The organism is Pseudomonas sp. S30 (assembly GCF_016518545.1).
In the GTDB taxonomy this organism is placed as follows: Bacteria; Pseudomonadota; Gammaproteobacteria; order Pseudomonadales; family Pseudomonadaceae; genus Aquipseudomonas.
This window is the reverse complement of sequence record NZ_JACVTO010000030.1, coordinates 1-40,689: the sequence shown is the minus strand read 5'-3', so window position 1 is coordinate 40,689 and position 40,689 is coordinate 1. Positions and strand designations below refer to the sequence as shown.

Below are 40,689 nucleotides of genomic sequence, written 5' to 3'. Positions count from 1 at the left end.
CCCGGTATCCGGTGGATCGTAAGGCTGCTCCGCTTAAGTGAACAGCATTAGGCCTTGGCCGGGTTTTTTTGCATCTGGCAGAGCCGAACCGGCTCAGACGGTCACGTGCAAGCGCACATCGACGTTGCCGCGGGTGGCATTCGAGTATGGGCACACCTGATGCGCTTTTTCCACCAGCGCATTGGCATCGGCTTCGCTCAGGCCCGGCAACGCGACGTGCAGGTCGATGTCCAGGCCGAACCCGCCTGGAATCTGACCGATACCGACCTTGGCAGTGATGGCAGTGTCGGCAGGCAGGGTTTGCTTTTGCTGACCAGCGACGAATTTCAGAGCACCGATGAAGCACGCCGAGTAGCCGGCGGCGAACATCTGCTCGGGGTTGGTGCCTTCGCCACCCGCGCCGCCGAGTTCCTTCGGCGTGCTGAGCTTGACGTCGAGCTTGCCGTCGCTGGAAAGCGACTTGCCATCACGACCACCGGTGGAGGTGGCTTCTGCGACATAGAGCGGAGTGACCTTGTGCATGTGGAGCCTCGCGAGGGTTGCGCCTGGGCGCGGATAAGGTGGAATTCAATTTAGCGCGCAATTATATTGCGCGCAATATAGTTTTCGACCGTCCGTCGTGTCTCGACGATGCCGATGATGGCTCACAGGTTCTTTTGCAGGCTTTCGCGCAGGTCGAGCAGCTCAGCCTGCAGCTTCCTCAGACGCTCGACTGTGCGTCCCGACGCCTCGAGGATGCAGTGGGGCACCTTCTGCGCCTCGTCGCGCAGGGCCTTGCCCTTTTCCGTCAGTTCCACCAGCACGACGCGCTCATCTTCGCGGCTTCGGGTACGGTTGAGCAGGCCTTCGCTTTCAAGGCGCTTGAGCAGGGGCGTCAGCGAGCCCGGGTCGGTCAGAAGGCGCTGGCTGATCTCGCCCACGGTCAGGCGATCCTGTTCCCACAGTACCAACATGGCCAGGTACTGCGGGTAGGTCAGCCCCAGGGCCTGCAACAAGGGTTTGTACACCTTGGTCATCAGCAACGAGGTGGAGTGCAATGCGAAGCAGACCTGGCTGTCCAGCAGCAGCGCTTCGCTAGGGGCTTTGGTGTCGGCGTTCATGCAGGTCCTTGAAAGAGTTCGGTTAGGAATCTAGCACGCTGATCGTTAGTGCACTCATCGACTGCGCAGTCCACTGCGCAGAGCCAGGTCCCAGGGGGGGATCGGGCTGAAGCGGCTCTTGAGGAATTCGAGCAGCAAGCGGCTGCGAGAGTTCGTTTCATGTTCGAGACGCAGTGCGTAGATGCCGGTGGTTTCGACCTCCGGCAGGCCGTTTTCGCAGAAAAGGGGTATGAGTTCGCCGCGCAGCAGGTAGTCGCTGACCAGCCACGTGGGCAGATGGGCGATTCCCAGGCCGGACAGTGCGCCGAACACCAGCGCTTCGGCGTTGTTGGCGGTCATGCGCAGACGCGATGGCCGATACAGGCGTAGCTGCCCATCCACCCTGAATCGCCAGGCGAACGGCGGCGCCAGGCCATCCCAGTCCAGGCCGTCGTGCTGTGGCAGCTCGCTGGGGCAGCCGGGCACTCCGCGGTTGGCCAGATACGCCGGGCTGGCGCAGGCGATGCGCACCATGCCAGCCAACGGCGTGGCCACCAGGCGGGTGTCGGCCAGGGGGCCGGCGCGCAGTACCAGGTCCACCTCACCCAGATGGCTGCCTTGCAGGTCGACGAAGCTGTCGATCAGGCGCAATTGCACGTCCAGTCCCGGGTAGGCGACCAGAAAATCGGTGATGGCAGGGGCCAGGTGTCGTCGACCGAAGGCCGCCGGCGCATCCATGCGGATCACACCCTCCGGGGCGCTGCTCAGCGAAACCGCCTCGGCGCGCGCCAGGCGCAGCTCCTCGACGATTCGCCGGGCCCGTTCGGCAAAGGCATTGCCTGCGGGCGTGGGGCGCACGGCGTGGGTGCTGCGAACGAACAGGCGGCTGCCTACGGCACCCTCCAGGTTGTCGATACGCCGGGCGACTGCCGACGGAGTCAGCGGATAGCGCCGCGCAGTGGCGGAAAAACTGCCGCTGTGCAGCACGTCGAGGAACAGGCTCAGTTGCTCGGTGAGAATATCCGGATTCATGATGATCACCTGGCTATGCGTGAATCGCACAGCCATTGTGCGTTGCTGTGCGTTTCCCCGCCAGGCGCAACTGCGTAGCATCCGCCTATCCAATGTCGGGGCGAGTGGGGATCTGATGATCGAGTGGTTGATGTATGGGGTATTGGGCGCGGTGCTGGGGACCATGGGCGGTCTGTTCGGCATTGGCGGCGGGCTGATCGCCATTCCGGCGCTCGGCGTGCTGTTCGGGCTCGATCAGCAACTGGCCCAAGGCACGGCGTTGGTGATGGTCGTGCCCAATGTGCTGTTGGCTCTGTGGCGCTATCACCAGCGCAACCGGATCGAAGTGCGGCAGGCACTGCCGTTGGCACTGTGCAGCTTGCTGTTCGCCTGGCTGGGCTCGATGTGGGCGGTGGGACTCGACGCCCGCGCCATGCGCCTGGGTTTCGTGGGGTTTCTGGTGGTACTCGCCCTGTGGAACGTGGCGCGCATGTTCATGAAGGTCACGCCGCCGAGCAACCAGTTGCGCTATCCCTGGCCCTGGCTCGGTGTGCTGGGCTGCTTCGCCGGCAGCATGGGTGGCTTGTTCGGCGTAGGTGGCGCGGTAGTAGCCACCCCGGTGCTGACCAGCGTGTTCGGTGCTTCGCAAGTGGTGGCCCAAGGGTTATCGCTGGCTCTGGCCGCTCCCAGCACGCTGGTGACCTTGATCACCTATGGCGTGCATGACAGTGTCGACTGGCACATGGGGCTGGCGCTGGCGATCGGTGGCCTGCTCAGCATCAGTTGGGGGGTGAAGCTGGCCCATGCGCTGCCCGAAAAGGTGCTGCGCACGCTGTTTTGCGTGTTTCTGATCGTCTGTGCGCTGATGCTCGGCCTGGAACTCTAGGCTTTTCGCACCCGGCCCGGCTGCGATCTGCCTGGCCCTCGTCGGCGAGCGCCTACAGGCAGTAGTAGTAGCCGCGGCTGCGCAGCGCGACGATGCGGGGGCGGCCGTCGGCATGCGGACCGATCTTCTTGCGCAGGTTGCTCACGTGCATGTCCAGGCTGCGATCGTACAGGGTCAGCTTGCGGCCCAGCCCGATCTGCGCCAGGGCCTGCTTGTCCAGGGGCTCGCCGGGCTGGCGCAACAGGGCTTCGAGGATGCGGCTCTCGGAGAGCGTCAGGCTCATCTCGCGCTGATCGATACTCACCACGCCGCGTATCGGGCTGAACACCAGGTCACCGATCTCGAGCTGGGTGCTGGGCGCGGCTGGGTGGCTGCGCCGCAACACGGCGCGCAGGCGCGCAGTCAGCTCGCGTGGATCGCAGGGCTTGGCGAGGTAGTCGTCGGCGCCCAGCTCCAGGCCCAGGATCCGGTCCAGGGGCTCGCCGCGCGCCGAGAGCATCAGCACCGGCAACTCGGCATGTTCGCTGCGCAGCTGCTTGAGCAGTTCCAGCCCGCTGCCATCGGGCAGCATGACGTCCAGCACCACGGCGGCCGGGGCCTGGTCGGCCAGGGCCTGGCGCGCGCTTTCGCCGTCGTGGCAGGCGCGTACCGTAAAGCCTTCCTGAGTCAGCCAACTGCCGAGCAGCTCGCACAACTCCTGGTCATCATCAATCAGTAACAACTCGCTCATGACTCACTCAATTCAACCATTGCCGGCGTCTTCTGTGTCCGCCACTGGCTAAGATACCGCACACCGCCGATAACAGTGCAACGCCTGCGCCGATCACGAACCACCGCTGCTGCTCGCTGAGTAGATCCAGTGCCCCGCCAGCCTGCTGCTTGTCCAGGGCGGCTTGCAGGCGCCGGTTGTCCAGGCGCAGGGGCTCCACTTGCGTCGTGCCAGCCTCCTGCAGTTGCCGGAGCAAGGCCGCGCGTTGTTGCTCGCTGGCTTGAAGGCGCCGCTGCAGTTCTTCGATACCGACGGCTTGCGGCGAGACCGGCGTGGGGTCGGCCAGGGCCGCCGAGCAGATGATCGACAAGCAGCACAACAGTCGCGACAGCGGACCTTTACGCATGGAGACTCCTGATTCGGGTGCGATTCAGAAGGTTGTCGGCAGTCGCGGGTGATAGATGAATGGATCTGCAGGGGGCTGTCCGGCCACGTCATGCCCGGACAGGATGCAGGGCATTCAGGGCATGGTCTGCTTGAACGGCTTGACCACCACCTGGCCGTAGACGCCAGCGGCGACGTAAGGGTCGGCCTGCGCCCACGACTGGGCGGCCGCCAGCGAGTCGAACTCGGCGACGATGAGGCTACCGCTGAAACCGGCAGCGCCGGGGTCGTCGCTGTCGATGGCCGGGTGCGGGCCGGCCAGCACCACGCGTCCCTGGGCCTTGAGCTGCTGCAGGCGCTCGACATGGGCGGGGCGAGCGGCGAGGCGCTTTTCCAGGGAGTTTTCGACGTCGCTGGCGATGATGGCGTAGAGCATGTCAGTCCTTGGGTTTGGAAGGGGAAGCGTCGGCGTCGTGCAGGTGACGCGACAGGTAGACGCCTTGGGCGATGAGGAACACCACGGTCATGCCTAGGCTGCCGAACACCTTGAAGTCGACCCAGAAGTCCTGGAAGGTGAAGGCGACGAACAGGTTGGCGGCGCCGCACACCAGGAAGAACGCGATCCAGGCCAGGTTCAGGCGGGTCCAGATGGCATCTGGCAAGTTCACCGCATGGCCCATGATGCGCTTGATCAGCACCCGGTCGCCGATGAAGTGACTGCCGGCGAAGGCGAGGGCGAACAGCCAGTTGACCACCGGCGCCTTCCATTTGAGGAAGGTTTCGCTGTGGAACGCCAGGGTCAGGCCACCGAACACCAGGCAAGCCACCAGGGTCAGCCACTGGCTTTTCTCCAGCTTGCGCTGGCGCAGGAATACCGCACCATAGACTACCACCGAGCTGACGATGAGCATCGCCGTAGCGCTGTAGATACCGCCGAATTCGAAGCTGTGGCCGGCGACCTCCAGCGGGCGCGGGTCCATCTTGTACACGACGAAGAACAGCAGCAGCGGGATGAAATCGATGAATTGTTTCACAATGGCAGCCAGAAGCGGGATGTGACGGCATAATAACAAACATCGATTCCGGCGAAAGCGCTCCTCCATGAATGTTGATCTTCACTGCCACAGCACGGCTTCCGACGGTGCCCTGGCGCCTGCGGTGCTGGTCGCCCGCGCCCATGAACACGGGGTGCGCACGCTGGCGCTGACCGACCACGACACCCTCGAAGGGCTGCCCGAAGCGCGCGCGGCCTGCCTGGAGCGGGGCCTGCAGTGGATCAGCGGGGTCGAGCTGTCCTGCACCTGGGGTGGGGCGACCATTCACGTGCTGGGCTACGATTTTCCCCTGGATGCCCCACCCTTGCTGCACGCCATCGAGCAGTTGCACCGCGGTCGCTGGCTACGCGCCGAGGACATCGCCCGGCGCCTGGCCGGCAAGGGCATGGCCGGTGCGCTGGAGGGAGCCAGGGCCGTTCAGCAGGAACTGGGCGATAGCCAGAATGCGCCGGCACGGCCGCATTTCGCCGAGTTCCTGGTACGCGCAGGTCATGTCAAAGACCGCGGCGAGGCCTTCCGCAAGTGGCTGGGCGCGGGCAAGCTGGGCGACGTCAAGCTGCATTGGCCGAGCCTGGAGGAAACTGTCGCTACGCTGCGCCAGTCCAATGCCTGGGTGAGCCTGGCTCATCCCATGCACTACGAACTCACCCGCAGCAAGCGCAGGCGCCTGATCGCCGACTATATTCAAGCAGGTGGGCAGGCACTGGAAGTGGTCAATGGGATGATGCCGCCCGAGCAAGTGGGGACGATGTCCATCCTCACCCGCGAGTTCGGCCTGCTGGCAAGCGCTGGCAGTGATTTTCACGGCCCCGGCACCTGGGGCGAGATCGGTGCCTATCGGCCACTGCCCGAGGATCTGCCACCGCTGTGGCGACGATTCCACCATGAACAGCCTCTGCCGACATGAACAGGACGACCTAGTGAGCCAATTCTTCCAGATCCATCCGGAGAATCCGCAGCCGCGACTGATTCGCCAGGCCGTGGAAATCATCCGCAAGGGCGGGGTGGTGGTCTATCCCACCGACTCGGCCTATGCCCTGGGCTGCCAGATCGGCGACAAGTCGGCGATCGAGCGGGTGCGCCGCCTGCGCGGGCTGGACAAGACCCACAACTTCACCCTGATGTGCTGCGACATGTCGCAACTGGGGCTGTACGCGAAGGTCGATACCGGCACCTTCCGCCTGCTCAAGGCCCACGTACCCGGCCCCTACACCTTCATTCTCAACGGCACCCGCGAAGTCCCGCGCCTGCTGCTGCACGAGAAGCGCCGGACCATCGGCCTGCGTGTGCCGGACCATGCCATCACCCTGGCCTTGCTGGCCGAGCTGGGCGAGCCGCTGATGAGCGTCAGCCTGATCCTGCCGGGCGATGACGAGCCGATGACCGATCCCTACGAGATTCGCGAGCGCCTGGAGCACCACGTCGACCTGGTCATCGATGGCGGCTTCGGCGACCTCAAGGCCTCGACCATCATCGACCTGTCCGGCGCCGAGCCGCAGCTGATCCGTGAAGGCTGCGGCGATCCTTCACCGTTTCTGGTCGACGCGTGAGCCAGGTAGAGGCTGCGCAGGCACCGGTCAGCGAGGATCCGCAGCAACTGCAACTGGCCTTGGTCTACGGCGAAGCCCTGACCGAGCTGCCGGTCGATCTGTACATTCCACCGGACGCCCTGGAAGTGTTCCTGGAGGCGTTCGAAGGCCCGCTGGACCTGCTGCTGTACCTGATCCGCAAGCAGAACGTCGACATTCTCGACATTCCGGTGGCCGAGATCACCCGACAGTACATGGGCTACGTCGAGTTGATGAAATCGGTGCGCCTGGAACTGGCGGCCGAATACTTGGTGATGGCGGCCATGCTCGCCGAGATCAAGTCGCGCATGCTGTTGCCGCGCTCCAGCGAAGTCGAGGCCGAGGAGGGCGACCCGCGCGCCGAACTGATCCGCCGGTTGCAGGAGTACGAGCGCTTCAAGGCGGCCGCCGAAGACATCGATACGCTGCCCCGGCTGGGCCGCGAGGTGGTGGTGCCGCAACTGGAGGCGCCCCAGGCCAAGGTGCGCAAGCTGCTGCCGGAAGTGGCCCTGGAGGAGATCCTGTTGTCGATGGCCGAGGTGATGCGCCGCAACGACCTGTTCGAAAGCCACCAGATCACCCGCGAGACGCTGTCCACCCGCGAGCGCATGAGCCAGGTGCTGGAACGCTTGAAGGGCGGTGGCTTCGTGCCCTTCGCCGAGCTGTTCGAAGCCGGCGAGGGCAAGCTCGGGGTGGTGGTCACCTTCATGGCGATTCTCGAACTGGTGAAGGAATCGTTGATCGAACTGGTGCAGAATGCGCCCTTCGCGCCCATCCATGTCCGCGTTCGCGCCGAGTGACGGTCTTGCCTCCCCGATGAACCTGAATGAACCTCGCGACCTGGCGTCGCTGATCGAAGCCTTTCTGCTGGCCAGTGGCAAGCCGCAGTCGCTGGAGCGCCTCTACGAGCTGTTCGAAGAGGCCGAGCGTCCGGCACCGGCCGTGTTCAAGAAGGCGCTGGTTGCGCTGGAGAAATCCTGCGCGGGCCGTGCCTTCGAACTCAAGGAAGTGGCCAGCGGGTACCGCCTGCAGATCCGCGAGCGCTACGCGCCCTGGGTCGGGCGCTTATGGGAGGAGCGGCCGCAGCGCTACTCCCGCGCACTGCTCGAAACCCTGGCGCTGATCGCCTACCGCCAACCCATCACCCGCGGTGAAATCGAGGACGTTCGGGGTGTGGCGGTCAACAGCAACATCGTCAAGACCCTGCTGGAGCGCGAGTGGATTCGCATCGTCGGCTACCGTGAGGTGCCGGGACGTCCAGCGATGTTCGCCACTACCAAGGGCTTTCTCGACCACTTCAACCTCAAGAGCCTGGACGAGTTGCCCGCCTTGGCAGAACTGCGCGAGATGGAGCCGCAAGGGCTGCTCGAGGACCCCGACGACGCACCGGTGCCTGCGCACCTTCAGGCACTGGCCGATGCCAGCCTGGCTGATGAACAGCCGCCCGACACACCCAAGGAGCAGACCAGCTTTCGCAGTCTGCTGGTGGAACTCGATGCGATGGAGCAGGGGCTCAAGACCGATTTCGACGACATGCGCGATGAAGCTGGCGACGCGATCGAGCCTGAGGACCGGTCCTGACGGCCCTCTGACAATTTCGGCTGCCTCGCGCCGACATTCCGTCTGGCGGAAAAATCCGATCGCCTGCCTGTACGTGGTCGTGGAACCGCGTACAATGCGCGCCCCTCGGCGCATTCGATCGCCGAACCGCTTGTTACACCGGGAGGTGCCCAGATGAGTGACAAAGACCTGCAGGAAACCCAACCTATCCCGCCGTCCGGCGAAAAGCTGCAGAAGGTGCTGGCGCGCATCGGCGTCGGCTCGCGCCGGGACGTCGAAGCCTGGATCGGCCAGGGCCGAATCAAGGTCAATGGCGTGGCGGCGAGCCTCGGCCAGCGCGTCGACTTGCATGACGCTATCGCCGTCGATGGCAAGTTGATCAAGCGCGAGGAAGCCGCCGAGGCGACCCGTCGCGTGATCATGTACAACAAGCCCGATGGCGAAATCTGCACCCGTGACGACCCCGAAGGCCGGCCGACCGTGTTCGATCGCCTGCCACGGCCCAAGGAAGGCCGCTGGATCAACATCGGCCGCCTGGACATCAACACCACCGGGTTGTTGCTGTTCACCACCGATGGCGAACTGGCCAACCGCCTGATGCACCCGTCCTACGAGATGGACCGCGAGTATGCGGTGCGTGTCCGTGGCGAGGTGGACGACGAGATGATCGATCGGCTCAAGGCCGGCGTGATGCTCGAGGACGGTCCGGCCAAGTTCACCGATATTCAGAAGGCGCCCGGCGGCGAAGGATTCAACCACTGGTACCACTGTGTGGTGATGGAAGGTCGCAACCGCGAGGTTCGTCGGCTGTGGGAATCTCAGGGGCTGGTGGTCAGCCGCCTGAAGCGCGTGCGCTTCGGTCCGGTGTTTCTCAACTCCGACCTGCCCATGGGCCGCTGGCGCGAAATGAGCCAGGGCGAGATCGATATCCTCGCTGCCGAAGTCGGTTTGCAGCCAGTCGCCTTGCCGACCTTGAACCTCAAGGCCAAGGACAAGCTCGAGCGCCTGCAGCGCAAGTCGTCCCGCCCGCTGGGTCGCGGCGAGCGCGTGCGTTCGCTGCGTCCGGCACAGGAAGGCGGCGAGCGTCAGCCACGCGAGACTTCCGAGCGCCCAGCACGTGCGGCCCGTGAGCAGGCGCCGCGCAAGGGCAATCGCGGCAGCACCGTGGCCGAACGGCCAAGTGACATGCGCAAGCGTCCGGCCAGGCCCGGCGGCGACAAGCCCAATGGCGGTGGTCGCGGCAAACCGCGGGGCTGACGGCACCGGTGACAGGGTCACCGGCCTGAAAGCTGTGTAACTGGGGCCGCTTGCGGCCCCAGTGCTTTTCCACCCCCCAATGGTGTTCATCGTTGCTGCGCAGTAACTCAAGCCCTTGTAAGACCTGGTTTTTCTTGCGAGTGGAAAGTTCTTGAGCTGTCTTGTAAAGAAATCTGTACAAAGCTTGCGTGCAAATGCTCGCTGACAGGGGCTCTTGCGCGCCAGTGTAAAGCCATTTTTCCACTCCGGTTTCGACAGCGCCTGCACGCGCATGCCGCAGTCCTTGTGTGCGGCAGCGCACTTCCCGATAGTGCTACCTATTGCTCTGTGCATCCGCCCGGCCCCTACCGAGCGGCAAAACAAGAAATGGAGGCGCGATGTACGCCGATCAGCACGCCATAACCGGCCTTCACCCCAGGAACCTTGCGTCTTTTCCCAAGGAAACGACGCGATGCGATGATGCCTGCGCGCTCGCAGGGGTATACAATGCGCCGCGTTTTACCTGTGACCCCCTCGCGCATCACCCCTTCTCGCCGACTCCCGGTTGACTCGCCCCAGGCCCTGCGCCGGTGCGCTGCCTGGGTCCGGGAACCCAAGGTAACCACCTTGCCCCATTCCGCAGTGCCACGAGCGCCGCGGGTCCGATTCCGTCACAGATAAAAACAAGCAGGTGACTTCGTTCATGAGTGGACAACCTTCGCAGTCGTCAGGCGAACTCAAGCGTGGCTTGAAGAACCGCCACATCCAGCTCATCGCTTTGGGCGGTGCCATCGGCACGGGCCTGTTCCTCGGCTCGGCCGGGGTGATGAAATCCGCCGGTCCATCGATGATCCTCGGCTATGCCATTTGTGGCTTCATCGCCTTCATGATCATGCGCCAGCTCGGCGAGATGATCGTCGAGGAGCCGGTGGCCGGCTCCTTCAGCCATTTCGCCCACAAGTACTGGGGCGGCTTCGCCGGCTTCCTGTCGGGCTGGAACTGCTGGGTGCTGTACATTCTGGTCGGCATGTCGGAGCTGTCTGCGGTCGGCAAGTACGTCCACTACTGGTGGCCCGAGATCCCCACCTGGGTCACGGCCGCTGGCTTCTTCGTGTTGATCAACGCCATCAACCTGATGAACGTCAAGGTGTTCGGCGAGGCGGAATTCTGGTTCGCGATCATCAAGGTCGCCGCCATCGTCGGCATGATCGCCCTGGGTGCCTACCTGCTCACCAGCGGCAGTGGTGGCCCCGAGGCATCGGTGAGCAACCTGTGGAGCCACGGCGGTTTCTTCCCCAATGGCGTCAGCGGCCTGGTGATGGCGTTGGCGCTCATCATGTTCTCCTTTGGCGGCCTGGAAATGCTCGGTTTCACCGCCGCCGAAGCCGACAAGCCGCGCACGGTGATTCCCAAGGCGATCAACCAGGTCATCTACCGCATCCTGATCTTCTACATCGGCGCGCTGGTCATCCTGCTCTCCCTGACCCCGTGGAACACGCTGGTGGCGAGTATCGCCGCCTCGGGCGGCAGCTACGGCAGCAGCCCGTTCGTGCAGGTGTTCTCGCTGCTGGGCAGTGACGTGGCGGCGCATCTGCTGAACTTCGTGGTGCTCACGGCCGCGCTGTCGGTCTACAACAGCGGTACCTACTGCAACGCCCGCATGCTCTACGGCATGGCCGAGCAGGGCGATGCGCCGGCTGCCCTGGCGCACATCGACCGTCGTGGCGTGCCGGTGCGGGCGATCCTGGCTTCGGCGGCCTTCACCCTGATCGCGGTGCTGCTCAACTACTTCATGCCTCAGCATGCGCTGGAGCTGTTGATGTCGCTGGTGGTCGCCGCGCTGGTGATCAACTGGGCGATGATCAGCTACTCGCATCTCAAGTTCCGTCAGCACCTGGACCGCACCGGACAGAAGCCGCTGTTCAAGGCCCTGTGGTACCCCTACGGCAACTATCTGTGCCTGGCGTTCGTGGTGCTGATCCTGGGTATCATGTTGCAGATTCCCGGCATCCAGATCTCGGTCTACGCCATTCCGGTGTGGCTGCTGGTGATGTTCGGGCTCTACGCCCTCAAGAGCCGGCGTGTAGCACGATTGGACGCGGCGGTGGACAGCGTGGCGAAGTAACCCTCGCCGGCAGCCGCCGAACCCGGTGACAGGCGACTGTCACCGGGTTTTTCACGCCCGCCGTCAGGGCTTCAGATCTGTTCCAGCAGCCAGCTGCGGAAGGCCCGCAGCGACGGCAACGCTTCGTTGCGCGGTGGATAGACCAAGTAGTAGCTGCGCTGGCTGGCGAATGCCGGGCCTGGGCTGAACAACTCGCCCTTGGCCAGCTCCTCCGCGACGAGAATCCGCGGCACCACGCCGATGCCGATACCGGCGCGCACCGCCTGGATCAGGTGCGAGGTCAGCTCGAAGCTCGGCCCCAGGCGCATGGCGCGGTGGGCCAGGCCGTGATGGGAAAACCATTCGCCCCAGGCGTGGGGGTTGTTGGCGACATTGAGCAGCAGCTGCTCGCTGATGCGTGACGGGCTCCAGTCGACGGTTTCGTCGGGCTGGGGCGGCAGGATCACTACCAGTTCCTCGGCATGCAGCCGGTGGCAGATGAGGTTGGGCAGGTCGTGATGGGCCACGGCGATGGCCGCATCGATCTCGCTGGTGTCGAAGTTGATCGGCTCGATGCGTGAGTGGATGTGTACCAGCATGCCGGGGTGCGCCTGATAGAAGGCATTCAGGCGCGGCAGCAGCCACTTCGAGCCGAAGGTCGGCAGGGTGGCCAGGCGCAGGGTCCCCACGCCCGACTGATAGGCCAGCGCCTGCAGGGTCGCACTGCGAATCCGGCCTAGCGCCTCGCTGAGCTCGCGCTGATACAGCCGGCCTACGTCGGTCAGCTGCACCTGACGCCCCTCGCGGCGAAACAGGCTCAGGCCCAGTTGCTGCTCCAGGGCCTGGACCTGGCGGCTGACCGCGCTCTGGGTCAGCGACAGCTCCACCGCAGCCCGCGTGTAGCTCTCGTGTCGAGCGGCCGCTTCGAACGCCAGCAGCAAAGACATCGAAGGGGTCAAGTGCCGGTAATTCATTCATGAAACTCATCGATAGCGGCAGGATTATCCGTTTGCCCTGGGCCGCAAACTACAGGAACATTGGGTCAGTCGTCACCCGGCACCGGTCCATCCATGCCGCAAGCGCATCCTTGGCCCCTGGCGCCATCGGGTACGACGCCTGAACCGTGAGCAAACCATTTCAAGAGGCCATCCTGCGATGATCGCCCAGCTGCCCGTCCGTGCGCCCGCCGCCGGTTATCCCGAATTTCTCCAGGCCCTGCGTGACAGCGGTTTCGCCGGCCAGATCAGCGCCGACTACGCCACCCGTACGGTATTGGCCACCGACAACTCCATCTACCAGCGCCTGCCCCAGGCTGCGGTATTCCCCCAGGATGCCGAGGATGTGGTGCGGGTCGCGACGCTGATGGCCGAGCCGCGCTTTCGCCAGATCAAGCTGACGCCCCGCGGCGGCGGCACCGGCACCAATGGCCAGTCACTCACCGATGGCATCGTCGTCGACCTGTCGCGGCACATGAACGCGATCCTGGAGATCGACGTCGAGCAGCGCTGGGTGAGGGTGCAGGCCGGCGTGGTCAAGGACCAGCTCAATGCGGCGCTCAAGCCCCATGGCCTGTTCTTCGCCCCGGAACTGTCCACGTCCAACCGGGCCACCCTGGGCGGGATGATCAACACCGACGCCAGTGGCCAGGGCAGTTGCACCTACGGCAAGACCCGCGACCATGTGCTCGAATTGCACAGTGTGCTGCTGGGCGGCGAGCGCCTGCACAGCCGGGCGCTGGACGATGCCGCCCTGGAGCAGGCCTGCGCGGAGCCTGGGCGGGTCGGCGAGGTGTATCGCACCGCGCGTGACATCCAGCAGACCCAGGGCGACCTGATCGAGGCGACCTTCCCCAGGCTCAACCGCTGCCTGACCGGCTACGACCTGGCGCACCTGCGCGACGAGCAGGGCCGCTTCAACCTCAACAGCGTGCTCTGCGGCGCCGAGGGCTCGCTGGGCTACGTGGTCGAGGCCAAGCTCAACGTCCTGCCGATTCCCAGGTACGCGGTGCTGGTCAACGTGCGCTATGCCAGCTTCATGGAGGCGCTGCGCGATGCCAATGCGCTGATGGCGCTCAAGCCGTTGTCCATCGAAACGGTCGATTCCAAGGTACTGTTGCTGGCGATGCAGGACATCGTCTGGCACAGCGTCGCCGAGTATTTCCCGGCCGACGCGCAGCGGCCTACCCTGGGCATCAATCTGGTGGAGTTCTGCGGCGACGAGCCGGCCGAGGTGAACGCCCGCGTCGTGGCCTTCGTTGAGCATCTGCGCCGCGACACCAGCGTCGAGCGCCTGGGCCATACCCTGGCCGAGGGCGCCGAGGCGGTGACCCGGGTCTATGCCATGCGCAAGCGCTCGGTGGGTCTGCTGGGCAACGTCGAGGGTGAGGTCCGGCCCCAGCCCTTCGTCGAGGACACTGCCGTGCCGCCGGAGCGGCTGGCCGATTACATCGCCGAGTTCCGGGCGCTGCTCGATGGCCACGGCCTGGCCTACGGCATGTTCGGTCATGTCGATGCTGGCGTGTTGCATGTGCGCCCGGCACTGGACATGAAGGATCCGGCCCAGGCGGCCTTGGTCAAACCGATTTCCGATGCGGTGGCGGCCCTGACCCGGCGCTACGGTGGCCTGCTGTGGGGTGAGCATGGCAAGGGGTTGCGTTCCGAATACGTCCCCGAATACTTCGGCGAGCTGTACCCGGCCTTGCAACGCCTCAAGGGCGCGTTCGATCCACACAACCAGCTCAACCCCGGCAAGATCTGCACGCCACCGGACAGTGCCGAAGGTCTGACCCCGGTCGATGGGGCGCCTCTGCGTGGGGACCTGGACCGGCACATCGACGAGCGCGTCTGGCAGAGTTTCTCCAGTGCCGTGCACTGCAACGGCAATGGCGCCTGCTACAACTACGACCCCAACGACGCCATGTGCCCTTCGTGGAAAGCCACTCGCGAGCGTCGCCATTCGCCCAAGGGTCGCGCCTCGCTGATCCGCGAATGGCTGCGCCTGCAGGGCGAGGCCGACATTGACGTGCTCGCCTCGGTCCAGCGCAAGACCTCCTGGTTCAAGGGCTTGCCGGAACGTCTGGCCAACCGCCGGGCCCAGCAGCGCGGCCAGGCCGATTTCTCCCATGAGGTGTATGACGCCATGGCCGGCTGCCTGGCGTGCAAGTCGTGCGCAGGCCAGTGCCCGATCAAGGTCAATGTGCCGGATTTCCGTTCACGGTTTCTCGAGCTCTACCACGGGCGTTACCAGCGACCCTTGCGCGACTACCTGATCGGTTCGCTGGAGTTCACCCTGCCGTATCTGGCCCACGCGCCGGGTGTGTACAACGCGGTGATGGGATCGCGCTGGGTCAGCCGGCTGCTCGCCGATCGAATCGGCATGGTCGACAGCCCGTTGATCAGCCGTTTCAACCTTCAGTCCACTCTGAAAGGCTGTCGCGTTCGCGTGGCCAGTGTGCCGGCCTTGCGCGAGTTGAGCGCGGCGCAGCGCGAACGCAGCGTGGTACTGGTGCAGGATGCCTTCACGCGCTATTTCGAGACGCCCCTGCTGGCGGCGCTCATCGAGCTGATCACGCGCCTGGGCTATCAGGTATTCCTGGCGCCGTTCAGTGCCAACGGCAAGCCGCTGCACGTCCAGGGTTTTCTCGGCGCCTTTGCCAAGGCCGCGATTCGCAATGGTCGCCAGCTCCAGGCGCTAGCGGACTGCGACGTACCGCTGGTGGGGCTGGACCCGGCGATGACCCTGGTCTATCGCCAGGAATACCAGAAGGTCGACGGGCTCCAGGCGTGCCCCAAGGTGCTGTTGCCCCAGGAGTGGTTGCTGGACGCACTGCCGCGCCAGGCTGAAGGGCAGGGTGGCCGCTACCGGCTGATGGCCCACTGCACCGAGAAGACCAACGCGCCGGCCAGCACGCGCCAGTGGGAGCAGGTGTTCGGCAAGATGGGGCTCGACCTGGTCACCGAAGCCACCGGCTGCTGCGGCATGTCCGGAACCTACGGCCACGAAGCGCGCAATCAGCAGGCGTCGAAGACCATCTTCGAGCAGTCCTGGGCGCGCAAGCTGGACAAGGAAGACGAGGCGCTGGCCACCGGCTACTCGTGCCGCAGCCAGGTCAAGCGCCTGGCCGACAAGCAGCTGCGCCATCCGTTGCAGGTGATCCTGCAGCACCTGTCGGCGTGATCGCGGGTGAGCCGGGGGAGGCAGTCCCCCGGTTCATCGAGCGCTTCGCAGGCGTTGCTGCTGTCGGTAGAGGTAAAGGCTCAGGGCCAGTCCACCGGCTGCCGCCGAGGCGGCGAACAGGAACATCGAGGCGAAGCCGAAGCCCGCCGCCACCGCGCCCACCAGCGGCCCGGTGATGCCCAGCGACAGGTCGATGAACAGCGAGTAAGCGCCCACCGCCGCGCCGCGATTGGCGGCCGAAACCTGATTCACCGCCTCCACACCCAGGGCGGGAAACACCAGGGAGAAACCGAATCCGCTCAGCGCCGCCCCGGCCAGGGCCCATCCAGCGTCTGGCGCCAGCCACAACATCAATAGCCCGAGGGTCTCCACCGTCAGGCACGCGATCGCCACCCGGAAGCCGCCCAGGCGATTGATCAGGTTGCCGAACAGCAGTCGTGCGCAGATGAAACTGGCGCCGAACAGGCTGAGCGTCAGCGCGGCGTCGGGCCAGGCGCGACTGGCGTAGTACAGGGTGATGAAGGTGGCGATGGTGCCGAAGCCGATCGAGCCAAGTGCCAGCCCGCTGCCATGGGGGACGACCTTGCCGAGCACCTGCAGGAAGGGCAGGCGTTTGCCGGCCACCACCGGTGCCGCCCGCTTGGGCCAGGCCAGCAGCAGCCCGAGCGCGCCCAGCAGGATGACGCTCGCGCCCATGCTCCACAGCCCCAGCGCATTGACCATCAGCACGCCCAGCGGGGCGCCGATGGCCAGTGCGCCGTAGCTGGCGATGCCATTCCAGGAAATCACTTTGGCGGTGTTCTTGGCCCCCACCCGGCCGATTCCCCAACTGATCGATCCGGAGCCGACCAGGCTTTCCGCGCTGCCCAGCACCAGGCGGCCGATCAGCAGGCAGGTCAGGCTCACCCACGGCAGGTGGGTGAAGAAGCTGCTGGCCAGCATGAAGACACCGCTGATGCCGCAGCCAGCCAACCCCCACATGACGGCTTTCTTGCTGCCGAGGTTGTCGATGATGCGGCTGGCCGTCGGACGACTGAGCAGGGTGGCCAGGTACTGGACGCTGATCACCAGGCCCGCCAGCACGGCGCTGAAACCCAGGTCGTTGTGCACGTAGCCAGGCAGCACGGCCAAGGGAATGCCGACGTTGAGGTAGCCGATGAAGGTGAATGCGACGATGGAGACGACTTGCAGGGTGATCGCAAGCGGGCGTGGGGATTGGGACATGGAGGCCTTCGAGGCAAAGCGGCTGGACAGTGTGAAAACGCGCTAGCGGGGGAGGTCCCGTGGACCAGCCGTTTTCACACGGTCGGGGTGCGCGGTTATTCCTGATCGGCGCTGGATTGTTCGTCACCTTCCTGCACGGCAGGCGCCGGTTCGGCAGCGTGGGCGGTAACGTTGTGCTCTTCGGGTTTCAGGCTTGGGAAGGGAAAGTTCGGGATCTCATGCATCTCGTCGTTCCTCGCAAGAGTGAGTGAAAAGGCTGCGCCAGGCGCGTTCTAGGCTTTTGCAAAGCCAGGGCAGGATACAGCAGTCTGGATGACAGTTTGAAAAAAATCCCACGCATTTGTCGGTTTAGTGGGCGGATAGCGGACGATTCATCCTGCCTGGCAGGGCGCCTCCTGCGCTCGAAGCCGACCTTGCATGGCGGTCGGCGAGGCTCGACAGGAGGCGATAGGCGGATCGACGAAGGCTTACTTGCGACCTTCGGCGCGTTCGGCCACTTGGTCGGTGCGTGCGCACATGATGAAGTCGTTGCGGTGCAGGCCCTTGATCGAGTGGCTCCACCAGGTGACGGTGACCTTGCCCCACTCGGTCAGCAGACCAGGATGATGGCCCTCGGCTTCGGCGATGTCGCCTACCGCGTTGGTGAAGGCCAGGGCATGCTTGAAGTTCTTGAACAGGAACACGCGTTCCAGTTCCATGTGACCGTCGCGTACCTCGACGCTCCAGTCGGGAATTTCACGGATCAGCTCGGCGAGTTCCTCGTCGCTGACCTTCGGTGCATCGGCACGGCAGGCTTCGCAATGGGCTTGATTCAGGGCATTCATGGCATTGGTTTCCGTAGTCGAAGCAAAGGTGGCTCAGGCCGCCTTCGGGGGAAATTTGGGGGTATGCAGGCCCAGCTGCATCGCCTGAGTAACCATGCCCATGATGTCTTCATGGGCCAGGTCGAACAGCCGTTTCATCTCGGGCAGCACGAAGTACACCGGTTGCAGGATGTCGATCCGGTAAGGCGTGCGCATCGACTCGACGGGGTCGAACGACTGATGTTCGGGCTCGTTGGACAGGCTGTAGACCGTTTCCTTGGGCGAGGAGAGGATGCCCCCGCCATAGATCCGGCGGCCTTGCGCGGTGTCCAGCAACCCGAACTCGATGGTCATCCAGTACAGCCGAGCCAGGTAGACCCGCTGTTCCTTGGTCGCCGCCAGGCCGAGCTTGCCATAGGTGTGGGTGAATTCGGCGAACCAGGGGTTGGTCAGCAGTGGGCAGTGGCCGAAGATCTCATGGAAGATGTCCGGTTCCTGAAGATAGTCCAGTTCTTCACGCGTCCGGATGAAGGTGGCCACCGGAAAGCGCTTGCTGGCCAGCAGCTCGAAGAAGGTCTGAAAGGGAATCAGTGCCGGCACGCGTGCGACCTGCCAGCCGGTGGTCGCGCCCAGTACCTTGTTGATTTCGCCCAGTTGCGGGATGCGATCGTGCGGCAGGCCGAGCTGATCGATGCCGTCGAGGTATTCCTGGCACGCCCGCCCCTCGATGACCTTCAGTTGACGGGTGATCAGGGTGTTCCACACTGCATGATCCTGCCGGGGGTAATCGATGAACCCCTGCGCGTCGGGCTCACGGGCCACGTAATGCGTCTGTTTCATGTCGCTCTCCTGTCGAGGGCTTTCTTGTTATGACCGCAATGACTCTAGAAATAGCCTCGAACCCTAGGCTTTGCACCTGGGGCCCGCGATGGGGACAGGGGTAATGACGGCATTGTTGTAAGGTTTGTTTTACAAGGCGCCGTCGTTGGCAGAATATCGGCGTCGAATAGCACTTGAAATCTCTCCTCCTGTAACGTTTTATTTACGAATTTTTTGGGCTGTGCCAGAAAAACCCACAGCTGCGGAGTCCCCATGCGTATAAAAGTCCACTGCCAGAACCGCATCGGTATCCTGCGCGATATCCTCGACCTGCTCGTCGGCTATGGCATCAACGTGCTGCGCGGCGAAGTCGGCGGCGATCACGGCAATGCCATCTATCTGCACTGTCCGAACCTGATCAACCTGCAGTTCCAGGCCTTGCGCCCGAAGTTCGAAGCCATCGCCGGGGTGTTCGGCGTCAAGCGCGTGGGGCTGATGCCCAGCGAACGACGGCACATGGAACTCAACGCGCTGCTCGGCGCCCTGGAGTTCCCCGTGCTCTCGGTGGACATGGGCGGCAGTATCGTCGCGGCCAACCGTGCCGCGGGCCAGTTGCTGGGTGTGCGCGTCGATGAAGTGCCAGGGCTGCCGCTGGCTCGCTACGTGGAAGACTTCGACCTGCCGGCGCTGGTGCGTGCCAACCAGTCGCGCATCAACGGGCTGCGGATCACGATCAGGGGCGATGTGTTCCTGGCCGACATCGCACCGCTGCAATCGGAGCACGACGACAGCGAAGCCCTGGCCGGAGCGGTACTCACGTTGCACCGCGCCGACCGCATCGGTGAGCGCATCTACAACGTGCGCAAGCAGGAGTTGCGCGGTTTCGACAGCATCTTCCAGAGTTCGCGGGTGATGGCCGCCGTGGTCCGCGAAGCCCGGCGCATGGCGCCGCTGGATGCGCCTCTGCTGATCGAGGGCGAGACTGGAACGGGCAAGGAATTGCTCGCCCGTGCCTGCCACCTGGCCAGCCCCCGCGGCCAGGCGCCGCTCATGGCGCTCAACTGTGCGGGGCTGCCCGAGTCGATGGCCGAGACCGAACTGTTCGGCTACGGCCCCGGCGCGTTCGAGGGCGCGCGCGCGGAGGGCAAGCTGGGGCTGCTGGAACTCACCGCTGGCGGCACGCTGTTTCTCGATGGCGTCGGCGAGATGAGCCCGCGTTTACAGGTGAAATTGCTGCGTTTTCTCCAGGACGGTTGCTTCCGACGTGTGGGCAGCGATGAAGAGGTGCATCTGGACGTGCGGGTGATCTGTGCCACCCAGGTCGATCTGTCGGAGCAGTGTGCGCGTGGCGAATTCCGTGAGGATCTCTACCACCGGCTCAACGTGCTGTCGCTGCACATTCCGCCGCTGCGCGAGTGCATGGATGGCCTGGACGGCCTGGCGCGGCATTTTCTCGACCAGGCCAGCCGGCAGATCGGCTGCGCCTTGCCGAGCCTGGCACCGGCCGCGATCGACGCGTTGCGCCGATATCATTGGCCGGGCAATGTCCGGCAACTGGAAAATGTATTGTTCCAGGCGGTTTCATTGTGCGAGGGCGGCGTGGTGAAGCGCGAACATATTCGCCTGCCTGATTATCGTGCGCGACAACCCCTGGGCGAATTTTCATTGGAGGGCGAACTTTCCGATATTGTCGGGCGGTTCGAGAAAGCTGTATTGGAAAGTTTGACGGCGACGTATCCAACCAGTCGCGCATTGGGTAAAAGACTGGGTGTTTCACACACCACGATTGCCAATAAGTTACGCGCGTATTCGCTGTCTGGTAATAGCGAGCGGTAAACGCCTACGGGCAGGCTGCAACTAGCGGGCTCACCTGTCACGGGCTGTGGTGTTTTTGTACAGGCCGCGCCTGGTCGGCGCTGCCGACCATGGCCGGTGAACCCGCATGTTCAGGGATCAGCCGTTCGAGCAGCCGTTGCCCATCACCCGGTATTCGAGAATATGCCGGTGGCCCTGGGAGTCCTCGTAGGTCATGCGCGCCGGCACGACCTCGCAGACGCTGGCGACCGGGCTCATGGCCAGCACCTTGGCGATGTCCAGGTGCTGGGAGTAGGTGTACTGTTCGACCGGAATCTGCTCGGCTGCGCGCGTCGCATCGTCGGCCATCGCCGCACTGCAGACACCGCCCAACAGCAATACCAGTAAAGCTTTCATCTTCAAGTTACCTGTTCGAGGTCGTGAAAGGGCACGCGGCGCGAAGGCGCCACGAACTTGTGCAAGTTTCAACTGCGAAAGAAAAAGGAGATCAACAAGCCCGGGTGGGGGTGCGTGACGAGTCGATCGGTTTGCCGTGCTAGGCGAGGACAAGTCTAGGCCTGCGCCTGACAATGAAAAAGATGAACTTCTGATATGGTTTTTCCACTTTCTCCGCTATTTGGTAACAATCGGCGTCTCAGGCCCGACTTAGTGTCAATGACACCCGATCACTGCCGGTAGACACCCCACCAGCATGCGCAGCGCCATTGGTACTACCAACGTCGAATGGCCAGGACGACTCTGGTACAGTTAAAACCCTGGCATACAAAAACAACTATTACACCGAGGTAAAACAGATGAGTGCGGCTCCCCTGTATCCCGTGCGTCCCGAGGTCGCGGCCCACACCCTGACCGACGAGGCGACCTACAAGGCCATGTACCAGCAGTCGGTGATCAACCCCGACGGTTTCTGGCGCGAGCAGGCTCAGCGCCTGGACTGGATCAAGCCGTTCACCAAGGTCAAGCAGACCTCGTTCGACGACCACCATGTGGACATCAAATGGTTCGCCGACGGCACTCTGAACGTTTCCTACAACTGCCTGGATCGTCACCTCGAGACGCGCGGCGACCAGCTGGCGATCATCTGGGAGGGCGACGATCCATCCGAGCACCGCAACATCACCTACCGCGAGCTGCACGAGCAGGTGTGCAAGTTCGCCAACGCCCTGCGCGGCCAGGACGTGCACCGCGGCGATGTGGTCACCATCTACATGCCGATGATCCCGGAAGCGGTGGTCGCCATGCTCGCCTGCGCGCGCATCGGTGCCATCCACTCGGTGGTGTTCGGCGGCTTCTCGCCCGAAGCGCTGGCCGGACGCATCATCGACTGCAAGTCCAAGGTAGTGATCACGGCCGACGAGGGCCTGCGCGGAGGTCGGCGCACGCCGCTCAAGGCCAACGTCGACCTGGCCCTGACCAACCCTGAAACCAGCAGCGTGCAGAAGATCATCGTCTGCAAGCGCACCGGTGGCGACATCGCCTGGCACCAGCATCGCGACATCTGGTACGAAGACCTCATGAAGGTCGCCTCCAACCACTGTGCACCCAAGGAGATGGGCGCCGAAGAGGCACTGTTCATCCTCTACACCTCCGGTTCCACCGGCAAGCCCAAGGGCGTGCTGCATACCACCGGCGGATACCTCGTATACGCCGCGCTCACCCACGAGCGCGTCTTCGACTACCGCCCCGGCGATATCTACTGGTGCACCGCCGACGTGGGCTGGGTCACCGGCCACAGCTACATCGTCTATGGCCCGCTGGCCAACGGCGCCACCACCTTGCTGTTCGAGGGCGTGCCCAACTATCCGGACATCACCCGAGTGTCGAAGATCGTCGACAAGCACAAGGTCAACATTCTCTACACGGCACCGACCGCCATCCGCGCCATGATGGCCGAGGGGCAGGCCGCCGTCGAAGGCGCCGATGGATCCAGCCTGCGGCTGCTCGGTTCGGTGGGCGAGCCAATCAATCCCGAGGCCTGGAACTGGTACTACAAGACGGTCGGCAAGGAACGTTGCCCGATCGTCGATACCTGGTGGCAGACCGAAACCGGCGGCATCCTGATCAGCCCGCTGCCAGGTGCCACCGCGCTCAAGCCAGGTTCGGCAACCCGGCCGTTCTTCGGTGTGGTGCCGGCGCTGGTGGACAACCTGGGCAACCTCATCGAAGGCGCGGCCGAGGGCAACCTGGTGATCCTCGACTCCTGGCCGGGTCAGTCGCGTTCGCTGTATGGCGATCACGACCGCTTCGTCGACACTTACTTCAAGACCTTCCGTGGCATGTACTTCACCGGCGACGGCGCTCGTCGCGACGAGGACGGCTACTTCTGGATCACCGGTCGGGTGGACGATGTGCTCAACGTGTCGGGCCATCGCATGGGGACCGCGGAGATCGAGAGCGCCATGGTCGCCCATGCCAAGGTCGCCGAAGCGGCCGTGGTAGGCGTGCCGCACGACATCAAGGGGCAGGGCATCTACGTCTACGTCACCCTCAATGCCGGGGAAGAGGCGAGCGAGCAGTTGCGTCAGGAACTGAAGAACTGGGTGCGCAAGGAGATCGGCCCGATCGCCTCGCCAGACGTCATCCAGTGGGCGCCCGGGCTGCCCAAGACCCGCTCGGGCAAGATCATGCGTCGCATCCTGCGCAAGATCGCCACCGGCGAATACGACGCACTGGGCGACATTTCCACCCTGGCCGACCCAGGTGTCGTGCAGCACCTGATCGACACCCACAAGGCCATGTGCCGAGCGTCCGCTTGAGCCACCTCGGGGGTTGCCGGCAGCCCCCGAATCATCTGCTTCCAAGCAGTCATCGGGTGACGAATTCTCTGTAGGATTGTTACCCGATAGTGAGTAGTCCCATCTCCGAATCCCCGCATGGCCCTGAAACGGGGCCAATGGAAACATCCTCGCCTGCCTGTGGTGCACGCCTGGCGGCCGAACCCTGCGCGACACCTCGTACTTGCCGGATTTCCCGCCTTTGCCAATAATAGGCGCGCTTATTGCTTCGTCTAAAGGTCGTGTCCCTTTTGCGCTTGCATGTTTCGCAAGAGCTGTCAATATCGCCGCCCGCAGCTTCATGAGCTTCTGTACGTTGTTGTCGCTTTGAAGAAATTTCGACTATCGAGCTGTCGTTAGAATGCCACTCACTCGCGGGTGGTCTGCGACACTGGTCGGACCCTGCGCGGCACGCGCTGTACTCACTCGCATTTCGGGCAGTCGTTACCCTGCCTGGTATTGCCCCGTACCGATGGAGTTACCTGATGAAGAAGCTCGCACTGCTTGGCGCTCTGGCGCTGTCCGTGTTTTCCCTGGTGTCGCAGGCCGATGAGAAGCCGCTCAAGATCGGTATCGAGGCGGCTTACCCTCCCTTCGCCTTCAAGCAGCCCGACGGCAGCCTGGCCGGTTTCGACTATGACATCGGCAATGCCCTGTGCGAACAGATGAAAGCCAAGTGCACCTGGGTCGAGCAGGAATTCGATGGTCTGATTCCGGCGCTCAAGGTGCGCAAGATCGACGCGATCCTGTCGTCCATGTCGATCACCGACGATCGCAAGAAGTCGGTCGACTTCACCAAGCGCTACTACCTCACCCCGGCCCGCCTGGTGATGAAGGAAGGCACCAGCGTCACCGATAGCCTCGACGAGCTCAAGGGCAAGAAAATCGGCGTGCAGCGCGGCTCCATCCATGACCGCTTCGCCAAGGAAGTGCTGGCCCCCAAGGGCGCGACCGTGGTGCCCTACGGCACCCAGAACGAGGTCTACCTGGACGTGGCCGCCGGCCGTCTGGACGGCACCGTCGCCGACGCCACGCTGCTGGAAGATGGTTTCCTCAAGACCGACGCCGGCAAGGGCTTCGCGTTCGTAGGGCCGGCCTTCACCGACGTCAAGTACTTCGGTGACGGTGTGGGTATCGCCGTGCGCAAGGGTGACAAGGAAAACGTCGAGCGCATCAACGCCGCCATCGACGCCATTCGCGCCAACGGCAAATACAAAGAGATCGAGAAGAAGTATTTCAACTTCGACATCTATGGTCCTGACGCCCCGTAAGACGTCGGTCATCACCTGTGCAATGGTGCAAACAGCAGGCGCGCTGAGGTTTGCACCATTTTTCATTCTTGCGTCCTGAGGAATTCCCAACATGTTGAAAGGCTACGGGCCAGTCATCCTCGAGGGGGCGTGGCTGACATTGCAGCTCGCCCTGTCGGCGATGGCCCTGGCCATCGTCCTCGGCCTGATCGGCGTGGCCCTGCGGCTGTCGCCGGTGCGCTGGCTGGCCAGGCTGGGCGACCTGTACTCCACGGTGATTCGTGGCATACCCGACCTGGTGCTGATCCTGCTGATCTTCTACGGCGGCCAGGACGTCATCAACCGCCTCGCCCCGCTGCTCGGTTACGACGACTACATCGACGTGAGCCCCTTGGCCGCCGGTATCGGCACCTTGGGCTTCATTTTCGGCGCGTACCTGTCGGAAACCTTCCGCGGCGCTTTCCTCGGCATTCCCCGAGGTCAGGCCGAAGCCGGCGCGGCCTATGGCATGAGCAGCCGCCAGGTGTTCTTTCGCATCATGGTGCCGCAGATGATCCGCCTGGCGATTCCGGGTTTCACCAACAATTGGCTGGTGCTGACCAAGGCCACTGCGCTGATTTCCGTCGTCGGTCTGCAGGACATGATGTTCAAGGCCAAGCAGGCCGCCGATGCGACCCGCGAACCCTTCACCTTCTTCCTGGCGGTGGCCGCCCTGTACCTGGTGCTGACCAGCGTATCGCTGCTGGCGCTCAAGTACCTCGAGAAACGCTATTCGGTCGGCGTGAGGGCCGCTGAACTATGATCTTCGACTACAACGTGATCTGGGAGGCCATGCCGCTGTACCTGGGCGGCCTGCTGACCACCCTCAAGCTGCTGGCGCTGTCGCTGTTCTTCGGCTTGCTGGCGGCGATCCCCCTGGGCCTGATGCGCGTGTCGCGCCGGCCCCTGGTGAACCTCAGTGCCTGGCTCTACACCTACGTCATCCGTGGCACGCCGATGCTGGTGCAGCTGTTTCTGATCTACTATGGCCTGGCGCAGTTCGAAGCGGTGCGCGAGAGCGTGTTCTGGCCCTGGTTGTCCAATGCCACCTTCTGCGCCTGCCTGGCCTTCGCCATCAACACCAGCGCCTACACCGCCGAAATCATCGCCGGTAGCCTCAAGGCCACGCCTCACGGCGAGATCGAGGCGGCCAAGGCCATGGGCATGTCGCGCCTGAAGATGTATCGGCGGATACTGCTGCCTTCGGCCCTGCGCCGGGCGCTGCCGCAGTACAGCAACGAGGTGATCATGATGCTGCAGACCACCAGCCTGGCCTCCATCGTGACCCTGATCGACATCACCGGTGCCGCGCGCACGGTCAATGCCCAGTACTATCTGCCTTTCGAGGCGTACATCACCGCGGGCGTGTTCTACCTGTGCCTGACCTTCATCCTCGTGCGCCTGTTCAAGCTGGCCGAACGCCGCTGGCTGGGCTACCTGGCGCCGCGCAAGCACTGACCGCTTTGTGAGAATCGACCGTATGTACAAACTTCAAGTCCAAGACCTGCACAAGCGCTACGGCAGCCATGAGGTGCTCAAGGGTGTGTCCCTGGAGGCCAAGGCAGGTGATGTGATCAGCATCATCGGCTCCAGTGGCTCGGGCAAGTCGACCTTCCTGCGCTGCATCAACCTGCTCGAACAGCCCCATGCCGGCCGTATCCTGCTCAACAACGAAGAGCTCAAGCTGGTGGCGGACAAGGACGGCGCTTTGCGCGCCGCCGACAGCCGGCAACTGCAACGCCTGCGCTCGCGCCTGTCGATGGTGTTCCAGCACTTCAACCTGTGGGCGCACATGACCGCGCTGGAGAACGTCATCGAGGCGCCGGTGCACGTGCTCGGCGTCAAGCGCAAGGAAGCCCTGGAGAAAGCCGAGCATTACCTGGCCAAGGTCGGCGTTTCCCACCGCAAGGACGCCTTTCCCGGCCACATGTCCGGCGGCGAGCAGCAACGCGTGGCGATCGCCCGAGCGCTGGCCATGGAGCCTGAAGTGATGCTGTTCGACGAGCCCACCTCGGCGCTGGACCCGGAACTGGTGGGCGACGTGCTCAAGGTCATGCAGTCCTTGGCCCAGGAGGGGCGCACGATGGTGGTGGTGACCCACGAGATGGGCTTCGCCCGCGAGGTGTCCAATCACCTGGTGTTCCTGCACAAGGGGCTGGTGGAGGAGCGGGGCAACCCGCGCGAGGTGCTGGTCAATCCGCAATCGGAGCGGCTGCGTCAGTTTCTCTCGGGCAGTCTCAAGTAAAGGCTGCCTTCGCGCACCAGAATAGGGCATGCTGCGCACGCGTGCAGTGTTGCCCGCTGCCTCACTCGACTCAGGTTTCGGACCGTCACCTATGACCACCCAGCGAATCGGCTTCCTCATCTGGCCCGGCACCCGGCCACTGACCCTGGCCCTGGCCGAGGAAGTGCTGCTGCTCGCCCAGCGGGTGCATCCGGAGGTGATCTACGACATCAGCTACCTGCAGGCCGAGCCCTCGCAGGACGCGGTCTGGCGCCTGCCTGGCGAGCCCTGGAACGGGCGGCTGGACGGGCTGCACAAGCTGCTGTTGCTGGCCGACGAGCCCACCCTGGCGCTCGGCACCGGCCTGGCCGCCGCGCTCAAGCAACTGACGCGCAGCGGCTGCATGATCGGCGGCCTGTCCGCCGGAGTGTACCCGCTGGCCATGCTCGGCCTGCTCGACGGCTATCGCGCTGCGGTGCACTGGCGCTGGCAGGACGACTTCGCCGAGCGCTTCCCCAAGGTGATCGCCACCAGCCACCTGTTCGACTGGGACCGCGACCGCCTGACCGCCTGCGGCGGCATGGCGGTGACCGACCTGCTGCTGGCGGTGCTCGCTCGTGACCATGGCGCCGAGCTGGCCGGTGCCGTGTCCGAGGAACTGGTGGTCGAGCGGATCCGCGAAGGGGGCGAGCGTCAGCGCATTCCGTTGCAGAACCGTCTGGGCTCCAGCCATCCGAAGCTGACCCAGGCCGTGCTGCTGATGGAGGCCAACATCGAGGAGCCGCTGACTACCGACGAAATCGCCCAGCATGTGTGCGTATCGCGTCGACAACTCGAGCGAATCTTCAAACAGTATCTGAATCGTGTGCCCAGCCAGTATTATCTTGAATTGCGTTTGAACAAGGCGCGACAGATGTTGATGCAGACCAGCAAGTCGATCATCCAGATCGGGTTGTCGTGCGGCTTTTCCTCCGGGCCGCATTTCTCCAGCGCCTACCGCAATTTCTTCGGCGCCACCCCGCGCGAGGACCGCAACCAGCGGCGCAACAGCAGCCCGTTCGAGCTCAGCTCGACGCCGGTGGACAAGCCCTGAAGCCACTCACGCCCTGCTGACGTGGTCGCCCCAGCGTTGGTTCGACCCGGTCACCGGCCTGATCCGGCGTGACCCCCGTTCACGCTGCCGCCATCTATCAGTACACTGCGCAATTGCAACCCTATTTGTCGCATTGCCGTAAGCCCCGGCGGGTTCGGGTTTGGCGCTGTAACAAGTTGTCGCCTGACAGCAAGGACCGGCGTCGAGCAGTCCTTACAATCCTTCAATCGTTGGTCACTTCGCCGACCAGCGTTCCTTTCCAGGAGACCCAGATGTCCGTTGAGCAAGCCCCGGTGCAACGTGCCGATTTCGACCAGGTGATGGTGCCCAACTATTCACCGGCGGCGTTCATTCCCGTGCGCGGGGAGGGCTCGCGCGTATGGGACCAGTCGGGTCGAGAGTTGATCGACTTCGCCGGCGGCATCGCGGTCAACGCCCTGGGTCATTGCCATCCGGCGCTGGTCAAGGCGCTGACCGAACAGGCCAATACCCTGTGGCACGTCTCCAACGTGTTCACCAACGAGCCGGCCCTGCGCCTGGCGCACAAGCTGGTGCAGGCGACCTTCGCCGACCGCGCGTTCTTCTGCAACTCGGGCGCCGAGTCCAACGAAGCCGCCTTCAAGCTGGCACGCCGGGTGGCCCACGACCGCTTCGGGCCCGACAAGCATGAAATCATCGCGGCGGTGAACAGCTTCCACGGTCGCACCCTGTTCACCGTCAGCGTCGGTGGGCAGCCCAAGTACTCCGATGGCTTCGGTCCGAAGATCACCGGTATCAGCCATGTCCCGTACAACGACCTGGACGCCCTGAAAGCGCAGATCTCGCAGCGCACCTGCGCCGTGGTGATCGAGCCCATCCAGGGCGAAAGCGGCGTGGTGCCGGCGGACAAAGCCTACCTGGAAGGCGCTCGCGCGCTGTGTGACCAGCACGATGCGCTGCTGATCTTCGACGAAGTGCAGACCGGTGTCGGCCGTACTGGCTCGCTCTACGCCTACCAGCACTACGGCGTGACCCCGGACATCCTCACCAGCGCCAAGAGCCTGGGCGGCGGTTTCCCCATCGGTGCCATGCTGACCACCGCCGAGCTCGCCAGCCACCTGGCGGTCGGTACCCACGGCACCACCTACGGCGGCAACCCACTGGGTTGCGCGGTGGCCTGTGCGTTGCTGGATGTGGTGAACACGCCGGCCACCCTGGAGGGCGTCAAGGCCAGGCACGCGCACTTCAAGAGCCGTCTGCAAGCCATCGGTCAGGCCGCTGGCCTGTTCAGCCAGGTGCGGGGTGTGGGCCTGCTGATCGGCTGCGTGCTCGGTGAAGCGTGGAAGGGCAGGGCCAAGGACGTGCTCAACGCTGCCGAGAAAGAGGGCGTCATGGTGCTGCAGGCAGGACCCGACGTGGTGCGCTTCGCGCCGAGCCTGGTGATCGAGGAAACCGACATCGACGAGGGCCTGGCCCGTTTCGAGCGCGCGGTCGCCCGGTTGATCCAGGGCTGATCGAGCGGCGCCACTGGCCGACGCCGCCATCGGCGGAGTCGCTGCCCAGTGAATTCACCTGCGGGTGCCTTGTAGTGCATGCAGCGCCCCGCCGACTTCCCGTGCCGAACCGATCGGCCAGTATTCCAGAGGAGTGACACCATGCTGGTGATGCGCCCCGCGCAAATGGCGGACCTCAACGACGTGCAGCGCATGGCGGCGGACAGCCCCATCGGCGTCACCTCGCTGCCCGACGACGCCGCGCGCCTGGGCGACAAGATCGCCGCCTCGGAGACCTCCTTCGCCGCCGAGGTCAGTTTCAACGGCGAGGAAAGCTACTTCTTCGTGCTCGAAGACAGCGTCACCGGCAAGCTGGCCGGCTGCTCGGCCATCGTCGCCTCGGCAGGCTATTCCGAGCCGTTCTACAGCTTTCGCAACGAGACCTTCGTGCACGCCTCGCGCGAGCTGAAGATCCACAACAAGATCCACGTCCTGTCGCTGTGCCATGACCTGACCGGCAACAGTTTGCTGACCAGCTTCTACGTGGTGCCGGAGCTGGTCGACAGCGGCTGGGCCGAGCTGAACTCGCGCGGGCGCCTGCTGTTCATGGCCGCGCACCCGGAGCGCTTCGCCGAGTCGGTGGTCACCGAGATCGTCGGCTACAGCGACGAGCAGGGCGAGTCGCCGTTCTGGGACTCGATCGGGCGCAACTTCTTCGACCTCAACTACGCCGACGCCGAGCGCCTGTGTGGCCTGAAGAGCCGGACCTTCCTCGCCGAACTGATGCCCCACTACCCCATCTATGTCCCGCTGTTGCCCGACCAGGCCCAGGAGGCCATGGGGCAGGTGCATCCACGGGCGCAGATCACCTTCGACATCCTCATGCGCGAGGGTTTCGAGACCGAACACTACATCGACATCTTCGACGGCGGCCCGACCCTGCACGCGCGCACCTCGGCGATCCGCTCGATCGCCCAGAGCCGGGTGGTGCCGGTGCTGATCGACGACACCCAGGTGAAGGCCGGGCGCCCGTACCTGGTGTGCAACGGCCAGCTGCAGGACTACCGCGCGGTGTTGCTGGAGCTGGACTGGGTGCCTGGCAAGCCGCTGGTGCTCAGGGGCGAGGCCGCGCAGGCCCTGCGGGTCGGTGAAGGTGGCAGTGTCCGTGTGGTGGCCGCCTGAGCCGGCCCGGCTCGCTGGCAAGCCTGATTCGCGGTAGGCACTGGCCGCCGCACAAGGAGAGAGCATGATCGTTCGTCCCGTACGCAGCAGCGACTTACCCGCGCTGATCGAGCTGGCCCGCAGCACCGGCAAGGCCGGGCTGACCACCTTCCCGGCCAACGAGGAGCGCCTGGCCCGCCGCGTGGGCTGGGCCGAAAAGAGCTTCAGCGGCGAAGCCGAGCGGGGCGATACCGACTACCTATTCGTGCTGGAGAACGACGAGGGCCTGGTGGTGGGCATCAGCGCCATCGCCGGCGCCGTGGGCCTGCGCGAGCCCTGGTACAACTATCGGGTCGGGCTGACCGTCAGCGCTTCGCGCGAGCTGGGCATCTATCGGGAAATTCCCACGCTGTTCCTGGCCAACGACCTGACCGGCAATGCCGAGCTGTGCTCGCTGTTCCTGCGCGAGGACTACCGCAACGGGCGCAACGGGCATCTGCTGTCCAAGGCGCGGATGCTGTTCATCGCCGAGTTCGCGCAACTGTTCGGCAAGAAGATCATGGCCGAGATGCGCGGCATGGCCGACGAGCACGGGCGCTCGCCGTTCTGGGAAAGCCTGGGTCGGCATTTCTTCAAGATGGAGTTCAGCCAGGCCGACTACCTCACCGGGGTGGGCAACCGGGCCTTCATCGCCGAACTGATGCCCAAGTTCCCGCTGTACACCTGCTTTCTGTCCGAGGCGGCGCGCAGCGTGATCGGTCGCGTGCACCCGGACACCGAGCCTGCGCTGGCGATGCTCGAGCGCGAGGGCTTCACCTACCAGGGCTATGTCGACATCTTCGACGCGGGCCCGGCGGTGGAGTGCGAGACTCAGCGTATCCGCGCGGTGCGCGACAGCGAGCGGCTGGTACTGGCGGTGGGCACGCCTGGCGAGGATGCCGCGCCCTACATCATTCACAACCGCAAGCGTGAGGATTGCCGCATCACCGCCGCCCCTGCGCGCCTGGCGGCCGGCACGCTGGTGGTCGCTCCGCTGACTGCCAAGCGCCTGCGCCTGGGTGCCGGTGACAGTGTGCGTGCGGTGCCCCTCACCGCGCCCCGGGAGGTGCAGGCATGACTACGCATTTCATCGATGGCCAGTGGCAGGTCGGGCAGGGCGAGGCGCTGCAGTCGCTCGACCCGGTCAGTCAGATGCCGCTCTGGGAAGGGCAGGCCGCCACGGCTGCTCAGGTGGACAGCGCCGTGCAGGCCGCTCGCCAGGCCTTCGTCCGTTGGGCGCAATCGAGCCTGGAGTCGCGCATCACGGTGCTGGAGGCCTTTGCCGGGCAGCTCAAGGGCCGCGCCGACGAACTGGCGCATTGCATCGGCGAGGAAACGGGAAAGCCGTTGTGGGAATCGGCTACCGAGGTCACCAGCATGATCAACAAGGTGGCCATTTCGATCCAGAGCTACCGCGAGCGCACCGGCGAGAAGAGCGGCCCCCTGGGTGACGCTACCGCCGTGTTGCGACACAAGCCCCATGGCGTGGTCGCGGTGTTCGGTCCGTACAACTTCCCGGGCCACCTGCCCAACGGCCACATCGTCCCGGCCCTGCTCGCCGGCAATTGCGTGGTGTTCAAGCCCAGTGAGCTGACGCCCAAGGTCGCCGAGTTCACGGTCCGCTGCTGGGCTGCGGCCGGCTTGCCCCATGGTGTGCTCAACCTGGTGCAGGGCGGGCGCGAGACGGGCATGGCCCTGGCTGCGCAGGAGGGCATCGACGGTATGTTCTTCACCGGTTCCAGCCGTACCGGCGCCTTGCTGCACCAGCAGTTCGCCGGGCGGCCGGAGAAAATCCTGGCATTGGAAATGGGCGGCAACAATCCGCTGCTGGTCGATCAGGTCAAGGACCTGGAGGCGGCGGTCTACACCATCGTCCAGTCGGCCTTCATCTCGGCCGGGCAACGCTGCACCTGTGCCCGGCGCCTGCTGGTACCCCAGGGCGAGTGGGGCGATCGCCTGCTGGCACGGCTGGTCGAGGTGTGTCGAAGCCTGCGGGTCGGAGCGTTCGACGCGCAGCCGGCGCCCTTCATGGGCGCGGTGATTTCACTGGAGGCGGCGCACCAGTTGCTGGCTGCACAGGCCGGGCTGCTGGCCAACGGCGCCCAGGCACTGCTGGAGATGACCCAGGTGCGCGCCGACACCGCTCTGCTGACGCCAGGGATCGTCGATGTCACCGCGGTGCGCGAGCGTCCGGACGAGGAGTTCTTCGGCCCCCTGTTGCAGGTGGTTCGCTATGGCGATTTCGAGGCGGCGATCGACGAGGCCAATGCCACCCGCTACGGTCTGGCGGCGGGACTGCTGTGCGACTCCCACGCCCGCTACCAGCACTTCTGGCTGCGCAGTCGCGCCGGGATCGTCAACTGGAACAGGCCACTGACGGGTGCGGCCAGCAGCGCGCCGTTCGGCGGGGTGGGCGCCAGTGGCAACCATCGCGCCAGTGCCTACTATGCTGCCGATTACTGTGCCTATCCGGTGGCCTCGCTGGAGGCCGCCAGCCTGGCCCTGCCGGCCACCCTGACCCCAGGGGTGACGCTATGAAGACAGGTCCCGGAGTCGAGCCGATGCACGCGTGTGAAGTGAACTTCGACGGCCTGGTCGGGCCGACCCACAACTACGGGGGGCTGTCATACGGCAACGTGGCCTCGCAGAGCAACAGCCAGCAGCACTCCAACCCGCGCGAAGCTGCCCGTCAGGGCCTGGCCAAGATGAAAGCGCTGATGGACCTGGGCTTCACCCAGGGCGTGCTGGCGCCCCAGGAACGCCCGGACGTGGCCGCCCTGCGCCGGCTGGGCTTCATGGGCAGTGATGGCGATGTGATCCGCCACGCCGCGCGCGAGGCGATGCCACTGCTGGTGGCCAGTTGTTCGGCGTCGAGCATGTGGGTGGCCAATGCCGCGACCGTCAGCCCCAGCGCCGACACCGCCGATGGGCGCGTGCATTTCACCGCGGCCAACCTCAACTGCAAGTACCACCGCAGCATCGAACACCCCACCACCAGCCGCGTGCTGCAAGCGATGTTCGCCGACCCACGGCACTTCGCTCACCACTCGGCGTTGCCGGCGGTGGCGCAGTTCGGTGACGAGGGGGCAGCCAACCACACACGTTTCTGCCGTGACTACGGCGAGCCTGGCGTCGAGTTCTTCGTCTACGGACGCAGCGCCTTCGACAGCCGCTATCCCGCGCCGCAGAAGTACCCGGCCCGCCAGACCCTCGAGGCATCCCAGGCCGTGGCCCGGTTGCATGGCCTGAGCGCGGACGCGGTGGTCTACGCTCAGCAGAACCCTGCCGTGATCGACCAGGGCGTGTTCCACAACGATGTGATCGCGGTGGGCAATGGCCAGGTGCTGTTCCACCACCAGGACGCCTTCCTCGACAACGACGCGGTGATGCATCAGCTACGGGCCGGCCTGGAAGCACGCGGTGGGCAGTTCCAGCCGATCGCGGTGCCGCGTTCGGCGGTCACGGTGGAGGACGCGGTGCGCTCCTATCTGTTCAACAGCCAGCTGCTGTCGTGCGCCGACGGCTCCATGCTGCTGGTGGTGCCCGAGGAATGCCGCAACAACGAGCGGGTGTGGCGCTACCTCGAGCAGCTGACCGCCGAGCGCGGCGTGATCCGCGAGGTCAAGGTCTTCGACCTCAAGCAGAGCATGCGCAATGGCGGCGGCCCGGCGTGTCTGCGCTTGCGCGTGGCGCTCAAGGCCCACGAGCTGGCCGCGGTCAATCCGCGCGTGATCCTGACTGCCACGCTGTACGATACCCTGGTGCAGTGGGTCGACAGACACTACCGAGACCGCCTGGCCGATGCCGATCTGGCCGATCCGCAGTTGCTCGACGAGTGCCGCACGGCGCTCGATGAGCTGACCCGGATCCTCGACCTGGGCAGCGTCTATCCGTTCCAATACCAACCTTGAAAGAGAGAACCCTGCAATGTCCGATGCCCTGCGCTTGATTCTGGAAGATGACGACGGCACTCAACTGGAAACTTCCTGCACTCGATTCGCCGTAGTCTGGCAAGGCAAGGAGGTGTGGATTCAGCAGGACGGCCGTGGCCAACTGCTGATCGGCGTCGACGTGGAGGAGGGCGATGCCGAATACGCCAACCTGCTGCTGCGTCCGATGGCCACCAACCTGGTGAGCCTGCAACTGGAGATGGAGCCGGCCGAAGTCGGCGAAGACGACGACCACGTGCACGGTCCGGACTGCGGCCACCACCACTGAGGAAGCGCCCATGCTCGCTCTCGGCAAGTTGCTCGAGCTGACCCTCACCGCTCACGAACCGGCCGAGAAGACCCAGGTGACGGCGCACGGTGTGCGCCTGCGCTGGCTGGGCGAGGGAGCCCTGGAAGTGCGGCCAGCCGAGGGCCAAGACTGCGGGCTCGATCTGCTCCTGTCGGCGGGGATCCATGGCAACGAGACCGCCCCGATCGAGTTGCTCGAGCGATTGCTGCACGGCGTGGCCAGCGGCACCCTCCGGCCCCGTGCGCGGGTGCTGTTCCTGTTCGGCAACCCGGCCGCCATTCGCACGGGCGAGCGTTTCGTGGAGCAGGACATCAATCGACTGTTCAATGGGCGTCATGCGCTGTCCAGTGGTTTCGAAGCGCTGCGCGCGGCGGAACTGGAGCAACTCGCCCGCGTGTTCTTCAGCCAGCCGGGGCGCACGCGCCTGCACTACGACCTGCACACCGCCATACGCGGCTCGCGAATCGAGCAGTTCGCGCTGTATCCGTTCAAGGCCGGCCGTGCGCACTCGCGCGCGCAGCTGGCGCGCCTGGCCGCTGCCGGGATCGACGCGGTGCTGCTGCAGGGCAAGTCGTCCATCACCTTCAGCGCCTTCACCTACGAGCAACTGGACGCCGAAGCCTTCACCCTGGAACTGGGCAAGGCCCGGCCGTTCGGACACAACGCTCAGGTCAATCTCGATCGGCTGGAACAGCGCCTGGTCCAGCTCATCGAGGACACCGAGCCCGATGGGCTGGACCAGGCGCTGGGCGGGCTCGCCCTGTTCCGCGTCTCGCGCGAGGTTATCAAGCACAGCGATGCCTTCCGTCTGCACGTGCCCGCCGACATCGAGAACTTTTCGCCCTTGCAGCACGGCTATCTGCTGGCCGAAGACCTGGCGCAGCAGCGCTGGGTGGTCGACGAACCGGACGCGCGGATCATCTTCCCCAACCCCAAGGTCGCCAATGGCCTGCGCGCTGCCATCCTGGTGGTGCCCGACGACGGCCAGCACCTGGCGTAGACCGCTGTCGCGGAGGCTCGCAAGCATCGGTCCTGCACGACCGCGGCGCAGTAGGCGACGCTTGCCGCACGCCCAGAGCCCTGCCCATGAACGGAATTTAATCTCCCAACGCCATGCGTTCTCCGGCCAACGGTCTGTAGCCGGCTTGTCAGCGGCCAAAGGGGCGATTTAGCATCCTGGCATGACACATTTGCCCCTGCGAGGCCGAAATTAGCCCGGATTAGCGGTTTGCATCGCATAAACACACTGCACCTTGCCTGCAGGACCGATATAATGCGGCCCTTTGCCGTCGTTTCGTCGATCCGACGCGTTAGCCAAAAACGGCCGCCGTTTCCGTGGAAGAACCTATGAAAAGCGCAGAAATCCGTGAAGCCTTCCTTCGCTTCTTCGAAGAGCAAGGTCACACCCGAGTCGCCTCCAGCTCGCTGATTCCGGGCAACGACCCGACTTTGCTGTTCACCAATGCTGGCATGAACCAGTTCAAGGACTGCTTCCTGGGCCAGGAAAAGCGCGCCTACACCCGTGCCGTCAGCAGCCAGAAGTGCGTACGCGCCGGTGGCAAGCACAACGACCTGGAAAACGTCGGCTATACCGCGCGCCACCACACCTTCTTCGAAATGCTGGGCAACTTCAGCTTCGGCGACTACTTCAAGCGCGACGCGATCACCTTCGCCTGGACCTTCCTCACCTCCGACAAATGGCTGAACCTGCCCAAGGACAAGCTCTGGGTCACCGTCTACGCCACCGATGACGAAGCCTACGACATCTGGACCCGGGAGGTCGGCGTGCCGCCGGAGCGCATGGTGCGCATCGGCGACAACAAGGGTGCCCCCTACGCTTCGGACAACTTCTGGACCATGGGCGACACCGGCCCGTGCGGCCCATGCACCGAGATCTTCTTCGACCACGGCGCGGATATCTGGGGCGGCCCGCCCGGCTCCCCGGAAGAGGACGGCGACCGCTACATCGAGATCTGGAACAACGTCTTCATGCAGTTCAACCGCACCGCCGATGGCGTGCTGCACCCGCTGCCGGCGCCGTCGGTGGATACCGGCATGGGCCTGGAGCGCATCAGCGCGGTCATGCAGCACGTGCACTCGAACTACGAGATCGACCTGTTCCAGCAGCTGCTCGCCGCGGCCGCCAAGGCCATCGGCTGCAACAACGAGGAACAGCCTTCGCTCAAGGTGGTGGCCGACCACATTCGCTCCTGTGGTTTCCTCATCGCCGATGGCGTACTGCCCTCCAACGAAGGTCGCGGCTACGTCCTGCGGCGCATCATTCGCCGTGCCTGCCGTCACGGTAACAAGCTGGGTGCCAAGGGCAGCTTCTTCCACCTGATCGTCGCCGCGCTGGTTGCCGAGATGGGCGAGGCGTTTCCCGAGCTCAAGAGCCAGCAGGCGCATATCGAGCGCGTGCTCAAGACCGAAGAGGAACAGTTCGCCAAGACCCTCGAGCAGGGCCTGCGCATCCTCGAACAGGACCTGGCGCAGTTGCAGGGCCAGGTGGTACCGGGCGACGTGGTGTTCAAGCTGTACGACACCTACGGCTTCCCCATGGATCTCACCGCCGACATCGCGCGTGAACGCCAGCTGAGCATCGACGAAGCCGGCTTCGAGCGCGAGATGGACGCCCAGCGCGAGCGGGCTCGATCGGCCAGCGCCTTCGGCATGGACTACAACAGCCTGGTCAAGGTCGATACCGCCACCGAGTTCCTCGGCTACGAGGCGACCTATGGCGAAGGCAAGGTCGTGGCCTTGTACAAGGATGGGCAGTCGGTCGATCAGCTGGGCGAGGGCGAGGAGGGCGTCGTGGTATTGGACCGCACGCCGTTCTACGCCGAGTCCGGTGGCCAGATCGGCGACGCCGGTTACCTGCAGGCCGGGGCTGCACGCTTCGATGTGCGCGACACCACCAAGACCGGCGGCGCCTTCCTGCACCACGGTGTGGTCGCCAGCGGTGCGCTGCTGATCGGTGCGCCGGTCCAGGCCCATGTCGATGCCCAGGTGCAGAACGCCACCTCGCTCAACCACTCGGCCACCCACTTGCTGCACGAAGCGCTGCGCCGCGTGCTGGGCGAACACGTCCAGCAGAAGGGCTCGCTGGTCGACAGCCAGCGCCTGCGTTTCGACTTCAGCCATTTCGAAGCGGTCAAGCCGGAGCAGATCAAGGCGCTGGAAGACATCGTCAACGCCGAGATTCGTCGCAACACCGAGATCACCACCGAACTCACCGACATCGACACCGCCAAGCGCAAGGGCGCCATGGCCTTGTTCGGCGAGAAGTACGGCGATACCGTGCGGGTGCTGACCATGGGCGGTGATTTCTCGGTGGAACTGTGCGGTGGCATCCATGCCAAGCGCACCGGTGACATCAGCCTGTTCAAGATCGTCAGCGAGGGCGGCGTGGCCTCCGGGGTGCGCCGTATCGAGGCGATCACCGGCGCGGCGGCGCTGGCCTGGCTGAACGCGGCCGAGGAACAGGTCAAGGAAGCGGCGCAACTGGTCAAGGGCAACCGCGACAACCTCATCGACAAGCTGTCGGCTGTGCTGGAGCGCAACCGTCAGCTGGAGAAGCAGCTCGAGCAGCTGCAGGCCAAGGCCGCCAGTGCCGCAGGAGACGATCTCTCCAGTGCGGCCGTGGCGGTCAAGGGTGCCAAGGTGCTTGCCGCCCGCCTGGACGGGCAGGATGGCAAGGCGCTGCTGGCGCTCGTCGATCAACTGAAGAACAAGCTCGGCCATGCGGTGATCCTGCTGGGCAGCGAGCATGAGGGCAAGGTCGTGCTGGTGGCCGGCGTGACCAAGGACCTCTCCAGCCAACTCAAGGCTGGCGACTTGATGAAGCAGGCCGCTGCGGTGGTCGGCGGCAAGGGCGGCGGGCGTCCGGACATGGCCCAGGGTGGAGGCGTGGACGTCGCCGCCCTGGACCAGGCCCTGGCGCTGGCCGTGCCGTTCGTCGAGCAGGGGCTTTGAGAGGAGGTGGCCGGCGTCGTGGACCCCGGCCACCTCGGCAAGGATTGACTACTGGGTGCCCTTCGTGGGCTGAGGCACTTTGAAATGGCGTTGATCGTACAGAAATTTGGCGGCACCTCCGTCGGCTCCATCGAGCGGATCGAGCAGGTGGCCGACAAGGTCAAGAAACACCGCGAGGCCGGCGATGACCTGGTGATCGTGCTGTCGGCCATGAGTGGTGAAACCAACCGCCTGATCGAGCTGGCCAAGCAGGTCTCCGACCAGCTGGTGCCTCGCGAGCTGGACGTGATCGTGTCCACCGGCGAGCAGGTGACCATCGCCTTGCTGGCCATGGCGCTGATCAAGCGCGGTGTACCGGCCGTGTCCTACACCGGCAATCAGGTGCGTATCCTGACCGACAGCGCGCACAACAAGGCGCGTATCCTGCAGATCGACGATCAGAAGATCCGTGCCGACCTGCAGGCCGGCAAGGTCGTGGTGGTGGCAGGCTTCCAGGGCGTTGACGAGCACGGCAACATCACCACCCTCGGCCGTGGCGGTTCGGACACCACCGGCGTCGCCCTGGCGGCAGCGCTGCGTGCCGACGAGTGCCAGATCTACACCGACGTCGACGGCGTCTACACCACCGATCCGCGCGTGGTGCCGCTGGCCCGCCGCCTGGAGAAGATCACCTTCGAAGAGATGCTGGAAATGGCCAGCCTTGGTTCCAAGGTGCTGCAGATCCGTTCGGTGGAGTTCGCCGGCAAGTACAACGTCCCGCTGCGCGTGCTGCACAGCTTCAAGGAGGGTCCGGGTACCCTCATTACCATCGATGAAGAGGAATCCATGGAACAGCCGATCATTTCCGGTATCGCCTTCAACCGTGATGAGGCCAAGCTGACCATCCGTGGTGTGCCGGATACCCCGGGCGTGGCTTTCAAGATCCTCGGCCCGATCAGTGCGGCGAACATCGAAGTCGACATGATCGTGCAGAACGTTTCGCACGATAACACCACCGACTTCACCTTCACCGTGCACCACAACGAGTACGAGAAAGCCCTGAGCGTGCTGGAAAGCACCGCGCGGGAAATGGGGGCTCGCGAGGTCATCGGCGACACCAAGATCGCCAAGGTGTCGATCGTCGGTGTCGGCATGCGCTCGCACGCCGGTGTCGCCAGTCGCATGTTCGAGGCGCTGGCCAAGGAAAGCATCAACATCCAGATGATCTCCACTTCCGAGATCAAGGTCTCGGTCGTCATCGAGGAGAAGTACCTCGAGCTGGCGGTGCGCGCGCTGCACACCGCCTTCGAGCTCGATGCGCCTGCTCGACAGAGCGAGTGACGCATCGCCCTGGGGGGCGCGGCCGATGCCGCGCCCTTCGCGTTTCTGGCTGACGTGCAGGTTACTGTCCTTTCCTGTCCGACAGCCGTGAAGGCCGCTGGATCGTCCCATCCGCGGCCTGTGCTTCAAACAGACTGTTGTCCCTGAATGAATTGCGTGAGGAGAAAGCTATGTTGATTCTGACTCGTCGGTGCGCCGAGAGCCTGATCATTGGAGACGGTGAGATCACCGTGACCGTCCTGGGTGTGAAAGGCAACCAGGTGCGTATCGGCGTGAGCGCCCCTAAGGAAGTGGCCGTTCACCGCGAGGAAATCTACCTGCGGATCAAGAAAGAGAAGGACGAGGAACCAAGCCTTTAATTTTTATCGAGTTTTTTTCAAAAAAAGGTTTGCAAACGGGGAAGGGTCTGGTTAATATACGCCCCGTGTTGCGGTGAGGTGGCCGAGTGGCCGAAGGCGCTCCCCTGCTAAGGGAGTATACCTCATAAGGGTATCGGGGGTTCGAATCCCCCCTTCACCGCCATTTTTCGTGTAGGGCGCTGTAAACGGTTAAGAAGCTTAAGTCGTTGAAATTAAACGAAAAAGTACTTGGCAAAACGATTCAGCGATCTATAATGCGCGGCAAGACACGGACTCATAGCTCAGCTGGATAGAGTACTCGGCTACGAACCGAGCGGT

Annotated in this window: 38 protein-coding genes and 1 tRNA gene; 26 read left to right on the top strand and 13 right to left on the bottom strand. The window is 64.4% G+C overall.

All coding sequences use genetic code 11. From position 1 onward, the window contains the following. Window positions 1-93: 93 nt before the first annotated feature. The 3 genes from IAE34_RS23150 to IAE34_RS23140 all read right to left on the bottom strand — a co-directional run bounded on the left by IAE34_RS23150 (window position 94) and on the right by IAE34_RS23140 (window position 2,111). A complete protein-coding gene (locus tag IAE34_RS23150; protein ID WP_200141288.1) occupies window positions 94-522 on the bottom strand; it encodes an organic hydroperoxide resistance protein in 429 nt (142 codons plus the stop codon). 122 nt (window positions 523-644) lie between these two features. After that, entirely contained in the window at window positions 645-1,100 is a 456-nt protein-coding gene (locus IAE34_RS23145) for a MarR family winged helix-turn-helix transcriptional regulator (protein ID WP_200141287.1), read from the bottom strand. A 54-nt stretch (window positions 1,101-1,154) separates the two neighbouring features. Beyond that, entirely contained in the window at window positions 1,155-2,111 is a 957-nt protein-coding gene (locus tag IAE34_RS23140) for a LysR family transcriptional regulator (RefSeq protein WP_200141286.1), read from the bottom strand. A gap of 115 nt (window positions 2,112-2,226) precedes the next feature. On the opposite strand from IAE34_RS23140, the gene IAE34_RS23135 reads away from it, so the two are divergent. After that, entirely contained in the window at window positions 2,227-2,976 is a 750-nt protein-coding gene (locus IAE34_RS23135; RefSeq protein WP_200141285.1) for a sulfite exporter TauE/SafE family protein, read from the top strand. A 52-nt stretch (window positions 2,977-3,028) separates the two neighbouring features. Here the strand turns inward: IAE34_RS23135 and IAE34_RS23130 are convergent, their stop codons facing one another. From IAE34_RS23130 to IAE34_RS23115, 4 genes are all read right to left on the bottom strand, one after another. Then, on the bottom strand, window positions 3,029-3,706 hold the full coding sequence (locus tag IAE34_RS23130) for a response regulator transcription factor (protein WP_200141284.1): 678 nt from the start codon (window positions 3,704-3,706) through the stop codon (window positions 3,029-3,031). A 7-nt stretch (window positions 3,707-3,713) separates the two neighbouring features. Further along, entirely contained in the window at window positions 3,714-4,091 is a 378-nt protein-coding gene (locus IAE34_RS23125; RefSeq protein WP_200141283.1) for a translation initiation factor 2, read from the bottom strand. Between the two features lie 114 nt (window positions 4,092-4,205). After that, the gene (locus IAE34_RS23120) at window positions 4,206-4,505 is read right to left on the bottom strand and encodes a YciI family protein (protein WP_200141282.1); all 300 of its coding nucleotides are present in this window, start codon (window positions 4,503-4,505) and stop codon (window positions 4,206-4,208) included. A gap of 1 nt (window position 4,506) precedes the next feature. After that, window positions 4,507-5,103: a septation protein A gene (locus IAE34_RS23115; protein WP_200141281.1), complete on the bottom strand. Its 597-nt coding sequence runs from the start codon at window positions 5,101-5,103 to the stop codon at window positions 4,507-4,509. A gap of 67 nt (window positions 5,104-5,170) precedes the next feature. Here IAE34_RS23115 and IAE34_RS23110 point away from each other — a divergent pair, with 67 nt between their 5' ends. From IAE34_RS23110 to IAE34_RS23085, 6 genes are all read left to right on the top strand, one after another. After that, window positions 5,171-6,031 carry a PHP domain-containing protein gene (locus IAE34_RS23110; protein WP_200141280.1) on the top strand — a complete coding sequence of 287 codons (861 nt, stop codon included), beginning with the start codon at window positions 5,171-5,173 and terminating at the stop codon, window positions 6,029-6,031. A 13-nt stretch (window positions 6,032-6,044) separates the two neighbouring features. Beyond that, the gene (locus tag IAE34_RS23105; RefSeq protein WP_200141289.1) at window positions 6,045-6,674 is read left to right on the top strand and encodes an L-threonylcarbamoyladenylate synthase; all 630 of its coding nucleotides are present in this window, start codon (window positions 6,045-6,047) and stop codon (window positions 6,672-6,674) included. A 119-nt stretch (window positions 6,675-6,793) separates the two neighbouring features. Continuing rightward, the gene (locus tag IAE34_RS23100; RefSeq protein ID WP_200141290.1) at window positions 6,794-7,492 is read left to right on the top strand and encodes a segregation and condensation protein A; all 699 of its coding nucleotides are present in this window, start codon (window positions 6,794-6,796) and stop codon (window positions 7,490-7,492) included. A 16-nt stretch (window positions 7,493-7,508) separates the two neighbouring features. After that, entirely contained in the window at window positions 7,509-8,273 is a 765-nt protein-coding gene (gene scpB / locus IAE34_RS23095) for an SMC-Scp complex subunit ScpB (protein WP_200141279.1), read from the top strand. Between the two features lie 153 nt (window positions 8,274-8,426). Then, window positions 8,427-9,509 (top strand): 23S rRNA pseudouridine(2605) synthase RluB, encoded by a 1,083-nt coding sequence (gene rluB, locus IAE34_RS23090; protein ID WP_200141278.1) that lies wholly within the window; start codon window positions 8,427-8,429, stop codon window positions 9,507-9,509. Window positions 9,510-10,191: 682 nt separating this feature from the next. Further along, window positions 10,192-11,613 carry an amino acid permease gene (locus tag IAE34_RS23085; RefSeq protein WP_200141277.1) on the top strand — a complete coding sequence of 474 codons (1,422 nt, stop codon included), beginning with the start codon at window positions 10,192-10,194 and terminating at the stop codon, window positions 11,611-11,613. 71 nt (window positions 11,614-11,684) lie between these two features. On the opposite strand, the gene IAE34_RS23080 is transcribed toward IAE34_RS23085, so the two are convergent. Further along, window positions 11,685-12,566: a LysR substrate-binding domain-containing protein gene (locus IAE34_RS23080; protein ID WP_200141276.1), complete on the bottom strand. Its 882-nt coding sequence runs from the start codon at window positions 12,564-12,566 to the stop codon at window positions 11,685-11,687. 181 nt (window positions 12,567-12,747) lie between these two features. Here IAE34_RS23080 and ydiJ point away from each other — a divergent pair, with 181 nt between their 5' ends. Continuing rightward, window positions 12,748-15,768: a D-2-hydroxyglutarate dehydrogenase YdiJ gene (gene ydiJ / locus IAE34_RS23075; RefSeq protein ID WP_200141275.1), complete on the top strand. Its 3,021-nt coding sequence runs from the start codon at window positions 12,748-12,750 to the stop codon at window positions 15,766-15,768. A 33-nt stretch (window positions 15,769-15,801) separates the two neighbouring features. Here the strand turns inward: ydiJ and IAE34_RS23070 are convergent, their stop codons facing one another. The 4 genes from IAE34_RS23070 to phhA all read right to left on the bottom strand — a co-directional run bounded on the left by IAE34_RS23070 (window position 15,802) and on the right by phhA (window position 18,635). Next, window positions 15,802-16,992, bottom strand: coding sequence for an MFS transporter (locus tag IAE34_RS23070; RefSeq protein WP_200141274.1), 1,191 nt, complete (start codon window positions 16,990-16,992; stop codon window positions 15,802-15,804). Window positions 16,993-17,087: 95 nt separating this feature from the next. Next, window positions 17,088-17,216 carry a hypothetical protein gene (locus tag IAE34_RS24530; RefSeq protein ID WP_267908879.1) on the bottom strand — a complete coding sequence of 43 codons (129 nt, stop codon included), beginning with the start codon at window positions 17,214-17,216 and terminating at the stop codon, window positions 17,088-17,090. A 243-nt stretch (window positions 17,217-17,459) separates the two neighbouring features. Continuing rightward, on the bottom strand, window positions 17,460-17,816 hold the full coding sequence (locus IAE34_RS23065; protein ID WP_200141273.1) for a 4a-hydroxytetrahydrobiopterin dehydratase: 357 nt from the start codon (window positions 17,814-17,816) through the stop codon (window positions 17,460-17,462). 33 nt (window positions 17,817-17,849) lie between these two features. Continuing rightward, complete coding sequence (gene phhA, locus IAE34_RS23060; protein WP_200141272.1) at window positions 17,850-18,635, bottom strand: phenylalanine 4-monooxygenase; 786 nt, start codon at window positions 18,633-18,635, stop codon at window positions 17,850-17,852. 252 nt (window positions 18,636-18,887) lie between these two features. On the opposite strand from phhA, the gene IAE34_RS23055 reads away from it, so the two are divergent. Beyond that, complete coding sequence (locus IAE34_RS23055; protein WP_200141271.1) at window positions 18,888-20,450, top strand: sigma-54-dependent transcriptional regulator; 1,563 nt, start codon at window positions 18,888-18,890, stop codon at window positions 20,448-20,450. A 117-nt stretch (window positions 20,451-20,567) separates the two neighbouring features. Here IAE34_RS23055 and IAE34_RS23050 read toward each other — a convergent pair whose 3' ends face one another. After that, window positions 20,568-20,825, bottom strand: coding sequence for a DUF2790 domain-containing protein (locus IAE34_RS23050; protein WP_200141270.1), 258 nt, complete (start codon window positions 20,823-20,825; stop codon window positions 20,568-20,570). A gap of 398 nt (window positions 20,826-21,223) precedes the next feature. Between IAE34_RS23050 and acs the strand changes: the two genes are divergently transcribed. From acs to IAE34_RS22965, 17 genes are all read left to right on the top strand, one after another. Then, complete coding sequence (acs, locus tag IAE34_RS23045; protein ID WP_200141269.1) at window positions 21,224-23,185, top strand: acetate--CoA ligase; 1,962 nt, start codon at window positions 21,224-21,226, stop codon at window positions 23,183-23,185. 503 nt (window positions 23,186-23,688) lie between these two features. Further along, window positions 23,689-24,474 (top strand): ABC transporter substrate-binding protein, encoded by a 786-nt coding sequence (locus tag IAE34_RS23040; protein WP_200141268.1) that lies wholly within the window; start codon window positions 23,689-23,691, stop codon window positions 24,472-24,474. 91 nt (window positions 24,475-24,565) lie between these two features. Beyond that, window positions 24,566-25,255 (top strand): ABC transporter permease, encoded by a 690-nt coding sequence (locus tag IAE34_RS23035; protein ID WP_200141267.1) that lies wholly within the window; start codon window positions 24,566-24,568, stop codon window positions 25,253-25,255. Continuing rightward, window positions 25,252-25,950, top strand: a complete 699-nt coding sequence (locus tag IAE34_RS23030; RefSeq protein ID WP_200141266.1) for an ABC transporter permease — start codon at window positions 25,252-25,254, stop codon at window positions 25,948-25,950. The genes IAE34_RS23035 and IAE34_RS23030 overlap by 4 nt, the downstream gene beginning before the upstream one ends. A 22-nt stretch (window positions 25,951-25,972) precedes the next feature. Beyond that, the gene (locus IAE34_RS23025; RefSeq protein WP_200141265.1) at window positions 25,973-26,737 is read left to right on the top strand and encodes an ABC transporter ATP-binding protein; all 765 of its coding nucleotides are present in this window, start codon (window positions 25,973-25,975) and stop codon (window positions 26,735-26,737) included. Between the two features lie 91 nt (window positions 26,738-26,828). Next, window positions 26,829-27,809, top strand: a complete 981-nt coding sequence (locus IAE34_RS23020) for a GlxA family transcriptional regulator (protein ID WP_200141264.1) — start codon at window positions 26,829-26,831, stop codon at window positions 27,807-27,809. A gap of 272 nt (window positions 27,810-28,081) precedes the next feature. Further along, window positions 28,082-29,302, top strand: coding sequence for an aspartate aminotransferase family protein (locus tag IAE34_RS23015; protein ID WP_200141263.1), 1,221 nt, complete (start codon window positions 28,082-28,084; stop codon window positions 29,300-29,302). A gap of 141 nt (window positions 29,303-29,443) precedes the next feature. Beyond that, a complete protein-coding gene (gene aruF, locus IAE34_RS23010) occupies window positions 29,444-30,463 on the top strand; it encodes an arginine/ornithine succinyltransferase subunit alpha (protein WP_200141262.1) in 1,020 nt (339 codons plus the stop codon). A 64-nt stretch (window positions 30,464-30,527) separates the two neighbouring features. Beyond that, window positions 30,528-31,559, top strand: a complete 1,032-nt coding sequence (astA, locus tag IAE34_RS23005; RefSeq protein ID WP_200141261.1) for an arginine N-succinyltransferase — start codon at window positions 30,528-30,530, stop codon at window positions 31,557-31,559. Further along, complete coding sequence (gene astD, locus IAE34_RS23000) at window positions 31,556-33,019, top strand: succinylglutamate-semialdehyde dehydrogenase (RefSeq protein WP_200141260.1); 1,464 nt, start codon at window positions 31,556-31,558, stop codon at window positions 33,017-33,019. Before astA ends, astD begins: the two co-directional genes overlap by 4 nt. Window positions 33,020-33,042: 23 nt before the next feature. Further along, a complete protein-coding gene (gene astB / locus IAE34_RS22995; protein ID WP_200141259.1) occupies window positions 33,043-34,392 on the top strand; it encodes an N-succinylarginine dihydrolase in 1,350 nt (449 codons plus the stop codon). A gap of 16 nt (window positions 34,393-34,408) precedes the next feature. Continuing rightward, the gene (locus IAE34_RS22990; RefSeq protein WP_200141258.1) at window positions 34,409-34,699 is read left to right on the top strand and encodes a topoisomerase II; all 291 of its coding nucleotides are present in this window, start codon (window positions 34,409-34,411) and stop codon (window positions 34,697-34,699) included. A gap of 10 nt (window positions 34,700-34,709) precedes the next feature. Beyond that, entirely contained in the window at window positions 34,710-35,720 is a 1,011-nt protein-coding gene (gene astE / locus IAE34_RS22985) for a succinylglutamate desuccinylase (RefSeq protein ID WP_200141257.1), read from the top strand. A gap of 347 nt (window positions 35,721-36,067) precedes the next feature. After that, window positions 36,068-38,692 (top strand): alanine--tRNA ligase, encoded by a 2,625-nt coding sequence (alaS, locus tag IAE34_RS22980; protein WP_200141256.1) that lies wholly within the window; start codon window positions 36,068-36,070, stop codon window positions 38,690-38,692. A gap of 84 nt (window positions 38,693-38,776) precedes the next feature. After that, window positions 38,777-40,012: an aspartate kinase gene (locus tag IAE34_RS22975; protein ID WP_200141255.1), complete on the top strand. Its 1,236-nt coding sequence runs from the start codon at window positions 38,777-38,779 to the stop codon at window positions 40,010-40,012. Between the two features lie 170 nt (window positions 40,013-40,182). Next, a complete protein-coding gene (csrA, locus tag IAE34_RS22970; RefSeq protein ID WP_003254503.1) occupies window positions 40,183-40,371 on the top strand; it encodes a carbon storage regulator CsrA in 189 nt (62 codons plus the stop codon). Between the two features lie 72 nt (window positions 40,372-40,443). Continuing rightward, window positions 40,444-40,534: transfer RNA gene (locus IAE34_RS22965), tRNA-Ser, on the top strand. Window positions 40,535-40,689 lie beyond the last annotated feature (155 nt).

Excerpts from the sequence above, each read along its gene's own strand:
- astD (WP_200141260.1), top strand. The coding sequence starts at position 31,556 with ATGACTACGCATTTCATCGATGGCCAGTGGCAGGTCGGGCAGGGCGAG.
- astB (WP_200141259.1), top strand. The coding sequence starts at position 33,043 with ATGCACGCGTGTGAAGTGAACTTCGACGGCCTGGTCGGGCCGACCCAC.
- IAE34_RS23050 (WP_200141270.1), bottom strand. The coding sequence starts at position 20,825 with ATGAAAGCTTTACTGGTATTGCTGTTGGGCGGTGTCTGCAGTGCGGCG.
- csrA (WP_003254503.1), top strand. The coding sequence starts at position 40,183 with ATGTTGATTCTGACTCGTCGGTGCGCCGAGAGCCTGATCATTGGAGAC.
- IAE34_RS23130 (WP_200141284.1), bottom strand. The coding sequence starts at position 3,706 with ATGAGCGAGTTGTTACTGATTGATGATGACCAGGAGTTGTGCGAGCTG.
- IAE34_RS24530 (WP_267908879.1), bottom strand. The coding sequence starts at position 17,216 with ATGCATGAGATCCCGAACTTTCCCTTCCCAAGCCTGAAACCCGAAGAG.
- IAE34_RS23015 (WP_200141263.1), top strand. The coding sequence starts at position 28,082 with ATGTCCGTTGAGCAAGCCCCGGTGCAACGTGCCGATTTCGACCAGGTG.
- IAE34_RS23040 (WP_200141268.1), top strand. The coding sequence starts at position 23,689 with ATGAAGAAGCTCGCACTGCTTGGCGCTCTGGCGCTGTCCGTGTTTTCC.
- aruF (WP_200141262.1), top strand. The coding sequence starts at position 29,444 with ATGCTGGTGATGCGCCCCGCGCAAATGGCGGACCTCAACGACGTGCAG.
- IAE34_RS23025 (WP_200141265.1), top strand. The coding sequence starts at position 25,973 with ATGTACAAACTTCAAGTCCAAGACCTGCACAAGCGCTACGGCAGCCAT.
- IAE34_RS23085 (WP_200141277.1), top strand. The coding sequence starts at position 10,192 with ATGAGTGGACAACCTTCGCAGTCGTCAGGCGAACTCAAGCGTGGCTTG.
- ydiJ (WP_200141275.1), top strand. The coding sequence starts at position 12,748 with ATGATCGCCCAGCTGCCCGTCCGTGCGCCCGCCGCCGGTTATCCCGAA.
- IAE34_RS23020 (WP_200141264.1), top strand. The coding sequence starts at position 26,829 with ATGACCACCCAGCGAATCGGCTTCCTCATCTGGCCCGGCACCCGGCCA.
- IAE34_RS23035 (WP_200141267.1), top strand. The coding sequence starts at position 24,566 with ATGTTGAAAGGCTACGGGCCAGTCATCCTCGAGGGGGCGTGGCTGACA.
- astA (WP_200141261.1), top strand. The coding sequence starts at position 30,528 with ATGATCGTTCGTCCCGTACGCAGCAGCGACTTACCCGCGCTGATCGAG.
- IAE34_RS22990 (WP_200141258.1), top strand. The coding sequence starts at position 34,409 with ATGTCCGATGCCCTGCGCTTGATTCTGGAAGATGACGACGGCACTCAA.
- IAE34_RS23145 (WP_200141287.1), bottom strand. The coding sequence starts at position 1,100 with ATGAACGCCGACACCAAAGCCCCTAGCGAAGCGCTGCTGCTGGACAGC.
- IAE34_RS23080 (WP_200141276.1), bottom strand. The coding sequence starts at position 12,566 with ATGAATTACCGGCACTTGACCCCTTCGATGTCTTTGCTGCTGGCGTTC.
- IAE34_RS23110 (WP_200141280.1), top strand. The coding sequence starts at position 5,171 with ATGAATGTTGATCTTCACTGCCACAGCACGGCTTCCGACGGTGCCCTG.
- alaS (WP_200141256.1), top strand. The coding sequence starts at position 36,068 with ATGAAAAGCGCAGAAATCCGTGAAGCCTTCCTTCGCTTCTTCGAAGAG.
- IAE34_RS23070 (WP_200141274.1), bottom strand. The coding sequence starts at position 16,992 with ATGTCCCAATCCCCACGCCCGCTTGCGATCACCCTGCAAGTCGTCTCC.
- IAE34_RS23125 (WP_200141283.1), bottom strand. The coding sequence starts at position 4,091 with ATGCGTAAAGGTCCGCTGTCGCGACTGTTGTGCTGCTTGTCGATCATC.
- IAE34_RS23030 (WP_200141266.1), top strand. The coding sequence starts at position 25,252 with ATGATCTTCGACTACAACGTGATCTGGGAGGCCATGCCGCTGTACCTG.
- IAE34_RS22975 (WP_200141255.1), top strand. The coding sequence starts at position 38,777 with ATGGCGTTGATCGTACAGAAATTTGGCGGCACCTCCGTCGGCTCCATC.
- IAE34_RS23120 (WP_200141282.1), bottom strand. The coding sequence starts at position 4,505 with ATGCTCTACGCCATCATCGCCAGCGACGTCGAAAACTCCCTGGAAAAG.
- IAE34_RS23055 (WP_200141271.1), top strand. The coding sequence starts at position 18,888 with ATGCGTATAAAAGTCCACTGCCAGAACCGCATCGGTATCCTGCGCGAT.
- acs (WP_200141269.1), top strand. The coding sequence starts at position 21,224 with ATGAGTGCGGCTCCCCTGTATCCCGTGCGTCCCGAGGTCGCGGCCCAC.
- IAE34_RS23135 (WP_200141285.1), top strand. The coding sequence starts at position 2,227 with ATGATCGAGTGGTTGATGTATGGGGTATTGGGCGCGGTGCTGGGGACC.
- phhA (WP_200141272.1), bottom strand. The coding sequence starts at position 18,635 with ATGAAACAGACGCATTACGTGGCCCGTGAGCCCGACGCGCAGGGGTTC.
- IAE34_RS23150 (WP_200141288.1), bottom strand. The coding sequence starts at position 522 with ATGCACAAGGTCACTCCGCTCTATGTCGCAGAAGCCACCTCCACCGGT.
- IAE34_RS23140 (WP_200141286.1), bottom strand. The coding sequence starts at position 2,111 with ATGAATCCGGATATTCTCACCGAGCAACTGAGCCTGTTCCTCGACGTG.
- rluB (WP_200141278.1), top strand. The coding sequence starts at position 8,427 with ATGAGTGACAAAGACCTGCAGGAAACCCAACCTATCCCGCCGTCCGGC.
- astE (WP_200141257.1), top strand. The coding sequence starts at position 34,710 with ATGCTCGCTCTCGGCAAGTTGCTCGAGCTGACCCTCACCGCTCACGAA.
- scpB (WP_200141279.1), top strand. The coding sequence starts at position 7,509 with ATGAACCTGAATGAACCTCGCGACCTGGCGTCGCTGATCGAAGCCTTT.
- IAE34_RS23065 (WP_200141273.1), bottom strand. The coding sequence starts at position 17,816 with ATGAATGCCCTGAATCAAGCCCATTGCGAAGCCTGCCGTGCCGATGCA.